The organism is Deferrivibrio essentukiensis (assembly GCF_020480685.1).
GTDB classification, from domain to species: domain Bacteria; phylum Chrysiogenota; class Deferribacteres; order Deferribacterales; family Deferrivibrionaceae; genus Deferrivibrio; species Deferrivibrio essentukiensis.
In genome coordinates this window covers 56,658-114,328 of the sequence record NZ_JAJAFU010000004.1, presented here as the reverse complement: position 1 = coordinate 114,328, position 57,671 = coordinate 56,658, and the positions used below count along the sequence as shown (strand labels likewise).

At 34.4% G+C, this 57,671-nt stretch carries 49 protein-coding genes and 1 tRNA gene (2 of these 50 cut by a window edge); 24 read left to right on the top strand and 26 right to left on the bottom strand.

Annotation, left to right across the window (positions count from 1 at the left end):
* The 3 genes in view from LF845_RS03560 to LF845_RS03550 are tightly spaced (at most 11 nt apart) and all read right to left on the bottom strand, a layout consistent with a single transcriptional unit that may run on beyond the window.
* Positions 1 to 417: the 5' end (the start) of a PhoH family protein gene (locus LF845_RS03560; RefSeq protein ID WP_242819625.1), read on the bottom strand. The gene continues 882 nt to the left of window position 1, outside the view; 417 of the gene's 1,299 nt are visible here — the first part of the coding sequence; the start codon lies at positions 415 to 417; the stop codon falls past the left edge of the window.
* An 11-nt stretch (positions 418 to 428) separates the two neighbouring features.
* The gene (locus LF845_RS03555; protein ID WP_242819624.1) at positions 429 to 1,391 is read right to left on the bottom strand and encodes an ADP-ribosylglycohydrolase family protein; all 963 of its coding nucleotides are present in this window, start codon (positions 1,389 to 1,391) and stop codon (positions 429 to 431) included.
* Positions 1,381 to 3,123, bottom strand: coding sequence for a hypothetical protein (locus LF845_RS03550; RefSeq protein WP_242819623.1), 1,743 nt, complete (start codon positions 3,121 to 3,123; stop codon positions 1,381 to 1,383). The genes LF845_RS03555 and LF845_RS03550 overlap by 11 nt, the downstream gene beginning before the upstream one ends.
* Before the next feature lie 146 nt (positions 3,124 to 3,269).
* Between LF845_RS03550 and argB the strand changes: the two genes are divergently transcribed.
* From argB to LF845_RS03495, 11 genes are all read left to right on the top strand, one after another.
* A complete protein-coding gene (argB, locus tag LF845_RS03545) occupies positions 3,270 to 4,148 on the top strand; it encodes an acetylglutamate kinase (protein ID WP_242819622.1) in 879 nt (292 codons plus the stop codon).
* Positions 4,145 to 4,759 carry a protein-L-isoaspartate(D-aspartate) O-methyltransferase gene (locus LF845_RS03540; protein WP_242819621.1) on the top strand — a complete coding sequence of 205 codons (615 nt, stop codon included), beginning with the start codon at positions 4,145 to 4,147 and terminating at the stop codon, positions 4,757 to 4,759. Before argB ends, LF845_RS03540 begins: the two co-directional genes overlap by 4 nt.
* A gap of 162 nt (positions 4,760 to 4,921) precedes the next feature.
* Positions 4,922 to 5,863, top strand: a complete 942-nt coding sequence (locus LF845_RS03535; protein WP_242819620.1) for a sigma-70 family RNA polymerase sigma factor — start codon at positions 4,922 to 4,924, stop codon at positions 5,861 to 5,863.
* Positions 5,860 to 7,044 (top strand): M24 family metallopeptidase, encoded by a 1,185-nt coding sequence (locus LF845_RS03530; RefSeq protein ID WP_242819619.1) that lies wholly within the window; start codon positions 5,860 to 5,862, stop codon positions 7,042 to 7,044. The genes LF845_RS03535 and LF845_RS03530 overlap by 4 nt, the downstream gene beginning before the upstream one ends.
* Positions 7,041 to 8,159, top strand: coding sequence for a M20 metallopeptidase family protein (locus LF845_RS03525; protein WP_242819618.1), 1,119 nt, complete (start codon positions 7,041 to 7,043; stop codon positions 8,157 to 8,159). Before LF845_RS03530 ends, LF845_RS03525 begins: the two co-directional genes overlap by 4 nt.
* Positions 8,160 to 8,161: 2 nt before the next feature.
* Entirely contained in the window at positions 8,162 to 9,271 is a 1,110-nt protein-coding gene (gene dprA / locus LF845_RS03520) for a DNA-processing protein DprA (RefSeq protein WP_242819617.1), read from the top strand.
* Between the two features lie 27 nt (positions 9,272 to 9,298).
* Positions 9,299 to 9,715 (top strand): DUF494 family protein, encoded by a 417-nt coding sequence (locus tag LF845_RS03515; RefSeq protein ID WP_242819616.1) that lies wholly within the window; start codon positions 9,299 to 9,301, stop codon positions 9,713 to 9,715.
* 17 nt (positions 9,716 to 9,732) lie between these two features.
* Positions 9,733 to 12,078, top strand: coding sequence for a type I DNA topoisomerase (topA, locus tag LF845_RS03510; protein WP_242819615.1), 2,346 nt, complete (start codon positions 9,733 to 9,735; stop codon positions 12,076 to 12,078).
* Positions 12,050 to 13,378: a methylenetetrahydrofolate--tRNA-(uracil(54)-C(5))-methyltransferase (FADH(2)-oxidizing) TrmFO gene (gene trmFO, locus LF845_RS03505; protein WP_423220567.1), complete on the top strand. Its 1,329-nt coding sequence runs from the start codon at positions 12,050 to 12,052 to the stop codon at positions 13,376 to 13,378. Before topA ends, trmFO begins: the two co-directional genes overlap by 29 nt.
* Positions 13,375 to 14,274, top strand: a complete 900-nt coding sequence (xerA, locus tag LF845_RS03500) for a site-specific tyrosine recombinase/integron integrase (protein ID WP_242819613.1) — start codon at positions 13,375 to 13,377, stop codon at positions 14,272 to 14,274. Before trmFO ends, xerA begins: the two co-directional genes overlap by 4 nt.
* Before the next feature lies 1 nt (position 14,275).
* On the top strand, positions 14,276 to 15,181 hold the full coding sequence (locus tag LF845_RS03495; RefSeq protein ID WP_242819612.1) for an AEC family transporter: 906 nt from the start codon (positions 14,276 to 14,278) through the stop codon (positions 15,179 to 15,181).
* A 175-nt stretch (positions 15,182 to 15,356) separates the two neighbouring features.
* Here LF845_RS03495 and LF845_RS03490 read toward each other — a convergent pair whose 3' ends face one another.
* Genes LF845_RS03490 through LF845_RS03470 form a run of 5 tightly spaced genes read right to left on the bottom strand, consistent with a single transcriptional unit; the run spans position 15,357 to position 20,751 of the window.
* Positions 15,357 to 15,824: a HyaD/HybD family hydrogenase maturation endopeptidase gene (locus LF845_RS03490; RefSeq protein WP_242819611.1), complete on the bottom strand. Its 468-nt coding sequence runs from the start codon at positions 15,822 to 15,824 to the stop codon at positions 15,357 to 15,359.
* Between the two features lie 44 nt (positions 15,825 to 15,868).
* Entirely contained in the window at positions 15,869 to 17,551 is a 1,683-nt protein-coding gene (locus LF845_RS03485) for a nickel-dependent hydrogenase large subunit (protein ID WP_242819610.1), read from the bottom strand.
* The gene (gene hybB / locus LF845_RS03480) at positions 17,536 to 18,780 is read right to left on the bottom strand and encodes a Ni/Fe-hydrogenase cytochrome b subunit (RefSeq protein ID WP_242819609.1); all 1,245 of its coding nucleotides are present in this window, start codon (positions 18,778 to 18,780) and stop codon (positions 17,536 to 17,538) included. Before hybB ends, LF845_RS03485 begins: the two co-directional genes overlap by 16 nt.
* A complete protein-coding gene (gene hybA / locus LF845_RS03475; RefSeq protein WP_242819608.1) occupies positions 18,780 to 19,682 on the bottom strand; it encodes a hydrogenase 2 operon protein HybA in 903 nt (300 codons plus the stop codon). The genes hybB and hybA overlap by 1 nt, the downstream gene beginning before the upstream one ends.
* A complete protein-coding gene (locus tag LF845_RS03470) occupies positions 19,666 to 20,751 on the bottom strand; it encodes a hydrogenase small subunit (protein WP_242819607.1) in 1,086 nt (361 codons plus the stop codon). The genes hybA and LF845_RS03470 overlap by 17 nt, the downstream gene beginning before the upstream one ends.
* 724 nt (positions 20,752 to 21,475) lie before the next feature.
* Here LF845_RS03470 and LF845_RS03465 point away from each other — a divergent pair.
* Positions 21,476 to 21,994: a carboxymuconolactone decarboxylase family protein gene (locus LF845_RS03465; protein ID WP_242819606.1), complete on the top strand. Its 519-nt coding sequence runs from the start codon at positions 21,476 to 21,478 to the stop codon at positions 21,992 to 21,994.
* Between the two features lie 249 nt (positions 21,995 to 22,243).
* Here the strand turns inward: LF845_RS03465 and LF845_RS03460 are convergent.
* Together LF845_RS03460 and LF845_RS03455 are read right to left on the bottom strand one after the other, a co-directional pair.
* Positions 22,244 to 22,316 (bottom strand) — tRNA-Phe (locus LF845_RS03460).
* Positions 22,317 to 22,406: 90 nt separating this feature from the next.
* Positions 22,407 to 22,676, bottom strand: a complete 270-nt coding sequence (locus LF845_RS03455; protein WP_242819605.1) for a metal-sensitive transcriptional regulator — start codon at positions 22,674 to 22,676, stop codon at positions 22,407 to 22,409.
* A gap of 157 nt (positions 22,677 to 22,833) precedes the next feature.
* Between LF845_RS03455 and LF845_RS03450 the strand changes: the two genes are divergently transcribed.
* The 3 genes from LF845_RS03450 to LF845_RS03440 all read left to right on the top strand — a co-directional run bounded on the left by LF845_RS03450 (position 22,834) and on the right by LF845_RS03440 (position 26,520).
* Positions 22,834 to 24,408, top strand: coding sequence for an ATP-binding protein (locus LF845_RS03450; RefSeq protein ID WP_242819604.1), 1,575 nt, complete (start codon positions 22,834 to 22,836; stop codon positions 24,406 to 24,408).
* 1 nt (position 24,409) lies between these two features.
* Entirely contained in the window at positions 24,410 to 25,108 is a 699-nt protein-coding gene (locus LF845_RS03445) for a SelB domain-containing protein (RefSeq protein WP_242819603.1), read from the top strand.
* Positions 25,109 to 25,197: 89 nt separating this feature from the next.
* The gene (locus LF845_RS03440; RefSeq protein WP_423220570.1) at positions 25,198 to 26,520 is read left to right on the top strand and encodes an anaerobic C4-dicarboxylate transporter; all 1,323 of its coding nucleotides are present in this window, start codon (positions 25,198 to 25,200) and stop codon (positions 26,518 to 26,520) included.
* Between the two features lie 26 nt (positions 26,521 to 26,546).
* Here LF845_RS03440 and LF845_RS03435 read toward each other — a convergent pair whose 3' ends face one another.
* The 11 genes from LF845_RS03435 to ilvA form a co-directional block, all read right to left on the bottom strand.
* Complete coding sequence (locus LF845_RS03435; protein ID WP_242819601.1) at positions 26,547 to 27,965, bottom strand: tetratricopeptide repeat protein; 1,419 nt, start codon at positions 27,963 to 27,965, stop codon at positions 26,547 to 26,549.
* Positions 27,871 to 28,497 (bottom strand): 16S rRNA (guanine(527)-N(7))-methyltransferase RsmG, encoded by a 627-nt coding sequence (gene rsmG / locus LF845_RS03430; protein ID WP_242819600.1) that lies wholly within the window; start codon positions 28,495 to 28,497, stop codon positions 27,871 to 27,873. The genes LF845_RS03435 and rsmG overlap by 95 nt, the downstream gene beginning before the upstream one ends.
* Positions 28,494 to 30,362: a tRNA uridine-5-carboxymethylaminomethyl(34) synthesis enzyme MnmG gene (gene mnmG, locus LF845_RS03425; RefSeq protein ID WP_242819599.1), complete on the bottom strand. Its 1,869-nt coding sequence runs from the start codon at positions 30,360 to 30,362 to the stop codon at positions 28,494 to 28,496. The genes rsmG and mnmG overlap by 4 nt, the downstream gene beginning before the upstream one ends.
* Before the next feature lie 27 nt (positions 30,363 to 30,389).
* Positions 30,390 to 31,727 carry a tRNA uridine-5-carboxymethylaminomethyl(34) synthesis GTPase MnmE gene (gene mnmE, locus LF845_RS03420; protein WP_242819598.1) on the bottom strand — a complete coding sequence of 446 codons (1,338 nt, stop codon included), beginning with the start codon at positions 31,725 to 31,727 and terminating at the stop codon, positions 30,390 to 30,392.
* Positions 31,728 to 32,582, bottom strand: a complete 855-nt coding sequence (gene folD, locus LF845_RS03415; RefSeq protein ID WP_242819597.1) for a bifunctional methylenetetrahydrofolate dehydrogenase/methenyltetrahydrofolate cyclohydrolase FolD — start codon at positions 32,580 to 32,582, stop codon at positions 31,728 to 31,730. It lies immediately after the preceding gene.
* On the bottom strand, positions 32,583 to 34,997 hold the full coding sequence (gyrA, locus tag LF845_RS03410; protein ID WP_242819596.1) for a DNA gyrase subunit A: 2,415 nt from the start codon (positions 34,995 to 34,997) through the stop codon (positions 32,583 to 32,585).
* An 11-nt stretch (positions 34,998 to 35,008) separates the two neighbouring features.
* Entirely contained in the window at positions 35,009 to 37,384 is a 2,376-nt protein-coding gene (gene gyrB / locus LF845_RS03405) for a DNA topoisomerase (ATP-hydrolyzing) subunit B (protein ID WP_242819595.1), read from the bottom strand.
* An 8-nt stretch (positions 37,385 to 37,392) separates the two neighbouring features.
* The gene (recF, locus tag LF845_RS03400) at positions 37,393 to 38,394 is read right to left on the bottom strand and encodes a DNA replication/repair protein RecF (RefSeq protein WP_242819594.1); all 1,002 of its coding nucleotides are present in this window, start codon (positions 38,392 to 38,394) and stop codon (positions 37,393 to 37,395) included.
* Positions 38,394 to 39,500 (bottom strand): DNA polymerase III subunit beta, encoded by a 1,107-nt coding sequence (gene dnaN, locus LF845_RS03395; protein WP_242819593.1) that lies wholly within the window; start codon positions 39,498 to 39,500, stop codon positions 38,394 to 38,396. The genes recF and dnaN overlap by 1 nt, the downstream gene beginning before the upstream one ends.
* A gap of 254 nt (positions 39,501 to 39,754) precedes the next feature.
* Positions 39,755 to 41,089, bottom strand: coding sequence for a chromosomal replication initiator protein DnaA (dnaA, locus tag LF845_RS03390; RefSeq protein WP_242819592.1), 1,335 nt, complete (start codon positions 41,087 to 41,089; stop codon positions 39,755 to 39,757).
* On the bottom strand, positions 41,082 to 42,281 hold the full coding sequence (ilvA, locus tag LF845_RS03385; protein WP_242819591.1) for a threonine ammonia-lyase: 1,200 nt from the start codon (positions 42,279 to 42,281) through the stop codon (positions 41,082 to 41,084). Before ilvA ends, dnaA begins: the two co-directional genes overlap by 8 nt.
* 132 nt (positions 42,282 to 42,413) lie before the next feature.
* Here ilvA and LF845_RS03380 point away from each other — a divergent pair, with 132 nt between their 5' ends.
* The 3 genes from LF845_RS03380 to lpxK are packed head-to-tail and all read left to right on the top strand — an operon-like array spanning position 42,414 to position 45,610.
* On the top strand, positions 42,414 to 43,544 hold the full coding sequence (locus LF845_RS03380; protein WP_242819590.1) for a pyridoxal phosphate-dependent aminotransferase: 1,131 nt from the start codon (positions 42,414 to 42,416) through the stop codon (positions 43,542 to 43,544).
* A gap of 39 nt (positions 43,545 to 43,583) precedes the next feature.
* Positions 43,584 to 44,699, top strand: a complete 1,116-nt coding sequence (locus LF845_RS03375; protein ID WP_242819589.1) for an MFS transporter — start codon at positions 43,584 to 43,586, stop codon at positions 44,697 to 44,699.
* Entirely contained in the window at positions 44,696 to 45,610 is a 915-nt protein-coding gene (gene lpxK, locus LF845_RS03370; protein WP_242819588.1) for a tetraacyldisaccharide 4'-kinase, read from the top strand. The genes LF845_RS03375 and lpxK overlap by 4 nt, the downstream gene beginning before the upstream one ends.
* 13 nt (positions 45,611 to 45,623) lie before the next feature.
* On the opposite strand, the gene LF845_RS03365 is transcribed toward lpxK, so the two are convergent.
* Entirely contained in the window at positions 45,624 to 46,133 is a 510-nt protein-coding gene (locus tag LF845_RS03365) for a ferritin family protein (protein WP_242819587.1), read from the bottom strand.
* 122 nt (positions 46,134 to 46,255) lie between these two features.
* On the opposite strand from LF845_RS03365, the gene LF845_RS03360 reads away from it, so the two are divergent.
* From LF845_RS03360 to LF845_RS03345, 4 genes are read left to right on the top strand one after another with little or no spacing between them, the layout of a single operon-like run.
* On the top strand, positions 46,256 to 47,560 hold the full coding sequence (locus tag LF845_RS03360) for an aminotransferase class I/II-fold pyridoxal phosphate-dependent enzyme (RefSeq protein ID WP_242819586.1): 1,305 nt from the start codon (positions 46,256 to 46,258) through the stop codon (positions 47,558 to 47,560).
* 46 nt (positions 47,561 to 47,606) lie between these two features.
* Positions 47,607 to 48,188, top strand: a complete 582-nt coding sequence (yedF, locus tag LF845_RS03355; protein ID WP_242819585.1) for a sulfurtransferase-like selenium metabolism protein YedF — start codon at positions 47,607 to 47,609, stop codon at positions 48,186 to 48,188.
* Complete coding sequence (gene selD, locus LF845_RS03350) at positions 48,185 to 49,213, top strand: selenide, water dikinase SelD (RefSeq protein WP_242819584.1); 1,029 nt, start codon at positions 48,185 to 48,187, stop codon at positions 49,211 to 49,213. Before yedF ends, selD begins: the two co-directional genes overlap by 4 nt.
* Positions 49,214 to 49,217: 4 nt before the next feature.
* Positions 49,218 to 50,633 (top strand): PAS domain S-box protein, encoded by a 1,416-nt coding sequence (locus tag LF845_RS03345; protein ID WP_242819583.1) that lies wholly within the window; start codon positions 49,218 to 49,220, stop codon positions 50,631 to 50,633.
* Positions 50,634 to 50,641: 8 nt separating this feature from the next.
* Here LF845_RS03345 and LF845_RS03340 read toward each other — a convergent pair whose 3' ends face one another.
* Genes LF845_RS03340 through LF845_RS03325 form a run of 4 tightly spaced genes read right to left on the bottom strand, consistent with a single transcriptional unit; the run spans position 50,642 to position 55,890 of the window.
* Positions 50,642 to 51,550, bottom strand: coding sequence for an ABC transporter substrate binding protein (locus tag LF845_RS03340; RefSeq protein WP_242819582.1), 909 nt, complete (start codon positions 51,548 to 51,550; stop codon positions 50,642 to 50,644).
* Positions 51,531 to 52,874: a sigma-54-dependent transcriptional regulator gene (locus LF845_RS03335; RefSeq protein WP_242819581.1), complete on the bottom strand. Its 1,344-nt coding sequence runs from the start codon at positions 52,872 to 52,874 to the stop codon at positions 51,531 to 51,533. Before LF845_RS03335 ends, LF845_RS03340 begins: the two co-directional genes overlap by 20 nt.
* Entirely contained in the window at positions 52,874 to 54,523 is a 1,650-nt protein-coding gene (locus tag LF845_RS03330) for a sensor histidine kinase (RefSeq protein WP_242819580.1), read from the bottom strand. The genes LF845_RS03335 and LF845_RS03330 overlap by 1 nt, the downstream gene beginning before the upstream one ends.
* Positions 54,524 to 54,579: 56 nt before the next feature.
* Positions 54,580 to 55,890: a diguanylate cyclase gene (locus LF845_RS03325; protein WP_242819579.1), complete on the bottom strand. Its 1,311-nt coding sequence runs from the start codon at positions 55,888 to 55,890 to the stop codon at positions 54,580 to 54,582.
* Positions 55,891 to 55,949: 59 nt separating this feature from the next.
* Here LF845_RS03325 and gltX point away from each other — a divergent pair, with 59 nt between their 5' ends.
* Together gltX and der are read left to right on the top strand one after the other, a co-directional pair.
* On the top strand, positions 55,950 to 57,383 hold the full coding sequence (gene gltX, locus LF845_RS03320) for a glutamate--tRNA ligase (protein ID WP_423220569.1): 1,434 nt from the start codon (positions 55,950 to 55,952) through the stop codon (positions 57,381 to 57,383).
* A gap of 8 nt (positions 57,384 to 57,391) precedes the next feature.
* Positions 57,392 to 57,671 carry the 5' portion of a ribosome biogenesis GTPase Der gene (gene der, locus LF845_RS03315; protein ID WP_242819577.1) on the top strand. The gene runs 1,040 nt beyond the window's last position, so 280 of the gene's 1,320 nt are visible here — the first part of the coding sequence; the start codon lies at positions 57,392 to 57,394; its stop codon lies beyond the right edge, outside the window.

Sequence of the window (57,671 nt, the reverse complement as noted above, 5' to 3'; positions counted from 1 at the left end):
AGATTTAATCCCTAAAACATCGGACTTGATTCTGAGATTTGCATCTTTTGTAACGAATATGACCTCTTTTTTCTCATGCTCCTGCAACCATAGCGCTACTGAAAGTATAAGATTATCTGCTTTGTCTTTTATCAAATCACTTGAAATTTTAGATGCAAGATGATCATTGCACACATTGACCCGAACAGTTGTCCCGTTTTCAAGCTTGACCCCTTCCCTCAAATCACCCTCTTTTCTAAGCTCGTCAAGAAATCTTGCAATATACCTTGCATTATAGCCGGTCTGATCCATATTTTTTTTGAAATAGTCTATCTCTTCGATTACCGTAATGGGAATATTGAGTGTGTCCCCATTAAAGCCATAAACCGCATTCGGATCATAGAGCAACACATTAGTATCAAGCACATAATTAGTCATTTTCCACCCCTTTAAAGAATCCCTTTAAAAAATTTTTGTAGTGCAGGATAAGTTTTTATAACACTTAAAGCTGCACTTTTATAACCTTCACTTAAATTGTCAAATCCATATTTTGCTCCTGCCAATGCACCTGTTACCGCGCCTATTGTATCAGCATCACCACCGAGATTAACTGCTTTTACCAAAGCCTCCTCAAAACTGTTTGATTCGAGGTTAACATGCAAGGATGTTTGCAGTGTAGTCACACAGTAGGCAGTCGTAGTATAGAAAACGGGATTTTCAAAAATCTCATTAATATCACTTATCATATCATAATATCTTATCTTTGCCAGTCTTAAGCTCTCGGCAAAAGAATATCCATAGATTAGTTTTTTCAAAATATAAGTGTAGATCATATTTGTAAAAATACTCACCGGATGCCCATGGGTAACAGCGCATGAATTAGCGCTTGCCTCATCAAGCTCTCTGTCAGTTTTTTTCAAATAATAAGGGACTATAACTGAAGAGCGCATAAGTGCACCATTTCCATTTGAGCTTCTGTCAGTGCCCGCCCTTTCAGAAATCAAAGCCTCCTTAGTTGTATTACCATACCCAAAAGATCTGCCATCAGGGGTGTACCTACCTTCGTAAAACCATCTTAAATAATGCTTTCTTTCATTTTCCGTGTTTACTTTGCCGTCCGACTCATATAAGGAAAATGCTAAAGCTATCAACATCGAAGTATCATCACTCCAGATTATCTTTTTTATTTCCGTAACACATTTTTCATTTAGTTTTAAAGGCGGATACGGTTGAATATTCCCCTTTGTACCTTCTAAAGGTAGCCCAAGCATATCTCCAAGGATATTCCCGGCAATCATCCCCCTGACCCTGTCTACAATTTCGACATCAGTTTCATTAAGCACTGACAAGACCTCTTTTGAGTGCAGGCAGTCAGATATTTTATCAAAATTTTCATTGCACCTATCTGTCAAAATCGTCTCCGAGCTTTACCTTTAGCTTACTTTTGCTCACAAAAAAGTTTCCACCTTTGAGAACAAGTTCAGGAAATCTGATACCTGAATACACAGGTATTTCATTTATTGTTGCATACTCCATGGCATATGAAAGCAAAGATATATTATCGGTAATAATAGGCTTTTTGGAGTTGTCTTTCATAAAAGCTAAATTTTCATATATACGAACATCATTTAAGTTACCATTGAAATCATCTTTGTGAAAGAATGATAAAATATCAAACTCTTTCTGACTCAACAACTTACCAATAATCCCTTTTGCTATTTTCTCCACATCCGGTATATCTTTTTCAAATATCTCATATGGCACTATCTGCAGCTTATACCGCTCGGTTTGCCATTTTTTAAAGAAATAAGTAAACTGTATATTACCGTAGTAATTATCATCCAAAATATTTTTTAAGTCATTATATTCAATATAATAAATAGTATCTTTATGTTTTATTTTAGATTCGCCCAGAAGTTTTTCTGTCAATTTATTTAATACACTCTTTATCTTTGTAAAAACCCTCACAGAAGTAAAAGAAAGCTCATCCCTCAAATCAAGAGTTTTGTGAATCTCTGCAACCGAGCTTTCCAACCTCTTTCTTTTAAAAACATTAAGCTTTGAATATTTTTTAGTCTCCTCTTTAGGTGATAATGGCTTCCGTCCACTATATACACACATTTTCAGAAAACCCGAGCTCAAATCAAACGACTCAGGGACTACAATCTCATTATTTGAAAAAAACGGGCTTTTTGCTCTTGTCTTGTAAATAAGTCTTAAAGTATCATCTAAATTTTCGAGTTCATCATATATTTTCATAAACTGGCTAATAAAATTCAAAAAAATCATCTGAGCCGCAAGAAATAGAAGAGAAATATGTTCTAAAAACTCAGGTTCAAATATGTACGTTTCATCAATACGATCCGCCTTTTCATCAGCCTCTTTTATAAATTCCTTAATCTCATTCTCAGAAATCTCAAGCATAGATATTTTTGGATTTTTCAACTTTTTCTTTTTATCTTTAAGAAAGCGAAATTGTGAGTAATTTAACTTTAGCAGTGACTCCCCTGCATTTAAAGATTCAAAAGCCATATGGTAAGTACTCAAGCTACCATAAACTTTACCCCACAAAAGCTTAACAGAAGGGGAATAGACTCTGAAGCTTGCATGAGCAAAAATTACTGACAAAACTTCAGGAATACTGCTTAATATTGAAGCTGTCAGAGGTGTAACTGTAAAAGGGAAAATATCCTTGAAAATAGAGAAAAAATAAAGATTATCATAGTCAGCGCTGTCATTTCTGCAAATACTATATTCTACACCTGAAAGAGGCCTATTTATTAATATTTTGTCTTTCAATAACAATTTTTCATAACTATCTACTAAGGTAATATCAACCAGGTCTTTTGTACCTTTAACGACTTTTGCGCTAAATGTTTGGCCTATATTTTTCTCAATGTCAGACAAAAGCTCTGAAAGTTTTGTAAACTCACTGTCTTTTAAAAACTTTTCCCCTTTTATGACTCTTACAAAATCCTTATAAATCCCTTTTAATAGTAAGATACTATTTTCTTTATATTTAACAAAATGATAACCAAAATTATCAAAGTAAAAATTATAACACTCAATAATTTCATTCTCATCAACTTCACTGACAATGCTTAAATTTAGGGTTAGAATTATATCTTTAACTAGTTTATCCATACCCATTTTTACAACAATAACAACATCAAATCAACACATATTGAACAGTCCAGTTATGTTTCACTTATGCAAATAAAAAATATCTTATTGAAGTTTTATACAAAAATAACTAAAAGAGTTTAAGTATGCTATTTTCAGGAGAAAATATGGAAAAATTAATTGAAAAAGCTTCTGTTTTGGTTGAGTCCCTCCCATATATAAAAAAATTTTATGGGAAAACCATCGTCATCAAATATGGCGGCCACGCAATGGTGGATGAAGAGCTTAAAAGTAGTTTCGCTAAAGATATAGTATTGTTAAAATACATAGGTATTAGCCCCGTAATTGTTCATGGCGGAGGCCCCCAGATAGGGGAAATGCTAAAAAAATTAAATATACAGAGCACATTTGTGTCAGGGATGCGTGTAACTGACAAAGAAACAATGAATATAGTTGAAATGGTATTAGCCGGAAAAGTAAATAAAGACATTGTAAATTTAATCAACAAAAATGGCGGCAAAGGGATAGGGCTTTCCGGAAAAGACGGCGAGCTGATTAAGGCAAAAAAGTTGGTTATAAATGAAGAGAATGAACTTGTAAAAACTCCTGAAATAATTGACCTTGGACATGTAGGTGAAGTAGAAAGTGTCAATACCAAAGTTATAGATACCATCAAAGATGAATTTATCCCTATAATAGCTCCTGTTGGGATTGGGGATGACTTCGAACCTTACAATATCAACGCAGACCTTGTGGCCGGTGCAGTTGCATCTGCATTAAAAGCCGAAAAACTAATTCTCTTAACCGATGTGCGCGGAATTTTGGATAAAGATAAACACTTACTCTCCTCCCTTGATAAAGAAAAGATACGCATCATGAAGAAAGATGGAACCATTCAAGGGGGTATGATTCCAAAAGTAGATTGTGCTCTAAGTGCACTTGAAAACGGTGTAAATAAAGCTCACATTATCGATGGGAGGATAAAGCACTCCGTTTTACTTGAAATTTTTACGGATACTGGAATAGGGACTCAAATCACGTTATGATATACCAAAAAGTCCCTGACAAGTTTTTAAAAGAAATTATTGCTGTCAACTGTTGTAACAATACAGAAATTATTGAAGCTTTTTCAAATGTCCCTCGACATAAATTTGTAGATGAAGCACTTGTAAATATAGCTTATCAGGATAACGCACTGCCAATCGGTTATGGACAAACGATTTCAAAACCTTCCACCGTCGCTTACATGACTTATCTACTCGAGCCTTGCAAAGTGGATGAGATACTTGAAATAGGCACCGGCTCAGGTTTTCAAACAGCTATACTCTCAAGACTTTGCAAAACTGTATATACTGTTGAAAGAATTCCTCAGCTGTATGAAAGGGCTTCCAGAATTTTAAGAAGTATGCATTTTGGTAATATTCGCTTTAAAATCGACAACGGGAAAGCAGGATGGGAAGAAAATGCACCATTTGATAAAATACTGATTACTGCAGGGCACACCGAAATTCCCGAAGCACTGGTATCCCAATTAAAAAATGGTGGTAGAATTGTTCTCCCGCTAAATAATCAAATTGTCATCGCCGAAAAAGAGGATGATGCTCTAATACTTAAAAATACAAGTAAAGAGTGCAAATTCGTCGATTTTGTTGTGTAGCCTGTGAGTAGTGAAAAGTGAACAGTGAATGTTGAACGAACATTAGGTGCAAAAATGTTTGACACAATATAGTGTTTAACTTTTTTTCACAAAAATATCGATATATTCAATTTTAATATTGCCTTTTAGTCTTTTTTTTGCTCTAATTATTTGGGGGATAGAATGAATGAGGAATTCAAAGACGACTTAATTCCTGACGAGCCTCAAGAGGATTCTGACAGTGATTCATTTGAAATATTAGAATCTGAAAATATCGAATGTAGTGCCGCTGATGATCTTGAAATATTTAAAATTTATCTAAATGAAATCGCAAACATACCGTTGCTGACTAAAGATGAAGAGATTAAGCTTTCTAAAGAGATACAAAATGGTTGCCTCATCGCCAAGGAAAAGATGGTAGAAGCAAACTTAAGACTTGTAATCTCAATAGCAAAAAAATATATGAACAGAGGACTACCCCTTGAAGATTTAGTCAATGAAGGGAATATCGGGCTTTTAAAAGCAGTTGAAAAGTTTGACTATAAAAAGGGTTTTAAGTTTAGCACTTATGCCACATGGTGGATAAGGCAGGCTATTGAAAGGGCTATAACCAACCAATGCAGAACTGTTAGAATCCCGGTACATATGACCGAAAATATAAACAGGGTAATGCGTGTTCAAGCAGAATTCCAGCAAAAAAAAGGGAGAGAACCTACTATGCTTGAATTATCAACTGCCTGTAAAATGCCATTATCTACACTGAAAAAGGTTTTTGATGCAATTCAACAGGATACCTCACTTGATAAGGTAATAGGTGAGGGGGAAAATGCTACATTGCATGAAATAATTCCTGATGAAAATTTAAGCATTGACCCATATAAAATTGCCGAATCTCAAAGTTTGAGAGAATTAATTCTCAAATGGATGGAGTTTTTAACTGATACAGAAAAAGAGATTATTGCAAGAAGATACGGTCTTTTTAGTGGTGAACAGGAGACCTTGGAAGCAATAGGGGAAGACCTTGGAATCACACGTGAAAGGGTGAGACAGATTGAAAAAAGGGTTTTAGGGAAATTAAAAAATTTTATAAAAACAAAACAGTTAAAGGCAGAGGAGTTAATATGATTGTGGTACCTGAAAATGACTTACAACTTAGACTAAATCAATTCAAAAAATATATGGCTGAGCTTGATGAAAATTGGGAAGCTTGCTTTATCTTTGGCAAAATAAATATGTATTACTTCACTGGAACAATGCAAAATGGAGCATTTTTTATTCCGAGAGATGCAAGCCCGGTATTATATGTAAGAAAAAGCTATGAAAGAGCTCTCATTGAGTCAAAAATAGGTAAGATAGTTAAGATAAATAGTTTTAGAGATATCGCTGAAGATATTGGAAATAACTTTGAAACCGTACACATTGAAAAAGAGGTAGTGCCTGTAGCATTTATCGAGAGATTCAACAAATATTTTGGTATAAAAAATTTTAAATCCTTGGATATGGCTGTTGCAAAAAGCAGAGCTGTTAAAACCGATTTTGAATTATCATTAATGAAAAGAGCGGGAGAAATTCACAGAAAAACTCAAGATGAAATAGTCCCTACTTTGCTCAAAGAAGGGATATCCGAAGCCGAGCTTGGCAGCAAAATTCTCCAAGCATCTATCGCACTTGGTAGCTTTGGACTTACAAGAATGGGCTCCTTCAACGCTGAGTTGTATCTTGGCAACATCTGTTTTGATGATAGCGGTAACTATTATAATTCTTTTGACGGCCCTGCCGGTATAAAAGGCTTAGGAGCAGCTGTGCCACTTTTTGGAAGCTTTGAAAAAAAATTGAAAAAAGACTCGGTAGTCTTGTTAGATATAGCATGCGACTTTGAAGGATACCACACAGACAAAACGGCAATTTACGCATTTGGAAAAATCCCCCAAAAAGCCTATGACTACCACCAAAAATGTGTGGAAATCCAAAATATGGTTGCAGAAAGGCTTAAACCTGGAAATATACCTGAGGAAATCTACTTTGAAGTCATGAATAAAATAGATAAAGATTTTGACGTAAATTTTATGGGATTTGGGCCAAATAAAGTAAAATTTTTAGGGCACGGAATTGGGCTTGTTGTTGATGAATATCCGGTTATTGCCAAAGGTTTTAAGGAGCCCCTTGTGGAAAATATTGTTATGGCCATAGAGCCTAAAAAAGGGATTGAAAATGTTGGTATGGTTGGCACTGAAAATACTTTTGTAGTTACTAAAAATGGAGGAGTGTCACTTACTGGAAATTATTTTGATATTATACAAGTATGACAAATAGTTATAAAATTATAGAAAAATACAAATCGGAAATAATGAAATCTTTTACGACTCTTGAAGGACTTGCCGAGCCATCTTTTCAAGAGTATAAAACCACACAGTTTATCATCGATGAACTGAGCAAAGCAGGCATCAAAAGTATTACAAATCTTAATACAGGCTGCTTTGGAACACTTAATTTTAACAAAGATACCACTTTAGCCATCAGAGCAGATATCGATGCACTACCTTACAATGATGAAAAAACTGTTTACCGACACCTCTGCGGTCACCATTTTCATTCAACCGCCCTTCTTGAAACTATAAAAATTATTGTAAAAGAAAAATTAAAACTTAATTCAAACCTTAGATTTATATTTCAGCCGGCAGAAGAGAGGGTAAGTGGTGCAGAATTTATTATAAAAAATGGCGGGATGGAAAATGTTACAGAAATTTATGGACTCCATGTAGACCCTGAGCTCTTTATCGGTGAAATATATGCAGAGAAAGGGCCTGTCATGGCGGGGGCAAGGCATTTTAGCATCACCATGTCAGGTAAAAGCACACATGCTGCTTATCCGCACTTAGGAACAGACCCGATAGTAGCATCAGCAAACTTTATCCAAACTGCCCAAGCTATTGTATCCAGAATGGTAGACCCTTTGAAAAGTGCTGTTTTAACTTTCGGCTCCATTAATGGTGGAAGTGCTCATAATATTATTCCTGAATCTGTTACTATCAAAGGGACTTTCAGATTTCTTGATGATGAAAACAGTATGCTTATTGAAACAAAACTTAAAAATATTTTAAGTAGCATCGATAAATCTTTTGGCACCGTCAGCAACATTGAGATTGATAAAGGCACTTATCCTGTTTGTAACGATGATTCGCTCTCCCATAAGATTAAATCAATTTTACAAAGGGATAAATTTAAATTTATAACATCTCCCCATTTGTCTATGGGTGGAGAAGATTTCTGCTTTTACGGCAAACTTGCCCCATCACTATTTATCAAATTTGGGACAAGGACAAATGACAAAATTATCCCAATTCATAATAAAGAGTTTAAAGTATCCGCTGAGCCTTTATTTGATGCCATATATATGTGGATTAAGATTCTTACTCATTAGCTTTGAGGTGTAACATAGATTCTCAACTTATAAACGTTTATTTAAAACTTAAGAGCATAAAAGGGGTAACACCAAGAAACATCTCTTTAATTGTAGACAACTTTGGTAGTATCGAAAATATATTTAAACTTAAAATTGAAGAACTTATAAACATTGGCATAAAAGAAACCATTGCAAAAGAAATTATAAATATTAATCAATTAAAAGATGATTTTGTAGATGAGCAGGTTAAACTTATTAAAAAACATAATATCACAGTGCTCGTTCTGGAAGACGAAAATTATCCGTTAGAATTAAGAAATATTTATGACCCGCCACCGGTACTTTTCGCATACGGTAACCTCGAGTGTCTTAAAAAACCAAAAATAGCCATTGTAGGTGCCAGAAAATCATCGGAAAGAGCAAAGAAGATTGCTGCAAAAATAGCAAGCGACTTAGCTGAAGCAGGGATAAATATAGTAAGTGGGTTTGCAGCTGGAGTTGATATAAATGCACATATCGGAGCAGCAGAAAAAGGGAGTACGACCGCCGTATTTGGCTGCGGACTATTGACAGTTTATCCTGCCGCAAATAAAAGATATCTGAAAAAAATACTCGAAAATGGTATGATAATTTCTGAATATTGGCTAAATGAGCCACCAAATTGGTACAACTTCCCCCAAAGAAACAGAATTATAAGCGGTCTATCTCTGGGGACACTTGTGGTTGAAGCATCTAAGAAAAGCGGCTCACTCATCACTGCCAAGCTTGCCCTGGAACAAAACCGTGAGCTTTATGCAATACCTACATTTCCTGATTCCATAAACGTGGCCACTAATTTTCTTATTAAAAATGGGGCTATACTTGTGGAAAATTATCTGGATATAATAGAAAATACTCCGCAACTGCTAATAAATCTAAAAGTAATTGACAAAAAAGAGCAAGGCAATATTATAGAGCTGACTGATAAAAGCAAGCCCGTATACGATTTGATATCACAGCAGCCTTTATCCTCTAATGAACTGATATTGAAAGTAAACATGGATTTTATGGAGTTGATGACTTGTTTAACGGAGCTTGAGTTGAACAATCTAATTAAAAGAGGGCTTGACGGGAAATATTATATATACTAATTCTCTTATAATATAATTGGAGATAAGATGGACAAAATAGTTATAGCTTTAAATTTGATAATGGATTTTATCGATTCAAATACATTTGTAAATGAGCAGGATATCGCCGATTTCCTCTATAATACAGGGTTTGACGACTACGAGATAAGACAAACATTATCTATGTTAGATTTTAATTCATTTGAAGGGATGCCCATTATAAGGCATTTTTGTGTTTCCGAAAGAAACAAACTTACCCAAGATGCAATGCTTTACCTTCAAAAGCTTATGCTTACAGGTTTTTTAGATTTCATTTCTATGGAAGAGGTTATAGAGAAGGCAATGGATGCAGATGCATCAAAAATAGATGCAGAAAATATAAAACAGATAATTTTATACACACTTCTTGAAAAAAAATCCTTGTTAAGACAAGAGCTAAAAGAGGAAAAGGATCTTACCAATTAACTATCTGAGGTTTTTCAATGTCTAAATACAACTTAGTAATTGTTGAATCGCCTGCAAAGGCTCGCACCATAGAAAAATATCTTGGCAAAAACTATAAAGTCCTTGCCAGCGTCGGGCATGTAAAAGATTTGCCTGACAAAGAGTTAGGTGTAGATATAGAAAAAAACTTTACTCCTCAATATAAAGTTATAAAAGGGAAAAAGAAGGTCATCGATCAGTTGAAAAAAGAGGCAGAGAATGCCGAAAAAGTTTATCTTGCTCCCGACCCAGACAGAGAAGGGGAGGCCATTGCATGGCATATTAGTGAAGAGATAAAGAAAAAAGCTAAAGAGATATATCGTATACAATTTAACGAAATTACAAAAAAAGGTATAACAGAAGGCATAGCAAATCCAAGCCAAATAAACATAAACAGAGTAAATGCTCAGCAATCAAGGAGAATCCTTGACAGATTGGTGGGCTATATGGTTAGCCCCCTTCTATGGAAACCCCTCAAATACGGACTTTCTGCAGGAAGGGTTCAGTCCGTTGCTCTGAGACTTATATGTGAAAGGGAAGAAGAAATTGAAAAGTTTGTACCAAAAGAATATTGGATTGTTACAGGTTTTTTCAATTCTAATAAAACGGAAATAAAGGCAAGACTTGAGAAAAAAAACGGTAAATCTTTTGAAATAAAAAATAAAACTGAATGTGACAACGTTCTTACCGATTTAAACAAATCAGAGCCACAGATAGACAAAATTGATAAAAAGGTTGTAAAATCTGCTGCACCTCTTCCATTTATAACTTCTAAACTGCAGCAAGAGGCAATTAGGAAGCTTGGATTTTCAGCGAAAAAGACAATGATGGTTGCTCAGCAGCTTTATGAAGGTATCGATATCCCAAAAGAAGGGCCGGTAGGGCTTATTACTTATATGCGTACTGACTCTACAAGGGTATCACAAGAGTCGGTAGATGCAGCCCATAAATATATCGAACAAAACTTTGGCAAAGAATTTGTCGGAAAGCCTAAAAAAGCTTCCCAATCTAAAACAAAAATCCAGGATGCCCATGAAGCCATAAGGCCAACTGACCCTTTAAGAAATCCAGAAGAATTAAAGAAGTATCTAAATGCCGACCAATACAAGCTGTATAACCTTATCTGGCAAAGATTTATAGCCAGCCAGATGGCTGATGCCGAATTTTACTCAACAAGTATATTTATAAAAGTAGGTGATTATGAGTTTAAGGCATCAGGGAAAATTTTGAAATTTGCCGGTTACACAAAGGTATACACAGAGTCTGCTGAAGAAAACGGCAACGAAGAGGAAAACCTTTTCTACGATATCAACGAAGATGACAAACTTACCACAAATAAATACGAAACCAAACAACAATTTACCAGTCCGCCCCCCAGATATTCGGAAGCGTCTCTCGTTAAAACTCTTGAACAAAAGGGTATTGGCAGACCAAGTACTTATGCTTCTATCATATCCACTCTACTTGAACGAGATTATGTAATAAATGAGCAAAAAAAATTATACCCCACAGAGCTTGGTAGAATAGTAAATAACCTTTTGGTCAGCAACTTCAATGATATTTTTGAAGTCAACTTTACCGCTAAAATGGAAAATGAGCTTGACGAAATAGAGGAAGGGAAGCTTGATTGGAAAGATGCTCTAAAAGAGTTTTACAATAAGTTTGCTCCTGAGCTTGAAGATGCTACAAAGCATTTGAAAATGAACCTAATTTTAAAGGATATTAAGTGTCCTAAATGTGCATCTGAGCTTGTCATAAAATATGGAAAAAACGGACCATTTGTCGCCTGCCAGAAATATCCTGACTGCGACTTTACTTCAAATTACAAAAGGCTTGAAAACGGTAAAATTGAGCTTGTAGAGGCCGCACCGCATGAAGATTCAGGACTTAAATGTGAAAAATGTGGTAAGCCACTCGTGTTTAAAAAGAGTAGATTTGGAGAAATTTTGGCTTGCTCTGGATATCCCGAATGCAAAAATATCAAAAGCTTTATAAGAAAACCTGATGGTGGATTTATCCTTTTGAACAAAGACGATAAATTAGAGGACAAGTGTCCAGAATGCGGGAATAATCTTGTGGTGAAGTCTGGAAGAAACGGCATGTTTGCGGGTTGCTCAAATTACCCTGAATGTAAATTTACCTCAAGCATCTCGGTGGACAATGACGGTAAGTTGAAAGTTCAAATCATAAAAGTTGCTAAGTTTAACTGTGAAAAGTGTGGTTCAGAGATGGTTTTGAAAAAAAGCAGGCGTGGAATGTTTTTTGCGTGCAACAAATATCCCGACTGTAAAAATACAAAGTCTGCCATTAAAACTGATGACAATGAAATCATTCCAAAATCCTGATGTTGTTATAGTGGGAGGAGGTCTCGCCGGGAGCGAGGCTGCACTCTTTCTCGCGTCTAAATCATTAAGAGTAAGACTTTACGAAATGAGGCCTCTAAAAAATACAGAAGCACATGAAACAGACCTCTTAGGCGAATTGGTATGCTCTAATTCTTTAAAATCTGAATCCCTCGACACCGCTAACGGACTTTTGAAGGCGGAACTTTTAAAGCTTAACAGTCCACTTATAAATATTGCTCTTAACACCAGAGTTCCATCCGGGGGGGCATTATCCGTTGACAGAAATCTCTTTGCCAGGTCTGTTACTGAGGCAATCATGAATAATAAAAATATAGAGCTGATAAGGGAAGAACTCTGTGAAATTGATTTTAATCTACCTACAATTATTGCCACAGGGCCTTTGACCTCTTCAAAAATGGCAAATTTCTTGGCCAAATTATTTGGAAATGGGCTATTTTTTTATGACGCAATCTCACCTATTATAGATGCTGGGAGTATTAATTATGACAAATGTTTCTTTAAAAGCCGCTACGATAAAGGGGAGGCTGATTATCTTAATTGCCCTATGACCAAAGAAGAGTTTCAGATTTTTTATAATGAACTAATAAACGCTGATAAGGTTGAATTTAAAGACTTTGAAAAAGGAGCTGTTTTTGAAAGATGTATGCCTATTGAAGAGATGGCATCAAGGGGTGAGAAAACCTTGACCTTTGGACCTATGCGCCCTGTGGGATTAAGACATCCTGAAACAAATGAAGAATATTATGCTGTTGTCCAGCTAAGAAAAGAAAATAATGAAGGGACAGCCTACAATATAGTAGGATTTCAAACAAAAATGAAAATCGGTGAGCAAAAGAGGGTTTTTAGATTAATTCCAGGCCTTGAGAGTGCGGAATTTTTAAGATTTGGCTCAATACACAGAAATACTTATGTCAAAAGCCCCGGAAAACTTAACCGCAATTTTAAATTCAAAGAATCTAAATATTTGTATATAGCCGGCCAGTTGAGTGGAGTTGAAGGCTATGTAGAATCTATTGCCAGTGGACTTACTGCTGCCTTAGACCTATTTTTATATCTTACCCGTCAAAAAGAGTTAGACTTTCCAATAACTTCAGCGCTAAGAGCATTAGGTGAATATGTCAGCACTGAGCCAAAAGGGGGCTTTTCGCCAAGTAACTTTCATTTTGGAATGCTCCCACCACTTGACAAAAAGATAAAAGATAAAAAACTTAAAAAAACCTTAATGAGCAACAGAGCTCTTGAAGATTTAGACAATTATGTTAAATCTATAGGCTTATGAAAGCGGAAGAGGCTATATCAAAATTTACAGTCTTTTTGCAAGTTGAAAAAGGTTACAGTCAGCATACACTTAAATCATATCTGAACGATATTAATGATTTGATGCTTTTTCTTAAAGATAACAAAGAAATAACAGAAATTTCATATTTTACCCTTCGTGGGTTTATAAACAGTCTTTACGAAAAAGGGTTAAGCAAATCTACCATAGAAAGAAAGATTGCCTGCTTAAAGTCTTTTTTCAACTTTCTTGTAAAAAGGGGATTTATTCAAGATAACCCTTCAAGACTTTTAAGATTTCCTAAAAAAGAGCAAAAGCTATTTAAGGTATTCAATATAGATGATATATTAAATCTTCTTGAGACACCTGACAGAAGTACCCCAGACGGCTTGCGTGATGCGCTTATTCTTGAAATGCTCTATGGCACCGGAATGCGAGTTTCGGAGCTCGTACTTACAGATATCAACGATGTGGATTTTAATGGACTTAGAATTCGGGTTAAAGGGAAGGGGAAAAAGGAGAGAGTCCTCCCTTTAGATTATTTCCATATTGAAATGATTCAGGATTACTTGCAAAAGAGGATTTTGATGGCAAAAAAAGGGGTAAAAAACCCAGAAGCTTTATTTATTAATAAATTAGGCACCAGGCTTACTGACAGAAGCGTACGACGTATTGTTGAAAAATATCTTAAAATGGCAGGCCTTCCCTGTGACTATAGCCCTCATGATTTTAGGCACACATTTGCCACCCACCTTTTGGAAAATGGGGCTGACCTTCGAACTATTCAGCACCTTTTGGGGCATTCATCCCTTTCCACTACACAGAAATACACACATTTAAACCTATCTGAGATATTAAAAATATATGATGTAGCTCATCCCTATTCAAAAAGAGGATAAAATGGAATTTTTTATAATATTTAACGAATCTCTGCTACCTCTTTTTCTAATTATAGGGATAGCATTCTTCTATAACAAAAACTTTAATCCAAACATAAAACAGATAACAGATATGACATTGACAATTTTTGCCCCCATATTTGTTTTTGAATCTCTAATAAAACACAACATCACTTTTGACCAGCTTGCAAAGCCGTTTATTTTTATGAGTATGTTAACTGCATCCCTAATTTTGTTGGGATACATTATTGCAAAAATATTTAAATTCCCTGATAACACAAAGACCCCCTTTGCGCTATCAATCTCAATGATAAATGTAGGAAACTTTGGGCTACCATTAATATATTTTACTTTTGGCCCAGAAGCAGTAACATACTCGGTTATCTATTTCATAACCTTTAATATTTCGCTAAGTACCGTTGCTATTTACCTAAGTAGCGGAAAGTCCAGAATAGTAGACATATTAAAAGATGTATTTTCAATACCGCTGTTTCATGCTTTTATAATAGGAATGATTTTTTCTTATTTTGGAATAACTCTACCGGGAAGTATCAATAAAGGGCTTACCCTTTTATCACAAGCCGCGATCCCTCTGCTTATTTTTATACTTGGGTTACAGCTTGCTAATATTAAATTTCAAGCAAGCTATTTCTCAATAATACTTATTGCAGTATTCTGCAGACTTGCATTATCACCACTAATTAGCTTCTTTGCACTCAAAGCCATTACTATAACCGACCTTGAGGCAAAAGTAGCACTTATTCAGACTTCAGGACCATCGGCAATTTTGCCCTTGATGTATGCAATTAAGTTTAATCGTAGTCCGGATCTGATTGCTGCAATAATATTTTTTACTACAATCTTTTCAGGAATAACTCTAACACTTTTAATCAAGCTAATTGCCTAAAGGTAATCCTGCTATGAGAATTTATTGGTGCAATGATTGTTTTGAATTTGTAGATGTTGAAAAAATAAAAAAAATGACTCCCCCACCGGTGCACAATTAATTGCTGCAAAGTACGATCGGAATACCAAAAATGATAAAGACTAATCTTTCTTGTTAAGCAATTTGAGATTTATCTTTAATAACTTATACTCTTAATTTCTGACAAAATCATATCTGCGAGCTTTGGTAGTTTTTCTTCCAAGTTTTTAGATAAAGATGTGCCAGGCTCAAAACTTTCAGGTATTATCCCAAACAATTTAACAACTTTTGGCAATTTACCCCTTATGTCACTTAATAGCATGACCTCCTGCACACCTATCTGATGAGGAGACATTTTGGTCGGAATCCTGTTTAGCATAATATCTTCTTTGTCATATATGAATATGTCTCCCGGATTCCCTTTGACACTAATCACATCAACTATGTAAAGATAATCTGCTTCTTCAATGATATGCATTGCCATAATTCCAAGAGTCCCTGCATCAAAAATACTGACATTTTCAGGCAAACTATATTTATCCTCAAAATATTTTGCAAAATGGACTCCAAATCCTTCATCTGACAAAAGTATATTTCCAGCTCCGAAAACAACTATATTACTCAATTATCACCCCTTATATTAAAAAATGGGGGGAGAAAAACTCCCCGCTATAAAACTCTCACTCTAACAATCTCTTTCCCTTCCGGGTCTATTGTATGGACAGCACAAGCAATACAAGGGTCAAAAGAGTGAATAGTCCTTAATACTTCAAGTGGCTTTTCCGGGTCATGTACAGGATTATCCAAAAGTGATGCTTCGTATGGCCCAAGTAGCCCTTTTTCATCTCTCGGTGAAGCATTCCATGTTGATGGTACGACAGCTTGATAGTTTTTTATCTTTTTATCTTCTATAATTATCCAATGTGATAGTGTCCCGCGGGGAGCTTCATGAAAACCAACACCCCTAAATTCACCTTCAGGAATATTAGTATGATTTGCATATTCACTATCCCCTTTTGCCAAATTATCAATAAGCTTATCTACAAACTTTAATGACATTTTTGACATAATTTTGGCTCTAATACCCCTTGCTACGAGTCTTCCCATAGTTGATTGTAAGTCATTAATTTTAATCCCTATTCTTAAAAGACTATCGTTTATAATCTGCTTTGCCTCTTCATTGTCCGAAGCATAAATGGCAAAAAGCTGTGCAACAGGGCCCACTTCCATAGGCTTTTCATTAAAACGCGGGGCTTTTGACCAGGAATATTTTCCTTCAGCCTGAAAATCTGTATAGTTTGGCTCAGTCACGCCATCCCAAGGATGTAATTTATCTTCACCTACATACCATGAGTGTGCAATTGATTCGGTTATAGAGTTTATCAGATATTCATCCATATGGTCTTTTATAATTCTAAATGGTTTAATATTGCCATCATAAAAAACACCGCCTGGAAGCTCAAACTTCTCACTCTTTGAATCAAGAGGAAACTCGGGCACTGCCAAATAATTATCCACTCCATTCCCATATTTAAACCAGTCTCTGTAATGATTTGCCAAAATTGCCAAATCAGGGAAATAAACTTTTTCCACAAATTCCGCCGTTTCTTTCATCAAAGATTTCAGATACAGCAGTCTTTCCATATTTAGTGTCGCCAAGTTATCTACGTTAACCGCTGTTGCTACACCGCCAACGCAAAGATTTTGTATATGGGGATTTTTACCACCGAGAATGGCAACAGCTTGAGCTGCCTTTCGCTGATAGTCCAATGCCTTTAAATAGTGAGTAGCCAAAATGAGATTAAGCTCAGGAGAAAGTCTCATTGCTTTATGCCCCCAATATCCTGAGGCAAATATCCCAAGTCTTCCATTTTGTACAAAGGCATTCAATTTTGCCTTAACAGCTTCAAACTCTTGTTGACTGTTTCCAGGCCAATCCGAAAAACTTTGAGCCAAATATGCAGCCTTTTTGCAATCCGCTTGCAATGCGGACACAATATCTACCCAATCAAGTGCCGATAAATGATAAAAATGTACTATATGATCTTGAACAGAATGTTGAGCGATAAGTATATTTCTTATGTATTGAGCATTAAGAGGTACTTCCACCTTAAGAGCATTCTCAACCGATCTAATGGACGCAATTGCGTGTACCGTAGTACATACACCGCAAAATCTCTGAGCAAATGCCCAAGCATCTCTTGGGTCTTTCCCCTTTAGAATTACTTCTATCCCTCTCCACATCTGTGCCGAAGACCATGCATTAGTCACTTTGCCGTCATTTACCTCAACATCGATTCTTAAGTGCCCCTCTATCCTTGTAATTGGGTCTATAGTTATCTTTCTTGCCATTCAAGCCTCCCAGCCATTTTTTCACTTTTTTCAAGAACTTCTTCTGTAACAATTACCTCGGTATTGTGCCCTGAAGGTAATACCGGAAACATTTTTACAAAAATCAGATATAATAATACTTCAAAGGCTACTATCCCCAAAGTTATCATAAATTCTGAGAATGAAGGGAAATATCTCCATCCGTATCCTGGGTTAAAACCTATTATATAGACATTCATTCGGTATAACCCACCGCCAAATAGTATCAAACACGCTGTTATAAATAACCATCTTGGAGATTTTCTTATCTTTTCATTTAACAGCATTATCGAGCCTATAAATATCAATAGAAACTCTATCAAAAACATTACCGAATAAAAATCACCGCTAAAAGCGTCAGAAATCTCTTTCCTATAAATAAGGTCTCCTATCCTTATTGATACCCAAACAACAGTCAGCCAAGGGATAATGTTAGCTACCCCCGACAGCTCATTGACTTCATATTTCCTATTAAAACCAAATGAGGACAATATAGATTCAAATATTACCGCAGCAAATCCGAGGTAAATACAGTTAATCAAAAACAGTAATGGTAAAAATCCTGTATGCCATATAGGGTGTAATTTATGGGTTGCTATTGTCATCATTGAGCCTAATGAAGATTGGTGCATAGTAGGAAGAGTTATTCCTAACACTATGAAAAATATCAATATGTTGTTTAATTTCGGATAAATATATGCGGCTAATTTTGACAAGCGATTATCTCTGCTTTTCATCTTTTCTAAGATTGCAGGTAAAAACTCAATAAATAAAACTAAAGTATACGCCATTACACACATAGCCACTTCAAACATTACGGAATTAAACTGCCATCTTGAAGGGATAAACAAATTATACATATTCCAATATCTTCCTAAGTCTATTGTCACTGACAGGCCGGCCAATCCATAACCAAAAAGGCTGGTTAACAATGCTGACCTTATTAGACTATGGTATTTCCATTTGTTTGTTATATAAGTTAAAATTGCCATTGCATAACCACCGCAGGCTATTGCTGTACCTGTGGCTACATCGTATGCAATCCATATCCCCCAGGGATAACCGTCACTTAAATTTGATACTGCTCCTATACCTTTAACATAACGAATAACAATAAAAACAAATCCAACAATAACAATGGACAATAAAAACAAAAATGGTCTTGTTATAATCTTTCTATCTATAGTTACAAATTCATTTTCATGTGCCATTACTTATCCCCCCTTTCATTATCTTTTTCTCTCTTTTCTCTGTTTTTGACTGCAACAAAAAATAAAGTTGCATAAAGTGCTACGGGAGCGACAAAGCCTTTGTAGACAGTATGTTGAATGTTTTCTGTAAATGTAGCCGGAGACGCATTGTCCAATTTTGGGAAACCTAATTTTTCAAATTGTGCAGATGCAAGATACAAGACATTAGTGCCACCTGCCTCTTGCTCGCCGTAAATATGGTTAACATACTTATCAGGATTTTCCTTCAAACGTCTTTTCGCAATAGCAAGTAGCTCTTTTCTTTTCCCAAATATCACCGCCTTAGCAGGGCATACATCTGTGCAAGCAGGCTCACCTTTACTTTTTAAACTTGTATATTTGCACATATCGCACTTAACAATCTTTGGAAATGTTTTCTCCCATTCAAATTTTGGTATATTGAAAGGGCAAGCCACCTGGCAATAGCGACAACCAATACAAACTTCAGGGTTGTAATAAGTTACACCATTTTCATCTTGTTTCATTGCTTTTACTGGACAAGCTGAAACGCAAGAAGGTTTTGCGCAGTGCATACATTGCTGCTTTACATACGTCCAATTATCCTCATTTTCCTTATATAACTTTATTATTGTGCGGGTTTTACTATCCAAATCTTTAGGGGCATCCCACAAACCTTCAATGTCAAAATCCCCTTTAACCGGTGGCATTCCGTTGGTCTTTTTGCATGCAGATACACAAGCTTTACAACCTACACACAATGTTGAATCATAAAGCATTGAATATGAATCATCCTTGGTATAATTTTTATCGCTGGCCTCCACATTTACAACACTTGCGACTGTAGTGCCGGCAATAAGTCCTGCCGTTGTCTTTAAAAATTCTCTTCTAGTCCTCTTTTTCACTATCCTCCCCCTTAGGAAGCTTCTTTGATAATACTGCACCTGCACCAAGTGCAGCGCCTGCTACTACACCGACTGCTGCTGTAGTCAGGGGATCAGCACCTTTGCCACGCTCTTTTGTTTCTGTAGTCGGATATGTATCCGGTGGGGTTGGATCATGTATTTGGACCTTCTCAGCAATAGGCTTATTAAAAAGGATTGATGGCTCGGTACAGCCTATACAAGGATGACCTACTGAAACTGGCCACACCCCAACATCATTGAATCTCAATACTGAACAATTTGCAAATGTTGCAGGACCTTTGCATCCTAACTTATAAAGACAGTAACCTGCCTTGTGGTTTTCATCTCCATACTCTTCAGCGAATCTGCCTGCATCGAAATGAGGTCTTCTCTCACAATGCTCATGAATTTTTCTGCCGTATGCAAATTGTGGTCTATTCAGTTCATCAAGTTTTGGAAATTTCTTGAAGGTTAAATAATAAAATATAACAGATAAAAAATTATAAGGATTGGGCGGACAACCCGGAACATTAATAATCGGTTTATCTTTAACTAATTCTCCTACACCAACTGCACCGGTTGGATTAGGGTCTACAGCCTGTATTCCACCGTAGGATGCACAAGTGCCAATTGATATTATTGCCGCTGCATTTTTACTAATTTCAGCAAGTGATTCCATTGCTGTCTTACCACCAACTTTGCAATAAATTCCGGATTCTTTAGTAGGGATAGCCCCTTCTACAACCAAAATATAGTTACCTTTATTCTCGGATACCGAATGATGAAGTGACTCTTCAGCCTGATGTCCTGATCCTATCATAAGTGTCTCATGATAGTCCAAAGAGATTGTGTCTAATATCAATTCTGAAATTCCCGGATGATTTGAACGTAGCAAAGACTCCGAGCAACCGGTACATTCCTGATAGTGCAACCAAACAACGGTTGGTTTCTTCTCTTTCTCCACTGCTTCAGCCACTTTGGTATGAAAACCGTAAGGAAGTCCCATCAACGCGGTCGTTTGAAGACATATCTTCATGAAGTCTCGCCTATTGATTGCAATACTCTTCATATCACCTCCACAAAACCAATTAAAATTATAAGGAAAATTTATTAATAATATTTTCAAAAAAAGACAAGACTTAAATTATAGAAAAAAACTATATTTATTATTTGTTTATAAAATAACATAATGTTCTATAATATAGTTTGTTTTACTTTTTTCAGATTGTTTAATTTTTTGGACTTTAACACTTTATATATTCTGTAAATAATAAGTAAAACATATTGTTAACCTCCATTAATACGTTGTTTTATCTTTTATTTTACATATATATCCCGTAACCTCTTGATATAACATTTCAAATTTACTTTGAGTCAACTATATGGCATTATATTCACAAAGGACTATGTGGCTGTATTTCTTGAAAAAGGCTCACTTTATAGTTTTTTTCAATATTTGATATTTTGTAACAATCATGAATAAATTATAAAATAATAAAACTGCTTATTGTTTATATCGATGTGCTAATTCAAAATACATTGTTAAGGAAGCCTGCTTATTGACTTTAAGTGCAATTGCTGATACTGACAGGATTTAGGAAGTCCTACCTCCCGTTTGACTGTGGCTTGATAGCCACATCAGCCAATAGGGGCTTTAGTGACGAAGGACAGACTTCTTTTGAACTTTAGAGCTTAGGAAATTTGAAGTCTTTTGTCCCAACTAAATAACTAACATAGCATCATATTTTAGTAACATGAAAAATAAATACAATAATAATTCGCAGGAGGATTATATGCCACTATTAAAATTACTTGAAAAAAATGAGATTGACGTAACACTATCTGAAGTATACGAATCTACCGAAAAAATGATTGGCGCTGTGCCACCCAATATGAAACTCATAGCAAATAGTCCAAAAATGTTGCTAAACCTCGTTTCCAGAAATCAAGACATTATGACTCACCCTAACATTTCACAGCTTTTTTTCCCTGTTTTGAGGCTTTTCATATCTAACAAATTGGGATTCAACTTCTGCGTTATATTTAACTCCCAAATGATGCAAAAATTTGGATTAGAGGGCAATGCTATCGAGGCTTTCAAGGATAATCTTGATAATGCTCCTCTTAAACAAAACGAAAAAGAGCTTGTCAAAGCTGCTGCTAAAGCTACCCTTAATCCTGACGATTTTAGTGAGGATGACATTAAGCAATTAAGAGCATTAGGGTGGACTGACTCTGATATTTTAGATGCAATTGATCATGCTACCACTATGCTTAAGATGGGCACCGTCTTAAAGGCTTTAAAACTGTAATTTATAATATTTTCTTTTAATATGGGTACCTCCCGGGTAAATCAGGGGTACCCATTATTTTTATATTTGAATATCTTTTTTCCGCCCATCCTTGTACTTTCATGGTAAATTATCTTTTCTATCTTCAGCACAAAAATACTAAATTTTTATGCAATAATGGGGGAGTGATATCATAACAGTAACATATAAGTTGAAGTTTTTAAAATGTACTGATTTATAGTGTAGTCAGATTATGGGCAATAAAAAAAATGCCCAGGGGCGGAATCGAACCACCGACACGAGGATTTTCAGTCCTCTGCTCTGCCGACTGAGCTACCTGGGCACACTCTTAAAAAGCGTTTGATGTTTCTAATGGAAAATTGATTTCTTGTCAAGTTTTTTTTCCAAAATCTCTTTAGTTTTAGATAATTGTCTATTTTATGTACTTGTCTATAACACTTATCAATTCATTTACAATATCTTCACTATTATCCGACTTTATTGCCTTTGCCACACATGAATTGATGTGTTTTTTAAGTATAATCATAGCAACCTTATCGAGTGCTCTTCTCGTAGCAGTAATTTGATTTATTATATCAATACAGTATTTTTCATCTGCTACCATATTTGATATACCTCTTATCTGCCCCTCTATCTTTGCTAATCTTGTTTGCACATCTTTCTTGATTTTGTCATCAAACATATACTCTCCCAATTTTTGCAGATACTAACTTTCAAATTTTACCTAAACCTTAGAGATTTTCAATATATTTTACTCGTCAATGCTGTTAACAATACATTATTGCTTTTATTTTCTTTTTCTGGCAAAAATAACAAACATTTATTTTCCGGTGGAGATTATGAAATTAAATTTTTTAAATACAATCAGGGGCAAGCTTGTTTTTTTTATTTCTTTTCTTGTTCTTTTTCAGCTTTTGGTATCTTTTGCTACATTTTATATATTTCTTACTCAATTTGTCGAGCTAAATTCAGGTCAAAAAGCTTTAAATCTTGCTGTAAGCTTATCTAAAGTGGGTGATGTTATTTCTTCTGTAAAAAATTCAAATAGTGACATACAAAATGTTATTGAGAATATCAGAGTTAAAACAGATGCTGCATTTATAGTTATAGCAAATAAAGATGGTATAAGACTTACCCACCCCAATACAGAAATGATAGGTCAAAAATTTGTAGGTGGCGATTATTACAGGGCTGTGGAAAAAGGTGAAAGTTATGTTTCATCTTCAGTCGGGACATTAGGCCCTTCTATACGTGCCTTTGCACCAATCTATGACGATAAAAATATAATCGGCTTTGTATCTGTCGGTTACTTAAAGGAAACTATCTTCAATATTATTATTAATTATCTTTTGATAGGTCTTTTTTTTGTATGTATGATGTTTTTTGCGGGGCTTGTTGCTGTTGTCTTGATTTCTAATCATATTAAAAAAATTACATTAGATCTTGAGCCTAGGGATATCGCCAATTTATACCTTGAAAGAGAAATTGTTTTTGATTCCCTGAGGGAAGGTATAATTGCTGTAGATAATAATTTGAATATCTCTTTTTTAAATCAGGCTGCCAAAAAGGTATTAAATGATTTATCTTTCTCTGCTCAAGAATTTGTTGATAATGTTGCTAAAAAATATTTTATCGAAGATAAATTGATAGGTGATTTTATAAAAGATACTGAATATTCTGTCTCAGACGGTATATTTCTTTTTAATATTAGTAAACTTGAATATAATGGAATAAATACCGGTTTTGTTATATCTTTTAGAAAAAAAGATGAGCTTGATACTTTAAAGAAAGAGTTACTTGATTTGAAAAAACTTTCTGAAATTTTGAGAATACAAAGTCATGAGTATTCCAATAAACTTCACATTATAGGCGGTCTTATTCAATTAAATGAGTATGAAGAGGCTGCCAACCTGATTATAAAAGAATCTAAACTTTTTCATTCTTTTCTTGGTTTTATTGAAGCTAAGATTAAAGACAAGTATATAGCTGCACTCTTAATCAGTAAGCAGAGTAAGGCAGGCGAAAATAACTGTAATTTGATACTAAATGAGGAAAGCATAGGGTTACAATCCTCTATAGATAATAGTGATGTGCTGGTTACAGCCCTTGGTAACATTGTCGATAATGCCATTGAAGCTGCCTGCATGAATAATAAATTTAATGGTATAGTTGAAATTACAATTAATCAAACTGAGAGGTATATTGAATTTATTGTTGAAGATAATGGACCGGGAATACCTGATGGGGTAGCTATTTTTGAAAAAGGATTTTCAACAAAAGGGAAAAACAGAGGGTACGGCGTAGCCATTGCAAAATCCATTTTAGACAGATTTAATGCTGATATTGATATTTCTACGTCCATTAAGTATAATGGGGCTAAGGTATCTATAAATATTCCATCAGGGAAAAAGTAATATGATTAAGATATTAATAATAGAAGACAATATTGATATCGCCAAATTGCATGAACGCTTTACTATGAAGGTGGATGGATATGAGGTAGTTGGAATCGCGAATGATATCGAAACTGCCAGAGAGATGCTTGATATTTTAAAACCTGACCTTATACTTTTAGATATATATTTTCCTGAAAAGTCCGGTATCGATTTGCTTTGGGAAATTAGGAAAAAACATCTCAATACTGATGTAATCATTATTACTGCTGCAAAAGATGCTGATACTCTAAGAGAAGGAAAACTTGGCGGTGCTTTTGATTATATCATAAAGCCTGTCATACTTGACAGATTTATTGCCACTCTTGAAAATTATAAAAAATACCATAGTGAGCTTGAAAAAAATGATTACTTCGATCAAGAGTCTATTGACAGAATATTCAAACCGGATGTTGCCCTTTCTTCAACTACTAACCACGATACACCGAAAGGGATTGACAAGCTGACTCTCACTAAAATTATAGACATTTTAAATGGACAAGATGAAGAGATTACTGCATCGGAGCTAAAAGATATGATTGGGGTAAGTCGAAATACTGCAAGGCGTTACCTTGAATACTTGCGTGAAATTGGAATAATCGATGTTAATATTGACTATGGTACAATAGGGCGCCCTGAAAAAAAATATATTCTCGTGTGCAAAAAGTTCAAAAATACCTAAATAATCTTTAAGTTATTTAATTCCATATTATTTACATTTATCAATAACTTAATATCATGACTACCATAAAATGTTAGGAGGTAGTTATGATACTATTTATGCAATTTTTATTTTTACTGCTGATGCTATATATCGGTAGTAGGTTTGGCGGAATTGGCTTAAGCGTTATTTCAGGTATAGGTCTTTTGATTGAGGTATTTATATTTCAGATGCCACCTTCTTCTCCACCAATTACAGTTATGCTTATCATAATGGCTGTTGTCACATGCGCATCTATTCTTGAAGCTGCCGGAGGTCTTAAATATATGCTTCAGATTGCTGAAAGAATAATCAGATCTAACCCTAAATATGTTGTTTTCTTAGGTCCAATTACAACATATTTACTTACTTTTCTTCTTGGAACAGGCCACGCTGTTTACTCTATAATGCCGATAATAGGTGATGTTGCTCTCAAAAATAAAATCAGACCTGAAAGACCAATGGCAGCCGCATCTATCGCATCTCAACTTGGCATTACTGCTAGCCCCCTTTCTGCTGCTGTAGTTTATTACCTTTCCGAGCTTTCAAAAGTAAGCTCAAATATTACTTTGTTTAGTATTCTTTTCGTTACTATCCCTGCCACTTTTATTGGTGTTCTTGCTATTTCTTTATACAGTTTAAAAAGGGGTAAAGAATTGGATGAAGATCCCGAATTTCAAAAAAGGCTTAATGACCCTATTTGGAGAGAGAGAATACTCAATACTACACAAACCACTCTAGGCGAAAAGCTTCCTAAGGCTGCTTCTCAATCAGTTTTAATTTTCTTACTTGCAATTGTAGCAATTGTAATTGTTGCTCTATTTCCACAGATTAGAACTATCGGTCAAGGCGCAAAACCTTTGAGTATGTCTGTTATAATTCAAATGATGATGCTTGCTTTTGGCGGTATTATATTGCTTGTTACAAAGACTAAGGTCAACAAAGTGCCGGAGGGGGTTGTATTCAAATCAGGCATGGTGGCTGCTCTTGCTATTTACGGTATTGCATGGATGAGTGATACATATTTTAAATTTGCTATGCCTCATTTTAAAGATACTATCACTGCTACTGTTCAGGCTTATCCTTGGACTTTTGCTCTTGCAATGTTTGTCGTATCTGTCGTAATTAACTCACAGGCTGCTACTTGTAAGATGATGCTACCTGTAGGACTCGGATTAGGTCTCAATCCTGCCCTTCTCATAGGAATTATGCCTTCATGCTATGGTTACTTCTTTATACCTAACTATCCTTCTGATATTGCTACTGTTACATTTGACATTTCAGGTACAACCAAAATTGGTAAATTTTACTTTAACCACAGCTTTATGATGCCGGGTTTAGTTGGAGTTATAACTGCTTGTCTTGTTGGTTACTTTATTTCCGTAATATTATAGTAAGTGGGGGCTTTCTGCCCCCTTTTTTAATAGTCACATTCTGTTGTGTATCTTTTGTCTACTATTACACAAATTGGTTTTCTGTAAACTTTATTACTATTAACCTCTACTATGGAAGTTAAGTAATTATCTTGTCTCATTAAAAACTGCACTATGTCATACCCTATATATTGTGTAATATCCGGCTCACTACCATAATATTTGGCATAACCGCTTTTAAACATTACAGCGGACTCATTATTAATTGCATCGGTTACTGTATATATTTTAATTCCTTTGAAATAGGGATAGTAGTCGTCATCTAATATGCTTGAATCAATCATATCTGTAATTAAGACTATTTTAACATTATCTGGGTTAGCAGATATATATCTTACATACGGTATCATTTTTTTAATGATCTCATACCCACCTACTGCCACAAAAGTTATATTATCAGGATAAGTTAATTCTTTATTATTAATAATAGGTTGTAAAGTAACATTATCAATTTCAGGTATTGTCACAATACTATCATATTCGTACTTCAGATTACCTGACTCAAAGTTTATAAGTTTGTTTTCAATCCCAAACAAATCAAGGTTACTTTTCATATAATTGCCTGCGTCAATATATCTGTCGTTTATAACTATAAACACGTACTTTGATTGAATAGTCCAGTCGTCGATAGATGCTTCATCCAACATATCTTTATAGTCTATCCCAAAATTAATTGTCAGATTATCTTTTATTAGTAATGTGTTATCAGTAATACTATAGCTATTGTCTACATCGGATTGAGTTATATTTATTTTATATCTATTTTTTTCAATTGCATATAAAAGACCGTTAATTATCTCTGGAGATTTTAAATTAATAGATATCTCTTCATTTAAAATTACATTCTCACTTCCTGTCTGAGCCAAATCTTTTATCTCAGCATCATTTGTCATATTATCATTTTCTGTTTTACTATCAATCTGTACACTTTTATTACAGTCTAAAAATCGTGCACTTTTTTTCCCACAGAAATAATCTAAAAAATATCTATAATCGCTTGTCTCTCTATAACTGTCGGCCTTGTTTAGATACATTTCAGATTTATTTTTATCTTTTTTTGAATAAATACTTCCCAGCCAGTAATTTTTTAGTATATTTATACCTACATCTTTACTTTCTATATTGTAATATTTTTCCAAATATTCTTTTGCATTTTCATATTCTTTTATCTTGAAATAATAACCACCTATGAGTACGCCGTATTTTTCTTTGTTATCTTGGGTATTTATCAAATCTTTAAGAATTTTTAAATCTCTTTGGTTTGGTTTTTTAACTGCATAAAATTTTGTAGAAACATCTACCTGGTTGTAGTTATATATCTGTTTTTGGGCGCACCCTACAAAAGCTGAAATTATTAAAATAGAGATAACTCCTCTGAATAGGTTCTTGAATCCTGAGATTCCCATAACTTAGTCCCCTTTTGGAAATAATATTTTTAGCCTGTTTTATTTCAGTTTCTATATCTTCCCCTTTGTAAAACAGATAGGCTGTTGTTTCATGTGAAACGTTATTTGTCCACTTTATAATATCTACGACTTTTCCAACCCCTCTTGAAAATATTATATCGGCCTTTAAATTTTTGACATTTTCAACCCTATCGTTTATTACTTTTGCATTAGTAATTTCTAATTCATCAATAAAATGCGAGACATGCTCACACTTTTTCTTTATACTATCAATCAGGTAAAACATTTTGTCAGGGTACATCAATGCAAGTATAACACCTGGAAAGCCACCGCCTGTACCAACATCTATCCCTATCTCAAAATCTACATTTAAGAACTTGGCAAAGTATATGCTGTCAAGAATATGCTTTAAAAAGAAGTCTTCTTTTTCTTTAATCCTAGTCAGATTAATGGGGACATTTATATGAAGGTTGTAAAGTTCTTGAAATTTCTTAAGCTGATTCTCGGTAAAATCATAGTATTTACTTATCATTTACCTCTCACTCGCTCAATATAAATGTGAAGCAGTGAAATAGCTGCCGGTGTCATCCCTTGTATTCTCGAAGCTTGACCTAAAGTCTTAGGCTTAATTGCATTAAGCTTTTCAATATATTCTCTTCTTAGCCCCGGAATTTTTTCAAATAATATATCATCTGGAATCTTAACATTTTCCAACGATGACAGTTTTTTTGCTTCTGAATACTGTTTTTTTATGTAGCCTTCATATTTAACACTTATTTCTGCTTGCTCTACCACTCGTTTATGAAAATTATTTAAATTAATATATCTCGACAATTTATATATATCTATTTCAGGGCGCCTTAGCAGGTCAAAACAGCTTGTGCCTTCATTAAGTGCAACACCCATGGAACTTAAATACACTTGATTCTCACTATTAAGCTTTACCTTTGTAGAAGTAAGAAGATTAATCAGCTTATTCAAATCATTCTTTTCATTCAAATACCGTCTATATCTCTCTTCGCTAATAAGGCCAAATTTTCTGCCATACTCAATTAGCCTATGCTCTGCGTTATCCTCTCTTAGTAGCAGACGATATTCACCTCTTGAATGAAAAACACGATACGGCTCATCTACTCCCTTAGTTACTAAGTCATCTATCATAACACCTATATAACTTTCATCCCTTCTCAAAATAAAAGGCTCTTTATTGTCTAAAGACAGTACAGCATTTACTGCAGCGACAAAACCTTGAACTGCAGCCTCTTCATACCCGGTAGTACCATTTATTTGTCCTGCAAAATAAAGTCCTTTTATCTTTTTTGTTTCAAGAGTCGGATACAAGTTTGTCGGTTGGACAAAATCATATTCTATTGCATAGGCAGGCCTTACAAATTCAACATTCTCTAGCCCTTCAAGGGAGCGATACATCTTATATTGAACATCAATAGGTAAAGAAGATGAGAAACCATTTGAGTAATATTCCTTACAGTCAAGCCCTTCGGGCTCAAGAAATATTTGATGCCTGTTCTTATCCGGAAACTTTTTTACCTTATCTTCGATTGAAGGACAATATCTCGGCCCAATCCCTTTTATCACACCTGCATACAGTGGGGAGCGGTGCAAATTTTCTCGAATTATTTCATGTGTTTTTTCATTAGTATAAGCTATATGGCAAGGAAGTTGAGGGAGCTTAACTCTTTCATTCTCAAAAGAGAAAGGTCTCGGCTCGTCATCACCATATTGAATTTCTAATTTTGAAAAATCAATTGTATCAGCGTGTAGTCTTGCCGGTGTGCCTGTCTTGAGCCTCTCAAGATCAAATCCCAACTTTTTTAAATTTTCTGCCAAATCAACTGACGGAAATTCATTCATTCTTCCTGCCTTATAACTTTTTTCTCCTATATGTATTAATCCATTCAAAAATGTACCGGAGCACAATATTACCCTTTTACTTAAAAAGATTGAGCCAAAATCTACCTCAACCCCTTTTATTTCATTATTCTCAACAATTATATCAGTCACAACACCTTGTTTAACATCAAGGGAAAACTGACTCATTAAGACTGAAAGCATTCTATCTCTGTATAGCTTCTTATCCGCTTGTGCTCTCGAACTTCTAACAGCAGGTCCCTTTTTACTATTTAGTATTCTAAACTGAATCCCAGTTTCATCTATATTTTTGCCCATCTCTCCACCAAGAGCATCCAAGTCCTTTACCAAATTCCCTTTTGCAAGCCCTCCGATTGCAGGATTACAGCTCATCTGCCCAACTGTTTCAATATAAATTGTCAACAATAACGTTTTGGCTCCCATTCTGGCAGAAGCTAATGCGGCTTCACACCCGGCATGTCCAGCCCCTATGACAATTACATCGTATTTTTTATTATATTCATACATATCTAACCTCGTGTTTCACGTGAAACATTACTTCCCAATACAAAATTTGGAAAAAATATTATCTAACAACTCATCTGTATATTTTTGACCAGTGATTTCAGTTATTTTATCAAGACAATAATGCAAATCTATAGAAATTAAGTCCAATCTTTCAATATCAAAATTACTAGACAGGGCAAAAAGAATATCGTAAACCTCTTGAAAAGTGCTGAAATGACGCTCTGTAATTAAAAAGGTTTGATTAATTTTATCAAAATCCACGCCCAAAGCACTCTTATAAATAATATCCTGTAAAGCCTTAATACCTTCTTTAGTTTTAGAAGAAACATATACATCACAATTATAATCCAATACTTTATCTTTGTCCGACTTATTACCTACTACAATAATTTTTTTATCATTTACAAGTTCAAGCAATCTATAATCTTCGTCAGAAAGTTTTGAAGAAACGTCAAAGACCAGCAAAACAATATCCGCATCCTTAACCCGCTCAAAACTTTTTTCAATACCAAAAGCTTCAATACTTGAATCAGCAGTCCTAATACCTGCAGTATCAATAAATTTCACAGGCAGATCACCTATCATTATCATCCCTTCTATATAATCGCGTGTAGTGCCCGGGATATCAGATACTATTGCTCTATTTTCATTAAGCAATACATTCAATAGAGATGATTTTCCAACATTCGGCTTCCCTATAATTGAGACTGAAATACCTGACTTAAGATACTTGACTTTATTGAAATTATCTAATAATACAAGTAAGTTATCCAAAATAGAACTAAGCTTCTCTTTACAAAATAATATCTGCTCTTCATCGATATCCTCGTCAGGAAAATCCACAAAAACCTCAACAACTGAGAGAATATCAAGGAGATTATCTTTAAAACCAATTAAATCTTCCCTTAAGTTACCCTTAAGCTGCTCAAATGACCGCATTACCGCAAACTCACTTTTAGAGGATATCAACTCATTGACTGCTTCAGCCTGGGATAAATCAATCTTTCCATTTAAAAAAGCTCTCTTTGTAAATTCTCCCGGCTCTGCAAACCTAAAGCCAAGTTTTTTAAATTCGGAGAAAGCCATAGAAACTATCTTAGGATTGCCATGGAAAGATATCTCTATTACATCTTCACCTGTATAAGAATTTGGTGCTTTAAAATAATAAACCAAAACATCATCTATAGGATTATTATTGTATAAAAAATCCAAATGATAGACTTTTCTGTGCTCAAAATCCTTGAAACATTCTCCGGACTTTTTTCTAAGCAAAGTATATACATCAGTGGCAGTAGGCCCTGATACTCTTACTACAATTACTGCACTGTTTACAACCGGAGTAATCGGCGCAAATATCGTGTCCATTTAATATTGATGAGTTCTTGTCTTAAATGATTTTAATGTGTTAAACATCAACATAGCTATTGTCATAGGGCCAACACCACCGGGTACAGGGGTAATATAGCTGCACTTGTCAAAAACATCAGAATAGTTAACATCACCAACCAACTTACCATCCACTCTGTTAATTCCAACATCAATTACAACAGCACCATCCTTGACAAAATCTGCCGTTACAAACTGAGGAATACCTACTGCAGCAACTATAATATCAGCATTCTTACATATTGAGGCAATATCTTTTGTCCTTGAGTGACAAATAGTTACAGTGGCATTCCCCCTTAGTAAAAGGGAAGCCATCGGTTTTCCTACAATATTACTCCTTCCTATAACTACTGCGTTTTTACCGGACAATTCAATACCATATTCCTCAAATATTTTCATAACACCATACGGAGTACACGGAAAGAGAGTGTCTTCTCCAATATTTAGCAAACCAACATTAAAAGGATGGAAACCATCTACATCCTTTTTTGGGTCTATCGAATAAAGAACTTCCTTCTCATCAATCTGTTCAGGCAAAGGAAGCTGAACAAGAATACCGTCAATACCATCATTTTTATTTAATTCATCAATAAGATTCAATAACTCATCAGTAGTTGTGCTTTGACTCAATCTATACACAGATGAATTAAACCCAGCCTCAAGGCAAGCTTTTTCCTTCATATTAACATAAACTTGGCTTGCGGGATCTTCACCAACCAAAACTACTGCAAGGCCAGGTTTTCTACCAACTTTTCTACTTACTTCAGCCACTTCTTCAGCTATCTTACCTCTTATTTTAAGACCTAATGCCTTGCCATCAATAATGGTAGTCATCTAATCCTCCTTTACAACAGCTATAGAGATAATTTTATCTTCCCCTGTATTCATAAGCTTCACACCTTGAGTATCTCTTCCTAAAACAGGTATCTCAGATACACTTATTCTAATAATTTTACCACTTTTTACAATGAGCATTATATCATCTTCCATCTTTACCTGTCTTGCCCCTACAACAGGACCTGTTTTCTCGGTAATTTTCGCAAGTTTGAGACCTTTACCGCCTCTATTTTGAATTCTATAATCTGTCACAAGAGAACATTTACCAAAACCATTAGAAGTAACTGTAAGTATAAAAGGATGACCCGAAATAACTTCCATAGATACAACTCTATCATCTCTTGACAGACTAATCCCTTTTACTCCTACAGCATTTCTTCCCATAGGTCTAACATCTTTAGATGAAAATTGGAGTGTTTTACCCTTCTTTGTCGCAAGAATAATATTATCTTCATCAGAAGTTAACTCTGAACCGATAATTTCATCACCTTCTTTCAATTTAATAGCAATCATGCCGCTGCGACCGCTTTTAAACTGCTCAATATCAACCTTTTTAACTGTTCCATATTTTGTACACATGAATATACATTTATCTTTTGTGCTTTCATTAACAGATATTGCCGAAGCAATATACTCATCAGACTCTAAACTTAGAAGGTTAGCAATATGCCTACCCCTTGTCCCCGGAGCAGATTCAGGTAGCTCATAAGTTTTTAAAAAATGAATTCTACCTTTGTTAGTAAAAAACAATAATTTAGAATGGTTTGTACTTAAAATGAGCTTTTGGACAAAATCATCCCCTTTGCTAAGGGTCGCACTTTTACCTTTGCCACCCCTTCTTTGAGAAGTAAACGAAGATAGGAGTGTTCTCTTTATATAGCCATTATGTGTGATTGTAACAACAGTTTCACTGTCAGGGATAAGGTCTTCAATAAGTAGCTCTTCAGTGTCAGCTTCAATGACAGTCCTTCTTTCATCACCATATTTATCTTTTATTTCAATCAATTCCTCTCTAATAATTCCCATCAATACTTTATTACTTGATAAGATACTTTTGTAGTATTCAATATTTTTTAGAGTATTTTTGTACTCTTCCAATAACTTATCTATCTCAAGCCCTGTTAATTTTTGCAATCTCATTTCAAGGATAGCCTGAGCCTGCACATCACTAAAACTAAATCTGTTCATCAAATTCAATTTAGCGCTGGCAGTATCATTGGAAGATTTTATTATTTTAATAACTTCATCTATATTCTCAACTGCAATCTTCAAACCTTCTAATATATGGAGTCTTTCTTCTGCCTTTTTTAATAAGTACTGCGTCCTTCTTGTAACTACAACAACTCTATGATTTAAAAATTCCTCAAGAATTTTAAAGAGTGAAAGGGTCTGTGGTTTACCATCCACAAGGGCAACCATATTAAAGCCAAATGATGTTTCAAGCTGAGTAAACTTATACAGCTGATTTAAAATAACATCGGGTAATTCACCCCGCCTAACCTCAATAACTACCCTTATTCCATCTCTGTCAGACTCATCACGCAAGTCAGTAATACCCACTATCTTTTTATCTCTAACCAACTCGGCAATTTTCTCAATCAGCGTAGCTTTATTTACAAGATATGGAATTTGAGTAATAATAATTTGCTGTTTGCCGTTTTTAAATTCTTCTATTTCAGCTTTAGCCCTTACCTTGATACTTCCTCTGCCCGTAAGATATGCATTTCTAATGTCACTAATCCCCATAATAATACCGGCGGTAGGAAAGTCAGGACCTTTAACTATCTTAAAAATATCTTCATGAGAATAATCTGGATTATCAATAATATAAACAAGAGCATCAATTATTTCACGTAAATTATGTGGTGGGATATTTGTTGCCATCCCAACAGCAATACCACTTGTCCCGTTAATTATAAGGTTAGGAATTTTTGTAGGTAAGACTACAGGCTCAACCATTGAATTATCATAGTTGGGAATAAAATCTACTGTTTCTTTATCAATATCAGCAAGCATCTCTTCGGCGATTTTAGACATTCTTATTTCTGTATATCTCATTGCCGCCGCTGAGTCACCGTCCACAGAACCAAAATTACCCTGACCATCGATTAATTGGTATCTCATAGAAAAGTCTTGAGCCAATCTTACAACTGTATCGTAAACAGCAGCATCACCATGAGGGTGAAATTTACCTATTACATCCCCAACAATTCTTGCAGACTTTTTAAATGGTTTATTATGAGCCACCCCCATTTCATGCATTGCATACAACACTCTTCTATGGACAGGCTTTAGCCCGTCCCTAACATCAGGCAAAGCTCTACCAACGATTACGCTCATAGCATAATCGAGATAACTTCCCTTTATAGAATCTTCTACACTTATATCAATAATACCCTTATTCTTTTCCATTTATACCTCTATTAAATATCTATATTCTTAGCATTTAATGCATTGGTTTCGATAAATTCCCTTCTGGGTGCAACCACATCCCCCATAAGTAGAGAAAAAAGTTCATCCGCTTCTTCAGCATCATTTATAGTGATTCTATACAAAGTCCTTCTTTCAGGGTCCACAGTCGTTTCCCATAACTGTTCAGGATTCATCTCACCAAGACCCTTATATCTTTGTATATTCAAACCTTTTTTAGCTCTATTCTCAATATAACTTACTAAATCCTGGAGCTTTTCAAAAACAATATCTTCGTTATCTATGGTAACTTTTATATTGTCTATGCCAATCTCTTTTGCAAATTTAGACAGCCTCTGCAACTCCTTAAACTCAGGACTTCCAATAAAGTCAGTATTTATAATAAACATCCCCTTATCATGCTCAAGAATAATATTATATCTTCCATATTCAGGGTTAAAATCTATATAAGCCTTTTTATAAACATCTAAAAGCCCCTTATCTCTCAAAATATTAAACATATTTTCAACAAACACTCTATCGTTAAGGGATTGTGGCTTTAAATCTTCATACAAAGAAAGCTCATACAAAATATCCTTTGGCATATCCCTTTTAGAAAAAACATCAATAAGTTCAAAAAACTTCATAAGATTTTTAAAAACTTCATTATACCTATGCTGTGACAGATTTTTTATCTCTACACCATCAAGTCCTAACTCAAGAAGAAAATCCTGCATTTCATGCTCGTCATTGATATATCTTTCTGATTTACCTTTCTTAACTTTGTAAAGAGGAGGCCTTGCGACATATAAATATCCTCTCTCTATTATCTCTCTCATATATCTAAAGAAAAAGGTCATAAGAAGTGTCGAAATATGAGCACCATCCACATCAGCATCTGTCATAATAATAATCTTATGATATCTTAACTTTTCAATATTAAAATCATCTTTTCCAATTCCTGTTCCAAGAGCAGTAATAATATTTTTTATCTCATTATTTGATAATAATTTATCAAATCTTGCCTTTTCAACATTCAGTATCTTACCTTTCAGTGGCAAAATTGCCTGAAATCTTCTGTCCCTACATTGTTTTGCTGAGCCACCCGCTGAATCACCCTCAACAATAAATAACTCAGACTTTGAAGGGTCTTTTTCCTGACAATCCGCAAGTTTTCCAGGCAAAGTTGAAACCTCAAGAGCACTCTTTCTCCTTGTTATCTCTTTAGCTTTTCTCGCAGCTTCTCTTGCGCGATATGCCTGAACAGCTTTATCCAAAATCTTTTTTACAATATGTGGGTTTTCTTCAAGAAAATCTGGCAAATTACTGTTCATTATAGTTTCTACAGCTACCCGTGCTTGAGAAGAACCAAGCTTACCTTTCGTCTGTCCTTCAAAAACGGGCTCATTCATTCTAACCGATATTATTACAGATAACCCCTCTCTTAAATCATCACCAGTTAAATTTATCTTTTCTTTCAATAAGCCATGCCTATTTATAAAAGAGTTAAATATCTTTGTGTAAGAAGCCTTAAAACCCGCCTCATGAGTACCACCTTCAACAGTATGAATATTATTTACAAATGAATAAATATTTTCGTTATAGGTATCATTATAAGTAAAAACTATTTCTACCATAATATTCTCATGAGTGCCGTTTATATATATAGGCTCTTCAATTAAAAGTGCCTTTGCTCTATTTAAATACTTTAAGTAACTTATTATACCGCCTTCTGCAAAGTATTCATTCTTCTTCCCTTGAGATTCATCCGCAATAGATATCCTTATCCCACTATTTAAAAAGGCGAGCTCCCTCATTCTCTTAGAAAGTATCTCAAAAGAAAATTCTGTAGTTTCAAATATTTCAGGGTCAGGCTTAAAAGTTACTTTTGTACCTGTCTTGCTTGTAGTACCAATCTTTTTAAACTCCTCAACAGGCACACCTCTTTCGTATCTCTGAAAATAAACTCCTCCATCCCTTTTTACAGTGACTTCAAGATATTCCGAAAGCGCATTAACAACGCTTACTCCTACACCATGAAGTCCTCCTGAGGCATAATAAGCACCTGAATTAAATTTACCCCCTGCATGAAGGGTAGTCATAACCACCTCAACAGTAGGCTTTTTGGCAACAGGATGCTCACCAACAGGAATCCCCCTACCATTATCCTCAATAGTTACACTGCCATCAATATGCAAAATAACTTTAATTTCGTCACAATACCCTGCAGAAGCTTCATCTATTGAATTATCAACGACCTCATATACAAGATGATGAAGCCCTCTCTGGTCAACTGAACCGATATACATACCGGGTCTTTGTCTAACAGGTTCAAGACCTTCCAAAACCTTAATACTTTCTTCATTATAATCTTTTCTATTTTCAGTCATATATCTCCCTATAAAGTTATATTATTTGCATTTTTAAAGTACCTATTTTCAACGCCGGTAATTATTAACTGATATTTTTCAAAAATAGATTTAAATACACCAATTCTTTCACTATCAAGACCAACCTCAAAGTCATCTAAAACTAGGATTATACCACTTTTTCCAAAATCTTCAATAGATAATAAAATAGATGCAAGGGTAATAAGGGAAAAAGTCTTTCGTTGGCCAAAAGAGGCGAAATCCTCATATATTTTACCGTTTAAGGAAAAGTATATTTTATCAAGATGGCAGCCGGATAATATTTTACCGGCAAATAATTCTTTTTTAAAAATATTTTTATCGGGAATGTTTTGTTTTATCAAAATTTCAAACGTCTCATTTTTAAAGACATTCTTAAATTCTTGAGATAATTTTTTATTTAAAAATTTAACTTCTTTTACCCTAAAATCAGTAATATTTAAACTCAAAGACAAAAGCTCTTCATTTACTATATCTAAATACTCTTTATCAATTTTATCTGATTCGAGAATATTCTTTTTTATCTCAAGCAGTTTATTGTATTTTTTTAATATACTTAAAAAATAAAAATTTTTATAAAAAACAACTCTATCAATAAAGCTTCGTCTATCTTTTTGATTTTTTGAAAGGATACCTTCATTCTCAGGTGAATAAGTAAATAAAAGTTTGTCTTTTATATAATTATCAAAAGCTTCTTTATTGTCATTAAGATAAAGCTCTTTTTTTTTACCGTATTTTAACTTTGTATCGATAATATTATTTTCCTCATCGATTAATTTGGCATTTAAATAAAAAAAATCTGAGTTAAATGATATAATTTTTCTAAAGTTATGTTGTCTAAAGCTCTTCAATGTGAGAATAACTGAAATTGCTTCGGCAAGACTTGTTTTACCTGTACCGTTATTGCCAGAAACATAATTAATTTTGTCAAACGTAAAAATATTATCTTTATGATTTCTAAAGTTAACTAATCTTAGTTTCTTAATTAACATTAAAATTGTTCAATCGTAAGAGGTACTACTAAATACTTATACCAATTATCTTGTGGTACAATAAGTGCAGGACTTTTTCTGCCATTCATTTTTAGTTCGACAAAATCTGTATCTACAGCACTTAAAATTTCTATTAATTGCTTTGAGTTGAAGATGATGTCTAAATCTTCACCTGAAAATTCAAGATTTTCAATAAAATCATGACCTAAACCGTATTCTGTTTCAAGGCTGTATACTGACAATTTACCATTACTGAAAGATAAAACTACACCATGAGTTATTTCACTTGTAATTGAGGAGACTCTCTTTAGAACGTCTATAAATTCATTTTTTGGAAGCTTAGCTGTTGTAGGATATTCGGCATTAAAAAGTGAAGCAATACTTTTAATATATTTTTCTATCAACTTAGAATAAATTTGTGTTTTCCCAATTTTAAAAACTATCTGTTTCTTATCTGTTTCTATTGTAACAGTTTCATTACCATCGATAATTTTAATTACTTCAATTATTGTCCTTTTTGGTATATTTATTAAAAATTCGTCGGAGAATTCTTCTTCAAATTCTGTATGTGCTATTGCTATTCTCTGATAATCTGCAGCTGCAGCTTCTAATTTATTGCCATACGCTTTGAAGTGGCAACCACTGTATTCTATTTTTGAAGTATCATTAGATATACAAAAATATACTTTTTTTAATATTGCCTGTAATTTTTCGCTTGGTATTTCAATAAAATATTCAGGAACAATTTCACCTATAGTTGGAAATAATTCTGGATTTAACGTTGATAAATTAAATGAGGATTTACCACTTTTGATTTTAAGTTTATGTCCATCAAAACTGATATCTATGACTGCAGAGTTTGGTAACTCCTTAACTATATCAAGCAGCTTTTTGCAAGGGACCGTTGTTATACCTGTGTTTTCTATAACAGCATCTATTTCTGCTGTGTAGGCTGTATGAATGTTAGATGCTTTTATAGTTAGTTTGTCACCTTCTGCTTCTAGAAGAATATTTTGTAAAATAGAATTTATGTTTTTAGTACTTGTAAAGTTTATTGCATGGTTGAGTACATTTTGAAGTTCGTCTTTTACAATTTTAAGTTTCATCATTTCCTCCGTTGGAGATTATTAGTATTCTTTTATAAAAAGATAACAGTAGTAATAATAGAGTATGTTTATAATGTTGACAAGTGAATTTTTCAATATTTTATAATGAGTTTCAAATAAATATCTATGTGTAAAACTTGTTTTTTTTAACAACATTTTATAACAAAATAAGGGAGAAAAAATTATACTTTAAATAATCAACATTTTACAAACAAAAGTCTGAAAAATAAATTATTGATATTATTGGTTAAAAATTATTTATAAATAAGTTTGTTGATATTTGTTATAATTGTTTTTAGTTCTTGATCTTTTTTCATTTTTGATTCGATTTGTGATATTGAATGAAGAACAGTAGAATGATCTCTGCCACCAAGAAGCTCACCAACCTCTTGCAATGAGATATTTAACTTATCTCTTAAGATGTACATTGCAATTTGTCTTGGTAGTGAAATACTTTTTGTTCTCTTTTTGGACTTTAATTCGGAAATCTTAACATTAAAATAGCTACATACAGCATCAAGAACCGATTCAGGATTTACAGGCTTATCCTTTTTAATTAAAAATCTGTCTAAACATTTTTTAGCAAAATCTATACTAAGAGGTTCGCTGTTAAAGGAAGCATAAGCACTAAGCCTTATTAAAGCACCTATCAGCTCTCTTACATTATCCCCTTTTAGATTTTCTGCTAAAAATAACGCAATTTCATCGGATAAATTTATACCCATTATCTCAGCACGCTTTAATAAAATAGCAGTTTTTTCTTCAACATTTGGGGGCTGAATATCAGCAATCAAACCCCATGCAAATCTGCTGGTGAGTCTTTCTTCCATTTCAGGTATTTCATCAGGAGTCTTGTCACTTGTGATGACTATCTGTTTTTGTTCATCATAAAGTGTATTGAAAGTGTAAAAAAATTCTTCCGTGCTTCTTGTTTTACCTGCTAAAAATTGGACATCGTCAAACAGTAATACATCGATATTTCGATACTTTTCCCTAAAGCTGTCCATAGATTTAGACTTTAATGAATATATCATTTCGTTGGTGAAACTCTCGCTACTAATGTAAAGTATCTTAAGTTTTGGAAATGACTTGATCAGCTTATTTCCTATTGCGTGCATTATGTGTGTCTTTCCAAGCCCTACACCACCATATATAAAAAGGGGATTGTACGTATGAAAATACCCTTCAGCCACTGCAGACGCAGCTGAGAATGCAAACTGATTTGAACTGCCAACTACAAAGTTTTCAAAATTATATTGTTTGTTTAGATTGGTAGTAAATTTTGGTATATTGATATCTTTATTTACATATACAGGGACGTTTTTTTCAACATTTTCAACTTTATGGTCGGATATTTCTATAGCAATATCCGCATCTATTGTTAACTCTTCGGTAAAAATTTTTTTTAAGACGTTAAGATATTTGTCCTCAACCCAATTTTTATAGAATTTGTTAGGAGCAATTATTGTTACAAGATCACCCCTTAATTCTTTTATTGATAATGGTTTAAGCCATGTTTCAACAATTTGGTCACTTAAATGTTTACCGGCATATTTTAATACTTCTTCCCAAATTCTATTTTCAGCCATTTACCATCGCCTCATAACCATGCCTATAAAGTTCATTGAGGATTTCCTGAATATGTTCTCTTCCCTTCGTTTCAATATCAAAGACAACCTTGGTAAAATTAACAGGCAGATTTATATCAAATCTGTAATGTTTAATGTCTAACACATTTGCGCCACATTTTGCAATAATATCTGTTGCTGCAGACAATGAGCCTGGAGTGTCCTTTAATATTATTGATATTTGTGCAAAACGCCCAGTTGTGACAAGCCCTTTGTTAATAACCCTTGAGATTAGATTAACGTCAATGTTTCCACCTGATACAACAAGTGCACTCGTTTTCCCTTTTACATCAATTTTGTTGGCAAGGACAGCAGCAAGCGGTACCGCACCTGCGCCTTCCACAACAAGTTTTGATTTTTCTATATATTGCAAAATAGCAAAGGCTATTTCATTCTCACTAACAGTAACTATTTCATCCACATACTTACTGCAAATTCCATATGTCAAATCGCCTACTTTTTTTACAGCAATCCCCTCAGCAATAGTTGCTGAGCTTGAAAGGGTAACCAAGCTCTTCCTTAAAAAAGAGTAATACATCCCTGCTGCATTTTCAGATTGAACACCAATTATCTTTATGTCAGGCCTTACCTCTTTTACATAAGAAGCTATACCGGCAATTAATCCACCGCCTCCGATAGGTATAATAATTTGATCTATATCAATATCTTCATCCAATATTTCAAGACCTATTGTCCCTTGGCCTGCTATAACATCCATATCATTAAAAGGGTGGATAAAGTAAAAATGTTTTTGTTTTGATAAATTTAGAGCATAAGAATAAGCTTCGTCATAATTGTTTCCGTGTAATATGACTTCTGCGCCATAACTTTTTGTATTTTCCACTTTCACAAGAGGGGTTTGCTTTGGCATAACAATAGTAGCTTTAATTCCAAAAAGGCTTGAGCCAAATGCAACGCCTTGAGCATGATTACCCGCTGATGCGGCAACAACACCGTTTTTGCATTTATCCATATTGTTAATTATTGAGCTTAATGCACCTCTAATTTTAAAAGAGCCTGTTCTTTGAAGATTTTCAAGTTTAAAATAAATATCACCTTCAAATATTTCAGAAAAATAGTTTGAATAGTAAAGAGGCAGCTGTTTTATATATTTTGCTATAAGTTTTTTTGCATTTTTGATTTCTTCTTTCAATTTTATCCTCTAGTAGTTTATATGGAAGAAAATTTAGAATAACAAAAAATTTCAGGTAATCAACTGTTTTTTTATGATTGAATTATTTGAAAATATAAATAATCTACGAATAACAAATTCTGAGAGGTTATCATGAATGACAGATTATCAAATGTGTCCCCATTTATTGTTATGGATATTATAAAAAGGACAACAGAGCTTGAAAACGTAATTCATTTTGAAGTAGGCCAACCTGACTTGCCGCCAACAGAAAAAGTGAAGAGCGCTCTAATGGAAATATCAAACTCTCTTTCTTTCCCTTACACGGAGAGTCTTGGTATTGCTCCTTTAAGAGAAAAGATAGCAGAATTTTACAAGAAGTATTACAATCTTGATATTCCAATAAATAGGATTTTAGTTACTCCAGGGACTTCAGGGGCGTTTTTGATAGCTTATGCCATTACTTTGAATAGCGGTGAAAAGATTGCACTCAGTGACCCGTCATACCCATGTTACAAAAACTTTTCATACATGTTAGATATAGTGCCTGAGTTTATACCGGTAGATTCCTCAACCAACTATGAGATGAGGGTAGAGCATATCAAAGAGCTTAAAGATATAAAAACAGTGCAGATATCTTCCCCTTCAAACCCTATCGGAAATATTTATGGAAACCAGGCATTAAAAGAGCTTGTGGAATATTGTGACAACAAGGGGATTAATTTTATTTCCGATGAAATTTATCATGGGCTTACTTATACTGGCGAAAGGGTTTCTTCTGCCCTTGAATTTTCAGATAATGTCATTGTGATTAATGGTTTCTCAAAATATTTTTGTATGCCGGGTATTAGGCTTGGGTGGATGATTATGCCCGATAATTTGGTCAGAAAGGCTGAAATATTGATGCAAAATCTGTTTATATCCGCAAGTAGTGTGAGTCAGCAAATAGGGCTCTATGCGTTTGATTACGAACACTTAGAAAGATGTCGCGACATGTTCAAAGAAAGGAGAGATTTTTTATACAAAGAGTTATCGGAGATTTTTAAGGTTGATGTTGTCCCGGAAGGTGCATTTTATATTTGGGTGGATGTTTCTAAATACACGGATAATTCATTTGAGTTTGCAAAGGAGCTGCTTGAAAATATTCAGGTAGCCGTTACTCCAGGGGTAGATTTCGGGAAATATAATACTCATAAATATTTAAGATTTGCTTATACAAGGAATATAGATCATATGAAAGAAGGTATTGAAAGAATTAAGAGTTATTTGAAAAGCAAAAAATAAATTATAAGGAATTTTAAATTGAGCACTTCTGAAAAAAAAATGTTTATAATGCTTATGCTGTTGACTATTGCATCATTTACCGGTTTGCAGGGGTGGATGACGCTTTTTAATAATTTTGCAGTGGAAAAGGCAAACTTTGATGGCTTCAATATGGGCTTTACCCAATCTATTAGGGAGATACCTGGTTTTTTAGCCCTTTTGGTAGTTTATATTTTAATTTTAATAAGGGAGGATAGGCTTGCCGTTTTATCAATTTTTACATTAGGAGTAGGCATCTTCTTAACAGGTTTCTTCCCGAGTTTTTTGGGGATTGTTTTTACAACCCTTATTATGTCATTTGGTTTTCACTATTATGAAACGGTTAATCAATCTTTGACATTGCAGTATTTTGAAAAATCTAAATCACCTCTTGTCTTTGGTCGATTAAGGTCGATAGCTGCCGTTACAAGTATATTGACAGGTATTGTGGTGTATTTTTTGACAAAATATTTTGATTATAAAACATCTTATATGATTTTAGGCAGCTTTGTCATGTTTATTGCATTTGTTACATTTTTTATGGACCCCACGGATAAGAGTAAACCTGTCCAAACAAAGAAAATGATTTTAAGAAAAAAGTATTGGCTCTTTTACTTGCTGACATTTTTGGCCGGTGCGAGAAGACAGATATTTACAGCATTTTCGGTTTTTTTGTTGGTAAAAAAATTTGAGTTTTCAATACAGAGCGTAGCGTTACTATTTTTTGTTAATAACTTTATTAACTTTCTCATAAGCCCTTTAATAGGCAAAGCGGTTAACACGTTTGGAGAGAGGAAAGTCCTTTCCCTTGAATATTTCAGTCTTATATTCATATTTTTGACTTATGCATTCACTCCAAATAAATATGTAGCTGCCTTTGTGTATATACTTGATCACGTATTTTTTAACTTTTCTATGGCTATAAAAACGTTTTTTCAGAAAATAGCCGAAGAAAAAGACATTGCATCAAGTATGGCGGTCGGCTTCACTATTAATCATATTGCAGCAGTAGTTTTACCTGTGTTAGGCGGAATGCTTTGGCTTATTAATTATAAAATACCTTTTATAGCAGGGGCATTTTTAAGTTTTACATCCCTACTTGCTGTCCAATTTATCAAGAGGTATGAAAATTTATGATAATTTCAATCGGGAATATATCACTTGGAGGCACAGGGAAAACCCCTTTTGTAATCTTGATTGGAAAATATTTTCTTGAGAAAGGGGAACGGGTTTGTGTATTATCAAGAGGTTATAAAGGTAAGCTTAAATATGATACAAATATTATTTCAGACGGCAATAGGTTTTATTTTACCCCTCCAATGGCAGCTGACGAGCCATATCTCATTGCTAAAAATCTAAAAAATGCTGTGATTATAACGGGGAAAGACAGGAATAAAGGGTATATTCTGGCTAAAGAAAAGTTTGCTTGCAATACATTTATCCTTGATGACGGTTATCAGCATAGAAAAATGCAAAGGGATGTAGACATTTTACTTTTAGACTATCAAAATTCTGTCTCAACGGGGCTTATATTCCCTTTTGGATATTTGAGGGAGTTTCCATCTTCTATCAAAAGGGCAGACATAATTGTTTTTACTAAAACAAATGGTGGCAAAACGATTCCTGAAAAGGTCAAGGGGTATGTTAAGGGGAAACCGATATTTTTCTCTGACTACAGATTTACTTCTATCGTCAGTAAAAGTGAAGAAATACCTCTAAAACATATAAATGGTGAGAAGGTATTGACATTTAGTGGTATTGCAAAAAACAAGCACTTCTTTCATATGCTAAAAAGTGTAGGTGCAGATATAGAAAATACATTCTCTTTTCGAGACCATCATGTTTACACAGAAAAAGAATTGCTTAGCATACTTGAAAGCGCAAAAGAAAAAGATGTAAAATATATTATTACTACCGAAAAAGATTATGTAAAAATACCGGATAATTTAAAAGAACAGTTTTACTATGCTAAGATAGAGATTGTGTTAAACGATAAAAAGAAATTTTTTGAGGCTATTGAAAATACATATAAAAAAAAGCGGCCCTGATGGCCGCCTTGTTTTACATTTCTAATGAAAATTCCTTTGTATCAAACCAGAATCCGTCTTTTTTTATAAAGTTTAATTCTGCTTCAATGATATTATAGTGTTTGGATTCGACATCTGCCAATTTTTCAAAAAATTCTTTTACTTTAGGATCTGTCGTATTTGCTGATTCCTTCTTGTAAAATTCCATAGCTTTTTTCTCATGCTCAAGGGCAATCTTCAAAGCTTCTTCATCACCTAACTCACCTTTGTCTACAGGCTGTAAGCTTGCATCGTTGACATTAGGCATAAATTTGGAAAGTCTCCCCTTAGGGACTTCAACTGATTCAATCGGCTGTCCGGCTAAAATTTTATCTTTAAAATTTTCGATAAGTTCCATGTGATCAATTTCATCAGCCGCCAGCTGAATAAACATATCCTTTCCAACGCCTACTTTGGTCTGCTTAGCGTATTTTAAATAGCTCCTTAATCCTTCTTTTTCTGCTTCATAAGCAAGTTTTAATGCTTCCAGTAATCTTTCAGCCATAGTATCCCCCTTATTTTGAATTGTTATCAATTATAACTTTTTTTTAGAAATTTACAATACATATTGAAATAAAATTGTTAATAAACTAAATAAATGAGAACTTAACACTTTAGGAGGTTGTTATGAACCCAATCGCTTTGGAGCTCAATGAGCTTATTAAAAAGGAAAATCCAAAAGTATATGAAATGCTTTCCGAGCTTGGTAAGAATTTATTTATGCCAAAAGGGATTTTGACTCAGTCTGCAGAGGCTAAAGAGAAAGCCCATAAGTTTAATGCCACAATAGGTACTGCTACAGAAAACGGAAAACCGATGTATCTTGATTGTATTTATGAAGGACTTAAGACATACGATCCTAAAGATCTTTTTCCATATGCACCGGCTACGGGAAAGCCTGAGCTTCGAGCAAAGTGGAAGGAGAAAATGTTAAAAGAAAACCCCTCTATGCAGGGTAAATATATAAGCACGCCAATAGTAACAAATGCATTAACTCACGGACTTAGTATTGTTGCAGATTTATTTTTGGACAGCGGAGATTACGTGGTTATGCCTGATATGTTTTGGGGGAACTACAGGTTGACATTTTCCGTTAGAAGAGGGGCAGAAATAAGCACTTTTAATACTTTTACTGAAGATGGAAAATTTGATGTGGATGCAATGCTTGCAAAAGTCAAGGAGTGCAGCACATTGAAAGATAAAATTGTTATTATATTGAACTTTCCAAATAACCCAGCAGGCTATATGCCTACATTAGATGAAGGGGAAAAGATTGCTAAAGGGTTAATTGATATAGCAAATGCAGGGACAAAGCTTGTAGTTGTGACTGATGATGCTTATTTTGGGCTTTTTTATGAAGACAGTATGACAGAATCAATTTTCGGTTATCTTGCAGGACAAAGTGATAATCTGCTCGCTGTCAAGCTTGACGGTGCTACCAAGGAAGAATATGTATGGGGATTTAGAGTAGGATTTATCACTTTTGGTTCTACAAATAACACTCCACAGGCAAATCTTTTGTCTGCTCTTGAGAAAAAGGTTGCAGGCCTTATCAGAGGGACTATTTCAAACTGTCCTCATCCATCTCAAACATTTGTATTAAAGGCTTTGGAGCATCCTAACTTTTATGCTGACAAGCTGAAAAAGTATGAAATAATGAAGGCAAGAGGTTTGAAGGTAAAAGAGGTTTTAAACAATACCGATTATTCGGATGAGTTTACCTACTACCCTTTTAACTCTGGCTACTTTATGTGTTTAAAACTGAAAAATGTAGACGCTGAAAAGTTAAGGGTGCATCTGCTCGATAAGTATGGAGTAGGTACTATTTCTGTGAATAAGACCGACTTGAGAATAGCATTTTCTTGTATAGAGGTCGAACAGGTGCAAGAGCTTTTTGATATAATTTATAAAGGTTGTAAAGACTTAGCATAGTTTTTATAAAGGGGGATTCCCCCCTTTTTTTTAAAGAGGGTTTAACATGATTGTAGATGCAAAAGGGAAACCTTGTCCTACCCCGGTTATTATGACCAAAAAAGCTTTGGAGTCAATTTCTGAAGGTATTGTCACTGTACTTGTGGATAGTTTCACTTCTAAAGAGAATGTGTTGAAATTTGCTGCAAGCCAAGGCTTGACATCTGAAGTGCTGGAGAAAGATGGTATTTTTGAAATAACTATTGCCAAGGGTTATACTTGTGAGTTGACAAGCAATAATACCGAAAAAAAAGTGTCACAGAATATTGTTTTATATGTTGGAAGTAATGCAATCGGTAATGGAGATTGTTATCTCGGCGAAAAGCTGATGGACGGCTTCATTTCCAATATAAAGAACATGGATGTATTGCCTACAAGTATAATATTTGTAAATTCAGGTGTTTACTTGACTACACTTAATGCAAATACCATTGATGAATTGAAAAAGCTTGAAGGGGTAGAGATATTAAGCTGTGGGACTTGTCTTGAGCATTTTGAGCTTGTTCAAAAGCTGCAAGTTGGTGAAATAACAGATGGCTATAATGTTATGAAAAGACTTTTTGAGGCGGACAAGGTTATTAGATTATGAAAAGAAGGCTGACACAGTTTGTAAAAGCTGCCGGCTGAGCTGCTAAAATAGGTCCGGAGGACCTAACTAAAGCGCTTGGGAATTTAAAGATTGAAAAGGATGAGAATTTACTGGTTGGCTTTGAGACCAGTGATGATGCCGGTGTGTACAAAATCAGGGAAGACCTTTACCTTGTGCAAACGGTAGATTTTATTACCCCTGTGGTTGATGACCCATATACTTTTGGCCGAATTGCAGCAATAAACTCATTGAGCGATATTTATGCGATGGGCGGTAAACCGGTCACTGCCCTTTCAGTACTGATGTACAATTGTGATATAGATGAAGTGGTAATTTCAGAGATGATGGAGGGGGCGGTTGAAGAGCTGAATAAGGCAAAATGCACCCTTTTAGGCGGACATACCGTAGATGACAGTGAGATAAAGCTTGGATTTGCTGTAACGGGTTATGCTGAAAACAATAAGTATTATAAAAATTGCTCATTGAGGGAGGGTGACCTTCTTATATATACAAAGCCTCTTGGAATAGGTATTTTGACTACAGCGATAAAAGGTGAGCTTGCTTCGGATAACGATATTATACAAGTGACAGATACTATGCTTTTGTCAAACCAGAAAGCATGTGAAATATTAAATAAATACGATGTTTCAGCTGTAACGGACGTCACCGGTTTTGGATTTGCGGGACACCTTTACGAAATGGCAAAAGGCTCTGATAAATCAGTGGAAATCTATACAGAAAATTTTAAATTTTTAGATTCAGCTTTATCATTTGCAGAAATGGGGATAATACCTGCGGGGGCATATTTTAATAAACAATTTATCGCTAACGAATATGAATACTTATATAAAGAAAATAGGGAGATAATGTTTTTTGACCCGCAAACTTCGGGCGGACTTTTAATAGGTGTAAGCTTTAATGATGCCAAAAAGATGCTTGAAGAGTTACAAGAAATTGGTTATGAGGAATCGATTATTGCAGGCCTCGTTTTAGATAGGGCTGAAAAATATATATTTTTTAAGTAGGAAGATGGAACAATTAGTATCAGTCATATTAGAGAATTCACTTAACGAAATATATGTATTTGAAGAGGATACGTATAAGTTTTTATACCTGAATAAAGCAGCACTTAAAAATATAGGGTATTCAGAAAATGAAATTCTCAATCTAACACCAATAGATATTAAGCCCGAATTTACCAAGGAAAAATTTGACTTAATTATGGCCCCGTTAAAAAAAGGTGAAAAAGAAAGGGTTATTTTCAATACGTTACAACGAAGAAAAGATGGCACTACATATCCTGTAATGGTTAGTCTCACTAAAGGTAGATACAATAATAAAGGTGTTTTTTTGGCAACTATTTTTGATGAGAGCGAGCTTTATAGGGAGAAAGAGAAGTTTGAGAATATGTTTCGGTTACATAAGGCTATTATGCTGTTAATAGACCCTGAAACAGGCGAGATAATAGATGCAAACGAATCTGCGCAGCAGTTTTATGGTTTTAATCTAAACGAATTAAAATGTATGAAGATTCAGGACATAAATATTTTATCTTATGAGCAGGTTAAGTGTGAGATGCAAAGGGCTAAAAGCGAAGCAAGGAATTACTTTAACTTTAAGCATAGATTGAAAAATGGAAAGGTAAAGGATGTAGAGGTGTACAGTTCACCTATAACATTGGGCGATAGATCGTTGCTTTTTTCTATAATTCATGATGTGTCTGAAAGAGCAAAACTTTTAGAAATAATTCAGGCAGAGCAAAAGCTGAATACAGTAGGGACACTTGCAGCTGGAATTGCTCATAATTTTAATAACGTATTTACTGTTATTTATGGATATCTTGATGCTATTGAAGCTCTATCTACGGATAAAGTTGTGAAAGATTATATAGACAAGTTATGGAAGGTGCTTGATAAGTCTAAGTCTATAACCTCTAAGCTGATTACATTTTCTGAAGGTGGATCTCCATTTTTAAAAACTAATAATCTTGATATATTTTTATTAAAAATATTCCAAGAATTTAGGGGAAAATATAACATTGATGTTAGTTACGTGATGCAGCAAAATTTATGTGAGCTGGAATTTGACGATAATCAGATAAGAAATGCAATCGAAGAGATAATACTTAATGCAGTTGAAGCATCATCGGATAGTAAAGCCAAAATAGATGTAAAGGTTGATTATGCCGATTATACTGAAGTAAAAAATATCTTGCCAAAAAAGAGATATGTTAAGATTGTTATCAAGGATTATGGAAAAGGTATCAACCCAGGTATAATAGACAAAATATTTGAGCCGTTTTTTACAACAAATCTTGCTCAAAAACGAGGTCTTGGACTGACGTCAGCATATTCCATTTTAAAACATCATGGCGGAACTATAAAGGTTAAATCTCAGCCTAACGAAGGCGCGGAATTTGCATTGTATTTGCCTTGCGTGAAATAGGATAAAAATTATCTGACAATCTTATCTGCAATTATTAAAAATTTAGTAGGTATTTGATAATTAATCTTTTTTGCAGTATCAAGGTTTACAACAACCATAAAATGTTCAATCTTAGTTATTGGTATATTTGAAGCTTTTGCACCGCTTAACACTTTTACAGCTTTTTGCCCTGCAAATCTCCCGGCCCTATATTCATCTACTACAAGTGCCATCAATGCTCCGTGTTTGAGAACAAAATAATCATTCTCCGACAGCGTAGGAATCTTTTTTTTGTTAATATAATCGATTATTTCTATCCCGGGTATTTGACTGTAAGGTATATAAATTATGTCAACATCGTTTAAAATATTCTTCCCTTTTGTTATATCTTTTACTGAAACTTCTTTTACATTAAAGTTGAAAAACTTGCTTAACCTTTTTATTTCGGTGACACTACTGAGATATTCGTTGTCTACACTTTGTTTTAAAACACCAAGAGTTTTAAATTTTTTCATCTGCAATAATACCTTAATATGCTCCAAGATGGAGATTTCAGTAGTAACTCCAGTTAAATGAGCTACAGGTAAAACATTGCTTGCAACAATATTCTCTCTTACAGGGTCACCTTTTATATGAAAAACTATTTCTTTATGAAAAAGATGTGAATTATAAATATCCTTAACGGCTTCTTTCCCGTTGACAAAAATCATATCCGGGTTGATTTTTTGTATAAAAGGATAATAGCTTCTTAATATTTCAATATTTTTAGTACAGGCAAATGTGTAAAAGCGTGCATCTGGATACCTGCCTAATATTTCATCCCTCACACCTTTTTCTATTAGACCATCCATATTGTAGGATATTATCACTATATTTTGACAAAATGCTGAAGTGGCAAAAAGTATGTAAAATAAAAGACTAATTGCCGAGTATTTCATTGATTTTCGCTAACCTTCTTTTAAGAGAATGTCTGCTTATCCCTAATATTTCAGCGGCTTTTTGCTTGACACCATCTGCTTCCACAAGAGCTCCCTCGATAAGTTGCTTTTCATAAAGCAGTAGCTTATATTCCAAATTGTTTAAAGTTTCCCCCTTAATCTCTTTCATTTCTGAAGGGAGCATATCTAAGCTTATAAAATTCTCAGTAGCAAGCAGTGCAAGTCTTTCAATTATGTTTTTTAGCTCCCTTACATTACCTGGCCAAGAATAATGTTTGAAAATCTCCACTACTCCATCATCAAAAGCCAAATTTTTACCAAATTTTTTTGAGTAATTTTTTAAAAAGTAGTCAGCAAGCAAAGGGATGTCAGAAATCCTTTCACGCAAAGGGGGGACTTCAATAGGGATTATATTTAGTCGATAATAAAAATCGCTTCTGAATTTTCCCTCTTCAACCAGTTGTTTTAAGTCTCTATTGGTAGCAGCTACTATTCTTACATCTACCTTTATCTCTTCTTTTCCGCCAATTCTGCGAAATGTTTTGTTTTCTAAAAATCTTAGCAACTTGGGTTGTAATTGAAGAGGCATATCACCTATTTCATCAAGAAAAAGTGTACCTTTGTCAGCAAGCTCTATAAGACCCGGTTTTCTATTTTTAGCATCTGTAAAAGCACCCTTTTCATAGCCGAAAAGCTCTGTTTCAAGAAGGTGTTCAGGCATACTGGAGCAATTTATATCAATAAATTTTTCATTTTTTCTTAAACTTTCATTATGAAGAGCCTTAGCAATCAGCTCCTTCCCCACACCACTTTCTCCGGTAATAAGTACAGTAGAATCATGTTTTGCTACTATTTCTACTGTTTTTAAAAGCTCATTTAATTTGGGTGAAATGCCGATTAATTTACCGATATCGGAGCTTTTATAAGTCTTATTTCTTAAATGTTCAATCTCCTGTTTACTCTTTTTTTCTGCTATACATTTCTCCACAATATGAAGCATTTCATCAAGCTCAAAAGGCTTGTTTATAAAGTCGTAAGCACCTGCTTTGATAGCAGCTATTGCAGAATGTATGTCACCGTGGGCAGTAATCATAATTACTTCAATATCCTTGCTTATATTTTTAATGGTTTTTAATACGTCAAGGCCATTCATATCTGGCAGCCTCAAGTCAATGATGGCGATATCAGGCTCCTCTGTGTTAACCTTTTTGAAAAAATCATCTGCTGTATAAAACGCAAACGAGCTAAATCCAAAATCCTCAAGAGCAATTTTCAGCGAGTTTGCCAATACTTTTTCATCATCAAGCACGTAAACTTTATTCATCAGTTTGCTTCCCCATTAAAAGTTAAAGTGATTTTAGTACCTACACCAAGCTCTGAATCTATTTTTATCTCTATATTGTTTTGTTTCAGCAAGTTATATACTACTGAAAGTCCAAGCCCGCTGCCGTCAGGGTTAAGTGAAAAGAAAGGATCAAATATTCTGTTTAGATTAGCTGAATCTATCCCTTTTCCATTGTCTTGAATAATAATTTTTATTAGAGAAGTATTTGTTTCCGTAAATATATTTATCATACCAATCTTTTTGTCTATAGATTGAATAGCATTTAGAATTAAATTAAAAAATATTTGAGTCATCTGATCTTTGTCTACAACAACGTAAACATCTTCCACTTCAACATTAAATTTTATATTCTTACCTTCAACCTCCTTTTTAAGAAGGTTAATGGCATACTCTACACTCTGCTTTAGGCTAATCTTTTCTATATTTGCAGAGGTTGGTTTCGCAAAATTAAGCATATTTTTTAGCGTGCGATTCAATCTGTCCGTTTCCTCAACAATAGATTGAATTAGCACGTTATTTGGGTCATTTGTATTTCTCTTTAACAAGAGCTGAGCTGTAGTTTTTATCCCAGCAAGAGGATTTTTTATTTCGTGAGCAATACCTGCTGACATAAGTCCTAAAGATGCCAGCTTATTGACCTGTATTAACTCTTCTTGCCTTTTTTCTATATCTTCAGCCATTTTGTTAAATGAGTCTGCAAGCATTTTGATTTCTCTCCCCCTTTTGATGTCTATTCTATATTTAAAATTCCCTTTAGCAAATTCTGCAGTCCCTTTAATGACCTTTCTTATTGGTGTAATAAGTTTCTCTGCAAAATAAAGAGCGGCAATAAGTGCAAACAATGTTACCGTGAAAACAAAGAGAAGAGTTTTTTCTTTTAATGTATTTATTTTGCTAAACAAAAATGATTCAGGCACATAAACGCTGTATGTCCAATTTAATGAAGGGACATTCGATTGAAAATGCTTATAGGTGAGACTAGAGGAAATTTCATTATTTTTATAAATTAATTCACCATTTGAGTGTATAAGCTTTACATCTTCATCGGTAAGCTTAAGTCTATCAATAAATCTAAAAAATTTTCTTTTTTCTATTTGAAAGACAAGAAGCCCTACAGGAGAGGATAAGTCTTCAAAATCATAGACCCTTTTCATAAGGTAAATGTTATCTGAGTCTATAAATGTTGAAAAGTCGGTATTTAGAGATTCCGCTATATTGCCACTTCCTATTGTCAGCTCATTTTTACTATTTTCAGGTATAGCAAGTATGAGAGTATTGTTTTTGTTAAACAAAAAGATACTTTTGTATATGTTTGAGTTAGCCCGGTATAAAATGAGCCTGTCCCTAATTGTATCCATTCTTTGACCGTAAGAAAACTGCAAAAATGAAAGCTGAACTAGCGGATTTTCTGACATTTGATAAATATCGGAAACAGTATTTTTGTAAAAATCCTCGGTTTGTGCAGCAATATTGTTAACAAGTTGAGAAGTTTGATTATGAGAAATTTCTAAAATAGATTTGGCAGCTGCATTAAAAGAGTGATATGAAATCAGAAGCATAGGGATGAGCCCGAAAATTATATAAAAGAGGATTATCCTTGTTTTAAATGATGGATATATATTTTTCATGATAAAAGCTTACAACAGTAACGATTTTTATTCAATACGAACGTATAATAATACTATTAAGTTAACTCTATAATGTCTCCATCAAATTCAAGAAATGCTTTATCTTTGCCAGTTGTCTTTGCTTTATACAACAGAGAGTCGGCACTTTTGATTATGTCATCGATATTATTACAGTTTAAGCAATTTACGGCACCAACACTTACCGTAAATTGTAATGTTTTATCCTCAAATGTGACTTCAAGGTTTCTGATATTATTAAGTAGCTTTTTCAAAACCATAAAGAAGCCGTTTTTTGTAATATTTGGCAGCAGGCAGACAAATTCTTCTCCGCCAAATCTGCCTACGATATCTGTTTGACGCAAGGTAAGTTTAAGGCATTTTGCAAGGTTGATAAGGACTTCATCTCCGCAACTGTGCCCGTAGGTGTCATTGATATTTTTGAAATTATCGATATCAAGAATAATAAAGCCTAAATCCTGCTCATATCTTTTTGCGTTTAGAAGCATAAATTGAAACTGCTCCATAAAGAAACGTCTGTTATATATTCCGGTCAATGCATCTATAGTGGCTTTTGTAAAGAGCTTGCGATTTGTCTCTTCAAGCTCATCATATAATTTTTTTGATTTATATGCAGTGGTAAATTTTAGTAAAAGCTCTTCAGCAGAGTATGGCTTTAAGATATAATCATTAGCACCATGAATCATCAAAGTTCTTAAAATCCCGCCATCCCTTGAGGAGGTTTGGATGATAATCGGGACATGCTTAAGCTTTTTATTTTTTCTTAAAAATTTGGTCAGTTTTATGCCGTCTATATCATCCATATAAAGGTCTGATATAATAACATCCGGAATGGTATTTTCAAGTGAAGCAATAAGCTCCTTTGGGTCGGTGAAAAGGGTGACATCAACACCTACCGATTTTAGGATATTTTCAATAAACTTTAATTGGACTATACTGTCATCCACCACAAATGCCGTGGCTGATCTAACATCAATTAAAGAAAGCAAATCCATCAGCTCATCTATATATTTTGCAAACTCTTCATTGATTTTGCTCTTAGGGACAAAATCGATTGCTCCGTCTTCATATACGGTAATCCTTGTCTTTTCGTCCTCATTTGAGCTTAGAACGATAACCGGAACATTTTTTAACTTATCGTCGTTTTTCATATATTTGCAAAGCTCAACCCCTTGCCCGTCTTTAAGTTCGTATGAAACTATGGCAAGGGAAGGCAGCGTCTCTTTTAGGACATCTATAGCTTCAGAATAAGATGACACGGAGAGTATCCCATATTTATCCTGCAATAGACTTTCTAAAAGAAACCTTGACAGCTTTGACGGGTCTGCTATAAGGATATACTTTTTCAAGTCAACTCCATATAATATTGAATGTATGCTATTATAATTGCTTTGGAGGATAAATGTCAATAGTAAGAGTTAGATTTGCCCCTAGTCCTACCGGGCATATCCATGTGGGAAATGTAAGGACAGCTCTTTTTAATTACCTTTTTTCAAAAAACAGAAAAGGTGTGTTTGTTTTGAGAATTGAGGATACAGACCTTGAGCGTTCAAGTATTGAAAATGAAAATATTATATATGAGGATTTAAACTGGCTTGGTCTTAATTGGGATGAAGGCCCTAACAAAGGGGGTGACTATGCTCCTTACAAACAGACTGAGCGAGTTGATATTTATAAAAAATATATAGATGACCTTCTTGAAAAGGGTTTTGCTTATTACTGTTTTTGCTCCAAAGAAGAGCTTGAGCAGGAAAGGGAGAAAAATTTAAAGGAAGGGAAAAATCCGATATATAGTGGTAAGTGTCGCAATATCTCTTTGGAGGAAGCAAGACAAAGGATTGCAGGTGGAGAGAAGGCGGCTGTCAGGTTTAAGGTTGATGAGAGTGAAGTAAAAGTAAAAGATATATTAAAAGGGGAAATTGATTTCCCTACAAGTATGTTTGGTGACTTTATAATAGTCAGGCCTGATGGCGTGCCTGTTTATAATTTTGTAGTTGTTGTTGACGACGCCCTTATGAACATTACCCATGTTATAAGGGGGGATGACCATTTGAATAATACCCCAAAGCAGATATTAATTTACAAAGCACTTGGGTTTAGTATTCCTGAATTTGCACATATCCCGATGATATTAGGTCCTGACCACTCAAAGTTGAGCAAACGCCATGGAGATACTAGTGTTAATCAGTTTAGGGAGAACGGTTATTTGCCGGATGCATTTTTTAACTATTTGGCACTTTTGGGTTGGTCGCACCCTGAAGAAAAAGAAATATTAACCAAAGAAGAACTTATAGATGCATTTAGCCTTAATAGGATATCAAAGAGTGCAGCGGTATTCGATTTTGATAAGCTTAAGTGGATGAATGGGGTTTATATAAGGGAAAAGAGCAGGGATGAATTGTTTGAACTTGCAAAACCTTTTGTAACTGTAGCAGACACTAATAGTGTTGATGAAGAGTGGCTAAAGGACGTGGTTTATTCCGTTAAAGATAAAATAACCACTTTAAGAGAGGTAGATGAGCAGATAAAAATATTCTTCGAACAATCCTCCCCTGATGATGAATCAATGGAACTTTTAAATTTAGAAACATCACCTCTTGTACTTCAATCTTATCTGAATGAAATAGAAGGGATAAGTAACTTGACTGCTGACAAGTACAAAGAGGTTACAAAAAAGATCCAAAAAGATACTGGTGCCAAAGGGAAAGCGCTATTTATGGTATTGCGTATCGGGCTTACCGGACAGAGGACAGGTCCTGATATGGATAAGATTGCGACACTTCTGCCGGTGTCTGAGCAGGTAAAACGTATAAGATATATATTAGGATTAATTAAAAGATAAGAGGTAAAATGTTCACAGTAGGGATTTTAGGAAGACCAAATGTAGGAAAATCAACTCTTTTTAACCGATTTGCCGGTAAGAGGATTGCAATAACTGATGATATGCCAGGGGTTACAAGGGACAGGTTAGAGCATATATGTGAGTGGGGTCTGAAAAAGTTTAAGCTTTATGACACTGCAGGGTTTGACCTGAAAGATGATATTATAAAAAAAGAGATGCAGCAGCAATTTTATTCGGCAGTGGATGAGGTTGACTTGTGTTTGCTAATGGCAGATGCCAAAGAAGGGC

Bases quoted from the DNA above. Each gene is read 5' to 3' on its own strand.
- LF845_RS03360 (WP_242819586.1), top strand. From the start codon at position 46,256: ATGAACCCAATCGCTTTGGAGCTCAATGAGCTTATTAAAAAGGAAAAT.
- gyrB (WP_242819595.1), bottom strand. From the start codon at position 37,384: ATGACTGAAAATAGAAAAGATTATAATGAAGAAAGTATTAAGGTTTTG.
- LF845_RS03485 (WP_242819610.1), bottom strand. From the start codon at position 17,551: ATGGCAAGAAAGATAACTATAGACCCAATTACAAGGATAGAGGGGCAC.
- gyrA (WP_242819596.1), bottom strand. From the start codon at position 34,997: ATGGAAAAGAATAAGGGTATTATTGATATAAGTGTAGAAGATTCTATA.
- yedF (WP_242819585.1), top strand. From the start codon at position 47,607: ATGATTGTAGATGCAAAAGGGAAACCTTGTCCTACCCCGGTTATTATG.
- LF845_RS03550 (WP_242819623.1), bottom strand. From the start codon at position 3,123: ATGGATAAACTAGTTAAAGATATAATTCTAACCCTAAATTTAAGCATT.
- LF845_RS03450 (WP_242819604.1), top strand. From the start codon at position 22,834: ATGAAATTAAATTTTTTAAATACAATCAGGGGCAAGCTTGTTTTTTTT.
- LF845_RS03515 (WP_242819616.1), top strand. From the start codon at position 9,299: ATGGACAAAATAGTTATAGCTTTAAATTTGATAATGGATTTTATCGAT.
- LF845_RS03345 (WP_242819583.1), top strand. From the start codon at position 49,218: ATGGAACAATTAGTATCAGTCATATTAGAGAATTCACTTAACGAAATA.
- dnaA (WP_242819592.1), bottom strand. From the start codon at position 41,089: ATGGCTGAAAATAGAATTTGGGAAGAAGTATTAAAATATGCCGGTAAA.
- LF845_RS03380 (WP_242819590.1), top strand. From the start codon at position 42,414: ATGAATGACAGATTATCAAATGTGTCCCCATTTATTGTTATGGATATT.
- LF845_RS03455 (WP_242819605.1), bottom strand. From the start codon at position 22,676: ATGTTTGATGACAAAATCAAGAAAGATGTGCAAACAAGATTAGCAAAG.
- folD (WP_242819597.1), bottom strand. From the start codon at position 32,582: ATGACTACCATTATTGATGGCAAGGCATTAGGTCTTAAAATAAGAGGT.
- LF845_RS03525 (WP_242819618.1), top strand. From the start codon at position 7,041: ATGACAAATAGTTATAAAATTATAGAAAAATACAAATCGGAAATAATG.
- LF845_RS03375 (WP_242819589.1), top strand. From the start codon at position 43,584: ATGTTTATAATGCTTATGCTGTTGACTATTGCATCATTTACCGGTTTG.
- hybB (WP_242819609.1), bottom strand. From the start codon at position 18,780: ATGGCACATGAAAATGAATTTGTAACTATAGATAGAAAGATTATAACA.
- LF845_RS03535 (WP_242819620.1), top strand. From the start codon at position 4,922: ATGAATGAGGAATTCAAAGACGACTTAATTCCTGACGAGCCTCAAGAG.
- LF845_RS03470 (WP_242819607.1), bottom strand. From the start codon at position 20,751: ATGAAGAGTATTGCAATCAATAGGCGAGACTTCATGAAGATATGTCTT.
- LF845_RS03365 (WP_242819587.1), bottom strand. From the start codon at position 46,133: ATGGCTGAAAGATTACTGGAAGCATTAAAACTTGCTTATGAAGCAGAA.
- xerA (WP_242819613.1), top strand. From the start codon at position 13,375: ATGAAAGCGGAAGAGGCTATATCAAAATTTACAGTCTTTTTGCAAGTT.
- recF (WP_242819594.1), bottom strand. From the start codon at position 38,394: ATGTTAATTAAGAAACTAAGATTAGTTAACTTTAGAAATCATAAAGAT.
- mnmG (WP_242819599.1), bottom strand. From the start codon at position 30,362: ATGTATGAATATAATAAAAAATACGATGTAATTGTCATAGGGGCTGGA.
- trmFO (WP_423220567.1), top strand. From the start codon at position 12,050: ATGACAATGAAATCATTCCAAAATCCTGATGTTGTTATAGTGGGAGGA.
- LF845_RS03435 (WP_242819601.1), bottom strand. From the start codon at position 27,965: ATGGGAATCTCAGGATTCAAGAACCTATTCAGAGGAGTTATCTCTATT.
- LF845_RS03540 (WP_242819621.1), top strand. From the start codon at position 4,145: ATGATATACCAAAAAGTCCCTGACAAGTTTTTAAAAGAAATTATTGCT.
- LF845_RS03445 (WP_242819603.1), top strand. From the start codon at position 24,410: ATGATTAAGATATTAATAATAGAAGACAATATTGATATCGCCAAATTG.
- topA (WP_242819615.1), top strand. From the start codon at position 9,733: ATGTCTAAATACAACTTAGTAATTGTTGAATCGCCTGCAAAGGCTCGC.
- rsmG (WP_242819600.1), bottom strand. From the start codon at position 28,497: ATGATAAGTAAATACTATGATTTTACCGAGAATCAGCTTAAGAAATTT.
- LF845_RS03335 (WP_242819581.1), bottom strand. From the start codon at position 52,874: ATGAATAAAGTTTACGTGCTTGATGATGAAAAAGTATTGGCAAACTCG.
- lpxK (WP_242819588.1), top strand. From the start codon at position 44,696: ATGATAATTTCAATCGGGAATATATCACTTGGAGGCACAGGGAAAACC.
- LF845_RS03495 (WP_242819612.1), top strand. From the start codon at position 14,276: ATGGAATTTTTTATAATATTTAACGAATCTCTGCTACCTCTTTTTCTA.
- dnaN (WP_242819593.1), bottom strand. From the start codon at position 39,500: ATGAAACTTAAAATTGTAAAAGACGAACTTCAAAATGTACTCAACCAT.
- LF845_RS03530 (WP_242819619.1), top strand. From the start codon at position 5,860: ATGATTGTGGTACCTGAAAATGACTTACAACTTAGACTAAATCAATTC.
- LF845_RS03330 (WP_242819580.1), bottom strand. From the start codon at position 54,523: ATGAAAAATATATATCCATCATTTAAAACAAGGATAATCCTCTTTTAT.
- argB (WP_242819622.1), top strand. From the start codon at position 3,270: ATGGAAAAATTAATTGAAAAAGCTTCTGTTTTGGTTGAGTCCCTCCCA.
- mnmE (WP_242819598.1), bottom strand. From the start codon at position 31,727: ATGGACACGATATTTGCGCCGATTACTCCGGTTGTAAACAGTGCAGTA.
- LF845_RS03465 (WP_242819606.1), top strand. From the start codon at position 21,476: ATGCCACTATTAAAATTACTTGAAAAAAATGAGATTGACGTAACACTA.
- LF845_RS03340 (WP_242819582.1), bottom strand. From the start codon at position 51,550: ATGAAATACTCGGCAATTAGTCTTTTATTTTACATACTTTTTGCCACT.